We start from the raw sequence: 57,671 nt of genomic DNA, 5'->3' as shown, positions 1-57,671 counted from the left end.
TCACTAGGTCCGGTTCGACGAGGTCAGCTCCCCGGGCCGCGCGGATGCCGCCCAGCATTCGGTTGACAGTCTCGTGAGCGTCGCGGCGCTCAAGGAAGTCGACCAAGCATTCGGCCGGAGCCGTGTCCGGCTCGGCGAGCAGGTAGAGGTGGCCGTATTCGCGCGGGGTTATCGGGTCGTGCGTGGCCATGGCGCCGAGCGCATCGAGCACATCCGTGCGGGCGCGAGACCGGTCGGAGATGATGGCGCGGACCTGTTCGTCGGCCAAGCGCATGTTCGCGCGGTCGCTGCGCCCGTAGTAGGTGTAGTCGACCATGTGCGGCGCATACGGGCTGGGTGGCACGTGGACCAGCAGGCAGCCGGTTCCGGGGGCGTCCGGGTTCTCGATTGGGTGCGAGCCGACCGTGAGTGATGGACGGACTTTGTCGCGTGCAATCTGGTCGATCCGGTCGGCCAGCCCCGCCATAGGTGTTCCGCAGACCGCGCCCGCGTGGCTGTCGTGGTCCTCGATGCCGATGATCAGCAGGCCACCGTCGACGGCAAGAGAGGCGAGGTCCTTGGCCAGGTCGGTGTTCACCGATGCTTTGCCCGCCGCGACCTCGCGCTTGAGGTCCACCCAGTGCGACTCGTCGAGCAACCCGCCCTTGGCAGCCTCGACAACGTCGGTCCAGCTGGCCGGAGTCCAGCGCTTCTGCTGAGGGCCCAGGTAGGCGCTGGTGCGCCTGGCTTCTGTCATCCGATGTGCTTACCAGCTACCTCCGGTTCGCCGGGGGAGCAGCGCCGGACCAGGAGAGGCAGTGCTAGCCAACACGTGCAGACCGGCCGCCGTCAGCACGCGTGCGCGGGTCGGCGCCGATCGCGGTGCAAGGGCAGTCGCTCGGTGGTGGATCGAACGCGTCAAACGGAAACCGGTGGACGTTTCTCCTAGCCGGGTGAGGTGATCAGCCGCCTGCGTACATCCGTGATCTTCCCGAAGGACTCCGCCTGGAACCAAGTCGAACTCAAGCTCCTGGTCGACGGCCAGGACGTGGTCGGATCGGTGTTCGCAGAGGGACCGTGGGCGGACCCCGATGCGCTGCTGGGGCCGGACAGCCCGCTGCTGCCTGGCGCGGAGCCCCGTGAGGTGATGCTCGCGGAGGCGGAGTGCAAGTGGGGCTGCTGCGGCGCCATCCTCGTCCGAATTCGCCGTGACGGCGGCGACATTGTCTGGGATGAGTGGCGCAATCCCGACGACCCCGGCTTGCCGTTGACGGCGATCCGGTTCGACGCGGCCCAGTACGAAGCCGAACTCGCTCGTGCCCACGGCACGCGGTTGTGGGAGTGGCCGGCCAGGACGGTGGCGCGGGAGCTGCGCACCCGACTGCGCGAGGACTCCGACGTCCTGGGCCGGTGGAACAGCGGCTTCCACGGTGCCACCTCCCTGCCCGATACGCGTGAGCAGATCCATCTGACCTTCTTTTCGCCGCCGTGGGATCTCATCGAAGACCACCGGCGAAGGACCGGTGAAGTCCCGGACCACACCCAGTTCCTCGCGCGGCTGCCTGTGACCTCGGAGCCTGCCGAAGTCCAGGCCGAGCGGATCGTCGCGGGGTTGCGCGCCGGCGATCCCCGTGCGAGCGTCGAGGTCTGCGGCGGCTACACCGCACGACGATGACCGCCGGCCTACTGGGGTCGGCGTACTCGTCGCCGTCGTGAGTGCTGGCGTGCAATATCGGCCGGACGGACCAGCACGACAACCGGCAGTTCACCACCGGCCCCGGCGGCACAACCGGGGACTCGGTGTCCGTACCGGCCGCCCCCACCGCCGGTCGCGCGGTGACGCGCGCGCCGAGCTAGCGCGCCGATCTGCAGGTCTCTACAGACGGTCCCGACGCCGCCCTGTTCCTCGCCGTGCGAGTCCTGGACCACGACGGTGTCGAGGTCACCTCCACCGGAGCGATCGCCTCCGAACAGGTCCTGATCAGCGGGTGGCTGCGGCTCTCCTACCGCAAGACCGACCCGACGCGCAGCCTGCGCTGGCGACCTTGGCGCACCCACGACAAATTACGGCCCGTCAAACCGGGTACGAGCTCCCCCGTCGAGGTCGAAATCTGGCCCACCGGCATCGATCTCCCCACCGGCTACGCCCCTGGCGCTGACCATCTGCGGACACGACTGCGCCCGCAGATCTTGCATTGTATCTGGGTGAAATAGAAACCATCCGTGCAGCGATAGATAGTCTGTGCCTGCTCTCTCCTGGTTGCGCCACCCGGCTGTGAGCGTCGTGTCCTCGATCGTGCTCGCTGCGGTGGGCAATCTCGCGACCAGCACCATATCGGTCAGCGGCGTGTGGATCGGAGTTGTCTGGGTGGCGTTCGTTCTGCTCGCAGCTCCCGTCGTCCTTGAGACAACTCGGGCTGGCGCATCGGTCGAGAACGGCCGCAAGCCGGTGCAGCGGCCGTCCGGTGGTCTGGCGGGTCGCTGGTACGGCCCTGACAGCGACTGGCTGCGCGACTCGAGGGCGATGTTGCTTACGGGAATTGCCGTCACACTGGCCGTGACCGTCACGTTGGCGGTCTCGCAGCCGGCCATGCCACCTGCTTCACCGGATGCTGTACCGGAAGCTGGAGACGCCGCGAGAATTTCCTGTCCGATTGAAAGCGGTCCACTGACCCTCGCCGTCTCCGGCCGGCAAGGCAGTCCAGGGTTCGTCATGGACTCCGATGTCGAACAGTTCGTACGAAAAGTGATCGACCGGCCGGAGCAGACCGGCCCGGTGAGCCTGGTTACCATCGACGGTCGGCCAGGTCTCGCCAAGCGGGTGACTGCTAAGCAGTTGACGGCCAACGGCGCTGCGCACGACGAGAGCGTCCAGCTGCTGCTGGGCACCTTGAAATCCGACGCAGCAGCCGTTCGCGCGGTTTTTCCCGAAGCTGACCTGCTTGGCGCTCTGGACACGGCGGCCCGGTCCAACAAGCCGCAGAACTCAGGCACAATCATCGCGTTCGATTCGGGCTTGTCCACCACGGGCGGCGTCAAGTTCGACAGCACCACTACGATCGACGCGGATGCGAAGGACCTTCTCCAACATCTGGATGCCGCCGGATATCTGCCCGACCTGTCCGGAATTACGGTCGTTTTCGTCGGTCTAGGCGAAACGAGCCCACCTCAGGATCCGCTACGACCGGCACAAAGGAAGCACCTTTCTAATCTCTGGGAGGCGGTGGCACGGCACGCCGGCGCCCAATGCGTCGCGACCGTCGATGAGCCTGCCCAGGTAGGTGTGCCTCTAGGCGTCCCGCCAGTCCGGTCGGTCCACATTCCTCCGCCACCACAGGCGGCAGCGTCGGGCGCAGATGACTCGTTCGTCCTGTCGACCAACGGCGAACTCCAGTTCCTGCCCGAAAGCGCGAAGTTCGAGAACCCCACTGCTGCGGCGCAGGCCCTTGAGTCGATAGCGAAGGCGATCTCCGGGCCGGGTGTCCGGCAGGCGACGATCACAGGTACCACTGCTGACATCGGCTCGAAGAACCTCCAGCGCTCTCTCTCGGCTGCACGAGCACGCGCGGTGGCTGACCTACTTGTCCAAGCTGGCGTCCCGGCAGACCGGATGACGACTCGTGGGGTCGGGAGCGACTTCCCAGAGTACGTACCGGATCACAGTCCCGGCGGAACCCCACTTCCCGGACCGGCTCAGCAGAACCGAACCGTGAGAATCGATCTGGTCCGGAGTTGACGGACGCAACGGACGGGTCGCCGACCAAGGTGGCGAGCCGGGTCGGACCGCTTTGACGCACCGTCTGAACCATCTCACGCCAAGATCGGCCAGCGTCACGGGCACGCGTACGAGTCAGATATCTGTCCCAAGGTCGAAGCTGCCTCTTCTCGGCGGGCAGCGGCTGCAACACGGTCGCCACCCCCAGGCGCGGCGGCCCCGGCGCCTAACCGGATGGGACGCATGGTGAGTCGCAGAAAAAGGCCAGATAGTTTGACGCCGATGTGCGCCGGGCGCGTCAGGCTACCTGTCTTGCCGCTGGTCAACGGCTTGTCTCCGGCCAGCTCAGCTGTCGCTTGACAGTGGCCGCTTCGCCAGCTCGGCGCCGGGCGGCAGGCAGCGGTAGCAACCGCAGCCGAAGTAGTCGGCCAGCCAGACGACCTCCGCCGAAAAGCCTTGGCTGTCGGCACCGTGATAGCAAGCGCGATGATCGTGGCGATCTTGGCCAGCATCGGGTCCAAAAGGGATGCCGACTGGTGGGCAGCCCTGGGTCAGTGGGTAGGAGGCGTAGGCTCGATCATCGCCGCGATCGCAGCCGTTTGGATTGCCCAACGCGGATGGGATCTGGCGGCCAGGGAGTCCCGTGAACGTGAAGCATCGTTAGTCACGGCCTGGATCTCGTCGGGTGACGATGGAACGCCGGTCTTGTCTTACATCAACGCCGGAGCCTCGCCCGCCTACGACGTGGCGGTCAAAGCCTGGCTAGCCGGACATGTTTATGAGTTCGATATCGGCAACATCGCGCCGACAGGAAAGCCAGGCACCGCACTCCAGGACTGGACGGAGGTACTCCGACGCGAGGTCCTAGCGCAAGCAGTCGTCAAGGTCGGAGCTAAGAGCCAGTATCAGACCGACGAATTGAGCGATGCCACACCAAGCTTCGCCGTAAAGCGAGCTTCGCGAGAATTGACGAGGTCGATCCGCTTGGAGACCACATTTCGCCGTGGGAAGCATCGGTGGCGCCTCGATCACGACGGCAACCTCACTCAGCTCTGATCGCTGCTCGACAGCTCCGCCCGCTTGACCGTGTGGTCGCGTTCCGCTCCCTCGCTCTGCCGCAGCACCTCGACCACGTTGGCCGCCACCTCGGTCACCGTAGCCGCCAGCGAGCTTTTGACCTTCTGTGGGGCGTCGGCACCGGTGAACTTGGCCGAGCGCTCGTCGAGCTTGATGAGCCGATTTACGTGAAGCCGAGAGGGCGACAGCACGAGCTGAACGGCGGCCGACGCGGAGTAAAGCCGCCCCAGCCGTCGCCGGTGGTGCAGCGCGCCCGGTAATCGGACCTGCGCACCTCAGCGGCGCGAACGTACCCGATGACCCTGCGCTACACTCACGGCATGATCTCCCCAAACACGGGAGATAACCCACGCGTGGGGGTTCAAGTCTTCGGACACAGTATTACCCCACGAATCGCTAAACGCGATCTTGAAACCGGGTCGATCGTAGCTTGGCTCGAATCGACCTCCTTGAGCCGCTATCCGGCGCCGTCTATGTCGTGTCGCGTTGCCAGCCCTGCGTCGACACGCGATCTTGCTGGCGGGGTAATCGAGGTACGGCCGTAGAACGCGAGGCGCAATCCAATGCTGTGCTTGGGGCGGGAGCGGTCTGGATCGCTTTGCCGACGGTCATCCACTGCGCGAGCAGGTCCACGGTCTCCGTCGATGACGCTGGCGGCCTTGAGGGTGGTCGAGGTGGGATCACGCTGGATCGAGGTACCTGTGGGGTTCCAAAAGTCGGTCACCGGCGCTGACCGGCGGATCTACGCGGCCCGTTCGTACTCGTTGATCAGGCCTCCGAGAAGCCGTTGTCGCTTGATCCGCTGACAGTTGAGGTCTGCCGCAGAGTGAGTCGGCCGGGGTGGGCGAAGCTCTCGGGAACGGTGTGGTCGTCGACCGTTGTAGTGCCGGACGTACTCGGCGAGCACCGCGCGCAAATGCCGCTCGTTGAGGATCAACATACGATCGGTGAGCTCGGTTCTGACTGTGCGCACGAACCGTTCGGCGTAGCAGTTCGCCCGTGGGCAGCGTGGCGGAATCCTCACCGTCTCGATGCCCACGTCAGCCAGGACGGCGTCGAAGGAGGCCGTGAACTGGCCAGCCCGGTCGCGGACGAGAAATTTGAACTCGTTGGCTCGATCACCAAGATCCATCACGAGGTTGCGGATCTGCTGGGTGGTCCACCTACTGTCCGGGTTCGTATCCGTGCCGAGGACGTGGACGTAGCGGCTGCCGACCTCCAGCACGAAGAACACGTAGATCCGCTTGAGGGTGAGCGCGCAGTCGACGTGGAAGAAGTCGCAGGCCAGCATCGTCGAGGCCTGTGTACGCAGGAACTGCCGCCAGGTCGTGTCGGTGTGCCGGTCCGGCGCCGGAGGTATGCGCGCCCGCTTCAGGATCCGCCGGATCGTCGAGGCACTGACCCGGTGTCCGAGCTTGAGCAGCTCACCCTGGATCCTCTTGTAGCCCCAGCTACGGTCCTCTGTGGCCATCCGTTCGATCAACCCGGCGATCACCTCGTCGACCGGTGGCCGGCCGACCCGATGTGGATAGGTCCACTTCGCAGCTACCAGCCGACGGTGCCAGCGCAGGACCGTGCCCGGGGTGACTAACCGGTGCGTTCGCAGGCCCTTGGGCAGCAGCCGAACCAGCGCGGCGAACACAGCCCGGTCAGCCCAGTCCAGACAAGGTTTCCGATTGCTTCTGCGCAGTACGGCCACCTCATGGCGCAGCACCAGCAACTCGACGTCCTTCGACTCCGACGAGCGCCCGAGCAACACCACCAGGCCCACCAGCCGAAGGAAGATCAGATATAGCAGACGCAACGACATGGCTGCTGATCATGCCCTGCCCACCGAACGTGCCATTGCCCCCAGGTCAGAATCCATGAGCCGACTTCTGGAACCCCACACGTACGTTGATCTGGAACGAGACTCACCTCCGGCATGCGCTTCGTGAGTACGAGCGGCACTACAACCAGCATCGAACCCACCGGTCATTGGCCGCCGCGGCGCCGCTGCGAGCCCGGCCCCAGGCCCTTGAACCCGAGGGGATCGAACGCCTCGTGATACGCCGGCAGGACCGACTCGGCGGAGTCCTCCCTGAGTACAGACATGCCGTTTGACCTGCGCGGACGTGATTTTTCGGCACGCACACGGTTGCCACGCAGCGAAATCGGTGCCCGCCCGCGTCACCAGATCCCGATCGGGGATTCGCCGCGGCGGTAGTGCCCGGGTTGGGGCTGGGCCGCCCGCGCCACGCGTGCCTTCAAGCCGTCGGACAGCTTGCCCGCTTCGAGCATCTCCATGAACAGGGCCGCCGCGTTGCCGAGGTCGAAGAAGTCGCGTTGCCAGGACCACTGCCACTCACCGGCGTAGCGGAACCAGCTTCCGCCGATGCCGGCGACCTCGTACCGGGAGCCGTCGGGGCGCCGCGCGTCGGCCATCTGCTTCCAGAAACCGACGACCTCGCCGGCCCGGTCGTCGACGAGCACCTTCTGGTACGGGTACGTCCAGCCGTCCAAGCCGGACATCTCGGTGCCCAGGGCGTGGTCGCGGATTTCCTCCCGGCCAACGGAGATGAACACCTCTTCGGGGCCGTGGTGCCAGCCGTAGGTCGCGTCCACTGTGTACATCGCGGCGAGCGGTCGCCAGTCGCCGGTCTTCTCGCAGCGTTCGTTGGCTTCGAGCCAGCGGCGGACCATTTCGTCCAGCTCTTCACGCGGGAAAGCGGTCACGACGGCTCCTCCAGGATCAGCGCTTGGGTCGGGCAGCTCCGCACGGCGTTCTCGACCTTGACGCGCAGTGCGGCCGGCGGCGACTCGTCGAGGATGATCACCGTGCCCCGCTTGGGCACCTCGAACACCTCGGGTGCCTCCAGCTGGCACATGGCGTGTCCCTGACACAGGTCGAGCTCGGCTTTGATCCTCATGACGTGCGCCTGCGGTAGCGGACCCGGCAGGGCTGGGCGAGCTGGACGACCATCTTCGAGTGATCGTTGCGGTAGGTGTCCGGCGGCTGCGCCGGTTCGAAGGCGAAGTCGCGCAACAGCACCGAGAAGACGGCTTTGAGCTGCATCATGGCGAACGCCGCGCCGACGCAGCGGTGCCGGCCCGCGCCGAAGGGGATCCACGTCCACCGGTTGAGCAGGTCCTCCTGACGCGGCTCGGCGTAGCGTGCCGGGCGGAAGGCGTCGGGGTCGGGGAAGTCCTCCGGGATGCGGTTGGAGATCGCGGGCGTCGCGCCGACGTAGTCGCCTGGCCGGATCGAGTGCCCGCACACCGTGAAACCGGTGCTCGCCACGCGCAGCAGGAGGATCAGCGGCGGATGCAGGCGCAGGGCCTCCTTGATCGCCGCCTCCAGCCGCGGGATTTCCCGCAGGGCCTGGAAATCGACCGATGATCCGCCGTCGTGGAGCCGGTCCAGCTCGTCGAGCACGCCGTCCAGCACGTCCGGGTGGCGCAGCAGCTCGATGAGTGTCCAGGCGGCGGTGCCGGAGCTGGTGTGGTGCCCGGCGAACATCATCGAAATGAACATCCCGGTGATTTCGTCGGCGGAGAACCGCAGGTTTCCCTCGTCGTCCCGGACCGACATCAGGACGTCGAGCAGGTCGCGCTCGTCGCGGGTGGGCGGCGGGCCTTCGGCTCGTCCGGTCATGATGCTTTGCACCAGGTCGACCAGCCCCGCTCGGGCCTTGTCGCGGCGCCGGAAACTCTCGATGGGGGCGTACGGGTCGACGTACGCGAGCGCGTCCGTGCCGCGTTCCAGCTCGTGATAGAGCCGGGCGAACCGGCCATCGAGCTGGTTGCGGAATTTCGTGCCGATCAGGCAGGCGGAGGAGGTGTAGATGGTCAGCTCGGCGAAGAACTCGAGCAGGTCGATCTCACCCGCTTCGCCCCAATCGGCGACCATGCGGTCGATTTCGCGCGAGATGGTCGCGGCGTGGAGCTTCATGTGCTCGCCGCGCAACGCCTGGTTGTGCAGCATCTCCCGGCGCCGCTCGGGGGAGACGTCGAACACCACGCCGTCGCCGAAGATCGGCTTCATGAACGGGTAGGCCTCGCCCTGGTTCAGCTCGTCGTCGCCGGCGCGGAAGAAGAACTCGTTGGCTTCGGCGCCGGACAGCAGCACCACCCGACGGCCGGCCAGATCGAACGCCCCGACGTCGCCGCACTCCTCGCGGACCCGCCGCATGAGCCCGATGGGGTCGGCTCGCAGTTCCTCGAGGTGCCCATGTTCGGCGTCGCCGCCGGACACCAGCCGTGGCTCGAGCGCCATCACGGCTCCCGCAGCGGTGCCTCGGGCTGTGCTTCGACCAGGGTCAGGTGGACGCCGCGGGGTGCGGACACGACCGTCGTGACCGCGGCGGCGATGTCCGAGGCGCGCAGGAAGTACGCGTGGCGCGCGAAACCCCACTGTTTCCACTCTTCGAGCATGGTGAGGGTCGCCTGCTGGTCCCAGCCTTCGGCCAGGCTGGACACGGTCGGGCCGGGGCGGACGATCGAGGCTCGCACCCCGGTGCCTTCGAGTTCCATGCGCATCGCGTGGGCCATCGCCTCCAGCCCGGCCTTGGCCGGGACGTAGGCGCCCATGCCAGGACGCGGCGCGGGAACGACGTCCGAGCCAATGAACACGACGTCGCCGCGGCGGCGGGCGACCATGTCCGGCACGACGGCCGACACCAGCCGGTGCGCTCCGATCAGGTTGACGCCGACCTGTTCGGCGAAGGTTTCGCTGTCCTGCTCGTGGATCGGCGAGGGCTCGAGGCCGCCGGCCGCGGACACGAGGATCTCGATCGGCCCGATCGCCTCGGTCGCCGCGGCCGCGAACTTGCGGACCGATTCGCCGTCGCCGACGTCCAGTTCCAGCGCGACGGCCGCGCCGCCCGCGGCGCGGATCTGTTCGGCGATCTCCTCGGACTTCTCGACCCGGCGGGCGCCCAGCGCGACCGGGTGCCCTGCCTCGGCGAGCGCGACGGCCGTGGCGGCGCCGATGCCGGAGGACGCGCCGGTGACGATCGACGGCCGCTTCTCCGGATTAAGGGCGAATCGTGGCATGACGCCGGCCCGTTCCTGTGCTAGACATGTGTCCAGACGGTAGTACGGGCAGGAGGGCATGACAAGTGCCGAGCAGGTTTGTGACGCTGCGCCGGGGAGAACTGGCCGCCCTTCTGCCCGAGCTGCTGCTGGCCGGTCAGCTGATCGACCGGTCGGCGATGGCGTGGTGCATCGGCGCGTTCGGCCGGGAGGGGATGACGCGGATCGCGATCGAGGAATGGATGGCCGCCAGCCCGGTCTACACCCGCCGGATGCAGCGCGCCCTGCGGTACGAGGGAACCGACGTCGTCACGATCTTCAAGGGGCTGCAGCTCGACATCGGCGCCCCGCCGCAGTTCATGGACTTCCGCTTCACCGTGCACGACCGCTGGCACGGCGAGTTCCGGCTCGACCACTGCGGTGCGTTGATGGACGTCGAGCCGCTCGGGGACGACTACGTGACTGCGATGTGCCACGACATCGAGGACCCGACGTTCGACGCGACGGCCGTCGCGACCAACGCGAAAGCGCGGGTCCGGCCGATCCACCGGCCGCCCCGCCGTCCCGCCGATCGGCACCCGTGCTGCGCGTGGACCGTCGTCATCGACGACGCGCACCCGCCGGTCACCGAATCGGCAGGGTGCCGGAGGCTGCAGAAGACGCGGGCGGCCACGCTCGAGCTGGATCCGATCGACCCGGGCGACGACGGCGCGGCCGACTACGCGGGCCCGTTGCGCAGCGACATCGACTTCGCCGCGTTCTCGAAGTCGGCGCTCGTGCGGCTGGCCGACGAGGTCTGCCTGCAGATGCACCTGCTCAACCTCGGGTTCGTCCACGCCGTCCACGACCGCGCCGACCCCGAGCAGGCGCACGCGATCTGCCGCCGGCAGCTGATCGGCATCGCCGGGCTCTCGGCCGGGCGCCTGCATCGGTCACTCGGGCTGCCCGGCGGCGCCGAAGGCGCGCTGCGGCTGCTCGAACTGCACCCGCTGCTCAATCCGGCGGCCTACGTGCGGGCGACGGTCGGGGGAACCCTGGCGGTGACACCCTCGCCCGCCCATGACGACGGCGCGTGGATCTCGCTGTGCGGACCGCACGAGACCGCGCCGCTGCGGGCGATCGTGCGGGCGGTGGACCCGCGCCTGGACGTCGAGGTCGAGGGAACCCCGTTGGAGTGGACCGCGCGGGTGGTGTGGCGCGACGAACCGGCGAAGGAGTTCGACGAGGTCGCCGTCACGAGGTTCAGTTCCGGGGCGTCGTTCGAGTTCCGGCCCCGCCGGTCGATCCCGATCACCCCGGTGCGTCACTAGCTGCTGCGGCGCTTCGGGTCCTTCGCGCGGGTCCGGCTGTCGGCCAGCAGGAGGTCTGTCATCTTGCTCAGACGACGGGGGAGGTCCTCGAACGTCATGTACCCCGTGCCCGCGAGCACCAGCGCTCCGACGAACGCCATCGACAGCGTTTCGCGGGCCGCGGGGGACATCGGGCCGATCGCGTCGCCGATGCGGCGCAGCAGCTCGCTGCCGATCTGGTCGCGCAGCCGGCGGACCTCGGGGTCGTCGGTGAGCAGGGCGGTGGTGCACGCGCGGCTGAGCGCGGGGTCCTTGGTGAACAGCTCGGTGATGTCCCGGACCGCGTCGGCGAGCGACGCCGAGGGGGACCGGCGCGGCCGGGATTGCGGCGCCGGGAGGTCCTGGACCTGCTGCCAGAGGATCGCGCAGACCAGGTGCTCCTTGGACGAGAAGTACGTGTAGGCCGTCGCCGGGGAGACGTCGGCGCGCTTGGCCACCGACCGGACCGTGACGTCGCCGTACGGGACGGCGCGGACTTCCTCCAGCGAGGCCGCGATCAACCGCTGGACCGTGTCGGCCCGGCGCCCGTCGACGATGCGGCGTACCGGCTCCATCACGCTGTCCTGCTCTCGATCATCCCGCCATGATAACCGTCCGGACAGGCGTCAAGCGGCACCCTCGGGTGCGACACCCAGGCCGGCGGCGAGCCGGTCCAGTGCCAGCCGTGCGAGCGGTGTGTCCACGTCGAGCTCGGCTCCGAGTTCGATCGCCAAGGCGAGGTCCTTGTGGCCCAGGTCCCGCACGTGCGAAAAGATCGGGTACCAGCCTTCGTCCGGGGTGATCCGGGCGGTGGTGCCACGCACCATGATCGCGCCCGGGCCGCCGGTGACGGCGTCGGAGTGCCGCACCACCTTGCCCAGCTCCACCAGGTCGAGCCCGGCCGCCTCGGCCAGGCGCTGGGCCTCCGCCGCCGCGGCGAAAGACACGAAGTGCAGCAGGTTGCGCGCCAGCTTCGCGCGGGTCCCGGCGCCGGGTGGGCCCGCGTGCATGGTGTGGCCCGCCCAGTGCGCGAACACGTCGCGGCAGCGCTCGAACGCCTTCTCGCCGGCGCCGACCATGACCGCGAGGTCGCCCTTCGCCGCGCCGGACGCACCGCCGGAGACCGGCGCGTCCACGATGTCGATGCCGCGCGGCCGGTGCGTTTCGGCGAGCCGGGTGGCGGTGGCGGCGGCGATGGTGGAGTGGATGGCGACGACGGTGCCGGACGTGGCGGTTTCCAGGATGCCTGCCGGTCCTGACAGGACCTCCTCGACCTGGGCGTCGTCGCGGACCATCAGCGAGATCACCTCGGCGGTCGCGGCCACCTCGCGGGGACTGTCCGCCGTCCGGGCGCCGGCCTCACGGAACGGCTCGAGTGCTTCCGGGCGTACGTCGTGGACGATCAGGCCGCCGGGCCAGTCCAGCAGCCGCCGTGCCATCGGCGCGCCCATCCGGCCGAGTCCGACGAATCCCACGGGCTTCATCGCGGCAGCTCCCTCGCCTCTGATGGACAGCTGTCTGGACTTTAGTTCACCGAAGTGGTGGCGGTCAACGACCCCGGTTGCTCCCGTCGCACGGGCCGAGTAGTGTCTGGACACGTGTCCAGTAAATTCAATCCTTACGACTACGGCTTCCACGAGGACCCATACCCCACCTACGCCTGGTTGCGCGCACACGCACCGCTCTACCGCAACGAGGAGCTGGATTTCTGGGCGCTGTCCCGGTATTCCGACGTCGTCGCGGGATTTCGGGACAGCGTCAGGCTGTCCAGTGCGAACGGGGTGTCGCTGGATCCCCTGGCGTACGGGCCGCACGCGCACCGCGTGATGTCCTTCCTGGCCATGGACGAGCCGCGGCACCTGCGAATGCGTTCCCTGGTGTCGCGGGGTTTCACACCACGCCGGGTGCAGCAGCTGGAAGGGCGGGTCGAGGAGCTGACGCGGCAGCACCTCGACGCGGTACTGGACAAGGGGGAGTTCGACTTCGTCGGCGAGTTCGCGGGCAAGTTGCCGATGGACGTGATCTCCGAGCTGCTCGGGGTGCCCGCGGCCGACCGGGACCGGCTGCGCGCACTGGCCGACACCGTGATGCACCGCGCGGAAGGCGTGCTGGACGTACCCCCTTCGGCCGTCGAGGCGTCCCTGGAACTGGCGAAGTACTACGCGGAGATGGTCGCCTTGCGGCGGGAGCGGCCCGAGGATGACCTGGTTTCGGCGTTGCTGGACGCGGAGATCGACGGGGAGCGGCTCACGGCCGAGGACGTCATCGGCTTCCTGTTCCTGATGGTCGTCGCGGGTAACGAGACCACCACCAAGCTGCTCGGGAACGCGCTGTACTGGGCGTGGCGCAACCCCGGCGAGCTCCGCCGGGCGCTCGACGACCCGTCGCTGGTCCCGTCGTGGATCGAAGAGACCCTCCGGTACGACACGTCGAGCCAGATCATCGTCCGCACCGCGGCCACCGACCTGGACTACCACGGGGGAACGGTCCCCGCCGGCGCCCGCGTGCTGCTGCTGATCGGCTCGGCCAACCGGGACGAGGACGCCTTCCCCGACGGGGATTCCTTCCGCATCGGCCGCGAACCGGAGAACCGGATCGCCAGTTTCGGCGCGGGCGCCCACTTCTGTCTCGGAGCCTCGCTCGCGCGGCTGGAGGCGCGGGTCGCGCTCACGGAGATCGTCACCCGGATCTCGGGCTGCGAAATCGACGAGGCCGCTGCCGAGCGCGTGCACTCAACGAACGTCCGGGGCTTCGCCACGCTGCCCGTCCGGCTCACCCTCCGCTGAGCCGGCCGCCTTTTCGTGCTTCGCGACGACCTTGTCGACCGTCGTGGACAGCCTGGTGCCCAGAGGCCAGCCGACGTAGTGGGTGAGGAACACCGCCGCTTCGCGCAGCTGCGCCGCGTCGAGTTCCTCGTTCTGCAGCGCGGCCTTCACCTGGATCGCGGCGATGTCCTCGAGACCGAGCGCGGCGATCACCCCCAGCAGGAGCAGCCGCCGGTCCCGGAGGGAGAGCCCCGGCCGCGTCCAGATTTCGGCGAAGAGGTGGTCCACGGTCACCGCGAAGAACTCGCCGGGCATGTCCGGCATTTCCCAGCCGTAGACCTCGCGCATCATCTCGAGGCCGCGCTTGCGCTTGTCGTTCATCGCATGACCTGCCCGCCGTCGACGTTGAAGATCTGGCCCGTGATCCACCCGGCTTCCCCGGACAGCAGGAACAGGCACATGCCGACGAGGTCGTCCGGGGTGCCCATGCGCTTGATCGGCAGCCGCTCCACCATCTGCGCGACGATCGCGGCGGGGGTGACGGTGCGCGTGGCTTCGGTGTCGGTCGGGCCGGGTGCGATGGCGTTGATGCGGATCCCGGAGCCGCCGAGTTCGGTCGCGAGCTGCTGGGTGAGGCTGTTGAGCCCGGCCTTGGCCACGCCGTAGAACGACGAGTAGGTCCAGGCCGCGGTGGAGGACTGGTTGACGATCGAGCCGCCGCCGCGCTTGCGCATGTGCGGCACGACGGCGCGGGTGCACAGCAGCGCGCCGTCGAAGTTCACCGCCATGAACTTCCGGTAGTAGTCCCAGTCGACGGCGAGGAGGAGGTTGAGCTTCATCCCGCCGTAGATGGCGGCGTTGTTGACCAGTAAGTCGATGCCCCCGAAACGGTCCACTGTGGATTCGGCCATCGCCGTCACCGAGTCCGGTTCCGCGACGTCGGCCTTGACGCACAGGGCCGTGCCGCCGTCAGCGGTGATCCGCTCGGCCACCTGCTCGCCGAGGCCGGCGTTCAGGTCCGCCACGACCACGTTCGCGCCTTCCCGGGCGAGCGCGCGGGCGTAGGCCTCGCCGATGCCCTGCGCCGCACCGGTGACGATAGCGGTCTTTCCGTCGAAACGGCCCATGGCTTCTCCTCTACGCGGGCTCGGCGACGACCTTGGTTTCCAGGTATTCCTCGAAACCGGCCACGCCCATCTCGCGGCCGATCCCGGACTGCTTGTAGCCGCCGAAGGGCACGTCGGCGGAATACCAGACCGCGCCGTTGACGCTGAGCGTGCCGGTGCGGATGCGGGCGGCCACGGCCCTTGCCCGGTCCGGGTCGGCCCCGTGGACGGCGCCGGAGAGGCCGTAGGGCGAGTCGTTGGCGATCCGCACCGCGTCGTCGTCCCCGTCGTGTGCCAGGACGACCAGCACCGGGCCGAAGATCTCTTCCCGCGCCACCCGCGCCTCGTTGGTCAGGCCCGCGACGAGAGCCGGTTCAACATAGAAACCCTTCGCGTGCGGGCGGCCACCGCCGCAGACGATCTTGCCGCCCTCGTCCGCCGCGGTCGCGAGGTAGCTCTCCACGCGGTCGCGCTGGCGGGCCGAGATCAGCGGCCCGCAGATCGTCCGGCGGTCGGCCGGATCGCCGCAGCGGATCCGGCTCATCGCCGCGGCGGCCGCCTCCACCGCTTCGTCGTACCGGGCGCGCGGCACCAGGAGGCGGGTGGTGAGCGCGCAGCCCTGGCCGGCGTGCGTGCAGACCATGAACGCGGCCATCGCACACGCGGCCGCGAGATCGGCGTCGTCCAGCACGACACAGGCGGACTTCCCGCCCAGTTCCAGGAAAACCTTCTTCAACGTCCCGGCGGCCGCGGCCATCACCGAACGCCCGGTGGCGGTCGAGCCTGTGAACGAGACGAGGTCGACCCGGGTGTCTGCGACGAGCCGGGCCCCGATGCCGTGGTCCGCGGAGGTCACGACATTGACCACGCCGGGCGGGATGTCGGTCTCTTCGGCGATGAGCGCGCCGACGGCGGCGGCGCACCACGGAGTTTCGGGCGCGGGCTTGAGCACCACGGTGTTGCCCGCGGCGAGCGCGGGCCCCAGCTTGGCGAACGTGATCTGGTGCGGGAAGTTCCACGGCGTGATCCCGGCGACGACACCGGCGGGCTCGGCGAAGAGCGTCCGCCGGCTTCGCACCCCCATGGGTGCGGCGACCCCCAGGTCCCGGCGCCAAGCGTACCCGTCGGCCAGGTCGGCGAACCACGTGAGGTGCTCGATCGGGATGTCGAGCTGCGGGCCGTGGGTGAGGGCGACCGGGACGCCCGCCTCGGCCACGGTCAGCTCGCGCAGCTCGTCGCTGTGCGTACGCAGGGCTTCGCCGAGTTGACGCAGGCACCGCGTCCGCCGGGCGGCGTCCCGGGCCCAGCCCGTCTCGTCGAATGCTCGCCGCGCGGCCCCGATCGCTTCGTCGAGATCGGTGCCGTCGGCGTTCGCCGCGCTCCCGAGCACCTCCTCGGTCGCCGGGTTCACGGTGGTGAACTCCCCACCCCGACCGGAACGGAGCGCGCCGTCGATGAGCAGTTTCGCGGGCTCGTCCCGCCAGCAGGCAACCAGACTGGACATGTGTCCAGACGATAGTTTGCTGTACCGTCCAGCGCAAGGAGCGCGGAAGGAGTGATCGATGGCCATCACGCTGACCTACGAAGCCGGGGGCGTACTGGTCGCCGGTGGCACCGGCCGCATCGGCGACGGCATCGTGCGCCGGCTCGCGGCGGCCGGCGTCCCGGTGGTCTTCACCTATCACCAGGACTCCGCGCACGCGAAAGCGCTGGAAGCCGAGCTGAGTGCCGACGGGCACCGCGTCCGCGGCGAGTGGATGGACATGGCCGACACCGCGTCGATCGAAGCCGCCCTGGACCGCGTGGTGAGCGAGTACGGCGACGTGCACGGCGTCGTCTGTGCGGGCGGGCCGCGGTTCGAATTCGACCGGCTGATGGACGTTCCCGTCGACGCGGCCGAGCGGTTCGTCAACGGAGACGCTCTCGGCGTCTACCGCATCGCGCACGCGGCCGTTCCCCTGTTGCGCGAGCGCGGCGGCGGCACGATCACGTTGTGCACGACCATAGCCACGAAACGCGCCATCGCGTTCGATGGATTGTCCCCGCTGTCCAAGGGTTCGGTGGACGCGCTGATCAGGACGGTCGCGGCCGAAGAGGCCGAGCACGGGATCCGCTGCAACGGGGTGGCGATCGGCTGGGTGGAAAGCCGGACGATCGAGCAGGTGCGCGAACACACGCGGCTGGGTGTGACGGACCCGGTCACCAAGCTGGACCGGCTGAACGTGCTCATGGAGCAGATGCTCGACCTCGCGCGGCTGGGCCGCCCGGTCACTCCGGCCGAGGCGGGCACTCTGTTCGCCTTCCTGGTCTCAGAGGAAGCGAAGTACTTGACTGGTCAGGTCATTGCGCTCGACGCGGGCGTCCTGCTCTGAACCCCGACCCGGCGAGGAAGGAACCTGTTATGAGTGCGCCGGCCTGAGCCCTGTACCGTGCCACAACTCGACCATGGTTCGCTGACCTGCCGTTTGTTCCCGCGCTACCTTGAGCAGGGAACGTATCGCGAGGTACGCGAACCTGCGCGAACGCGTGGATCGGCCGGCCGGGCACCTCAACGGCAGCTATGGCCGGATGGGCGGGCCAGTGCTGCGGTACACGAACAGCGTGCTCGACTTCGACGGAGTCGTGTGCCTGTACCGAGCCGCCGACGTCCTGTACGTCGCAAGCCGCGTCGACGACAGAGGGGTCCTCGTACTGAGTGAATTCGCTGGGGCTGCGGCCGAACTCGGCGAAGCCGTCCTGGTGAATCCGAACGACACCGACGACCTGAAGGACGCGATCCTGCGCGCCATCGCCATGAGGCCCGCTGAACAGAGTCGGCGGATGAAAGCGACGAGGAAGCGATTGCGGGTGCACGACGGTCGAGCATGGGGTCTCTTCGTTCATCACCGCCCTCGAAGGCGTCTCCCGACCGGTCTGATGGACGACGATGAAGGGTCAGATGCGTCGTGGCCGATGGTTCTGTCGTCCGAACCGTGTAGTTCGCCAACCGACGCTGTCACTCGAGCTGCAGGTCGGTGATGAATTTCAGGGTGGGGTTATGGATCAACTCGGTCCTCGGACACTCTGTGGGTTCAAGTCCCTAGCAACACATATCTGGCAGGCTCAGTCCCGTGCCTACGGGTCGCCGGTGCGTGCTCGTGGTGCTGGAGGTGCGTGGTGGCGGTGCCGGAAGCGGTGGCCGGACTCGCGGCGATTCCGGGCGTCCGCATGGCCGCCCAGCTCGGCGAGCCGAGTCTTGACACCTCCGCTTCGACCGATGTCCTGGCGGTAGCACCGGCACTAGCCGGACTGCTGCCGGGCGGTCTGCGGCGCGGTAGCACGATGTCGGTCGTCGGCTCGATCGCCTTGGTTCTGTCGTTTGCTGGCCGAGGCGACCCGCGATGGATCGTGGGCGACAATTACTGGCATGTCAACGCCGGCGTGGCGGCGGCGGAGCTGGGCGTCGACGTCGACCGGCTCGCGCGAGTGCCGTGCCCGGGGGCGGAGGTTGCCGCAGTGCTGTCGGCCTTGGTCGACGGCTTCGACCTGGTCGTGCTCGGCTCGGAGGTCGCTCGCGGCATCCAGCCGCAAATGGAACGCAGGTTGGCCGGCCGCCTCCGCAACCGGGTGTGGTCCTGCTCACCGCCGGCGCCTCGCCCGGCGCCGAGCTCAAGGTCTGTGTGTCCACCGCCGGTGGCGCGGCCTCACCGAGAGGAGGAAGGCTTCGGCCATCTGGAGCTCCGTGACGTCGTAGCGCCCAGCTGCGGCCGCGGCACCGCAGTTCGCCCCCGCAACATCATGTTGCAACTAACCAGCTGTGGCGGTGCCGTCGCAGCTGTCGAGGCAACGGCAGCCGCGGGCTGACCGAGGTCGCCGGATGAGCCGTCCGTCGCAACCGTGGCACCCCGTCTCGTTCGATGTCAACTACCGGCGGTCGCTGTGGCCGGAAGCCAGGACAGTGGATGGCGAGCTCGGTCTCGCCGTCGAGGATCCGGAAGTGGGTGTCCTCGGCGATGACGGTGACGATCCTTCCGGCGTGGCTGGCGCCGACGCGCAGGCGTTGCCGGGCGACCATGACCAACTCCGTCGCGGGGACGGCGACGTGCCGGTGTCCGTGAACGCGGCCAACGCAGTCGTGACGGGGGCGCTGGCGTGGCACCCGAACGGGACGGTGATCGCCGTGACGGGCGGTTCCGGCCTCATCACTCTGCTTGACGTCACGACCCGATCGGTCACGCGCGTCGATACCGGCCGAAGCTGGATCAGGGCGGTGACCTGGCTGGCCGACGGCCGGATCCTCATCACCGGTGACCAGGACGGAGTCGTTCGCATCTGGTCGGTCGAGGCGCAGGAGTCCCCGGCCTACGACGTGCAGGAGAGCGAGTCGTTGCCGGGCAGATCGGTACTCGTCAGAGCCATGGCGGCTGACGAGCAAGCCGGTCGGCTGGCCGTAGCACAAGGAAAGTCCTCGGTGCGCGTCTGGCAGGTGACCGGCGACCTCCGGCACCACGCCTCGGTGCGCCCGTGGCGACCTGCGGGACCCGGATACGACAGCGCCGGCGAGTTCTGGACGCGCGTCAACTCGGTACGTTGGTCTCCGGACGGAGCAACGATCGCCGCGGGCACCGCGACCGGCGCGGTTCTCCTGTTCGCCACCAGTGGAAGACGAACCCGGCATCCCGACGAGAGAGCCTTCACCCCACCAGCATGGTTCGGTTGGCCCGGGACCAGCCTCGACCTCAGCGGCGGCGAAGTTCGCTCGATCGCGTGGGCACCCGACGCACGTGGTCTGCTCGTCGTCGACCACAGCGGGGCATTGACCCTGATCGACTTCGACCGCGGCGAACGCCGGCTGATCTCCCGGGACGTATCCTGGGAGAACGGGCAGGTCACCTGGAGCACCGACGGGCACAGCGCGGCGGTCGGCGGCCTGGAGAACGTTCAGCTGTGGCGAACAGACTCGTGGCAGGCCGTGGACCGGATACGGGTGGCCGGTCACATCACCGGGATGGCCTTCGCGCCGCACGGCGGCGAGCTGGCCGTGGCTGCAGGCACCGACTTGCTCTTGATCCGCCTGCGTGACCGGGTCATCCGGAAAATCGGCGGGCACGAGATGGGCATCAGCGGCGTTCGCTGGTCGGCCGACGTTCTCGCCTGCTGCGGTCTCGACGGCACGGTGTCCGTGTACACGCCGTCCGGGCAACTCCAGCACGTCTTCAACGGTGACCAGTCTGCAGTCTTGGACGTCGAAGTGTCCGCCGATGGCGGGCAGGTGGTCGCCGTAACCATGAACGGATCGATCCTGTGCTGGGAGACGTCGACCGGACGGCGCACATCCGGTCTTGCCGTCGACAGCCAGTTGTTGACGTGCTCGCTTGCACCGGACGGTGACCGGTTGTCGGCGGGCGGCGCAGCAGGCTCGTACGTCCTGACTCGCTATCGAAGTGGTCCGCTCAAGTAGAACTTGCACCGTCCCGCCCTTGCTGCAGTGTTCATTTTCGTTGCCAACTGTCGCTGATGACCCCCACAGTTGCCGCCTCAACGAGGCGGCGGTTTATGCCCGAGCGGACGTCGAAGCGGAATCCAATGGCAGCTCCGCCGGCCAGGTCGTTGGCTCACTGTGAAGGGCTGTCGCCCTCCAGGCTGGTATCAGCTTTCGGGATCTCGCCGCCGACAGCAACTTCCTCTGAGCGGCGCCCATCGGCATGTGGCCATGGATCTGTCCCGTCGTCTCATCGTCGGATGCAGATTGCGATGCGAAGTGTTGGCGGCAGGTGGTCACTCGCCGCATGTGGCGGAGGGACTGTGTCCGGCAGTACGCGTGTGTTCTCGATGGGGCGAGGTCTGCGAAGGCAGTCGCAATCCAGTTGGCGCCGGATCATGATGCAAAGCTATGGTGGTCGCATGAACACGCATCCTGCGCAGGGGTGACTGTTCAGACCCTTTCCGGGCTGTGAGCGGTCTGTGGGATGATCTTGTTGTGGGAGAAGGTGTTCGTCCGTCGTATGACGAGCTAGCCGCGCTGGTCGCAGCGCAGGCGGTGGAGCTCGCGCGTGCGCGGGATGAGATCACCGCATTGCGGGCCGAAGTCGCCGCCCTCAAGCGCCGCTTGGGCAAGAACTCGGACAACTCCTCGATGCCACCATCCTCGGACAGGTTCGGCAAACCCGCCCCAAGTCACTGCGCGGCAAAACCGGACGTAAACAGGGCAAGCAGCCCGGCGCGCCCGTAGCGAACCTGTCCCTGCTGGAGAACCCGGACACCATCGTCGACCATGCTCCGTCGACGTGCTCGGGGTGTGGCGCGGGTCTACGCCGGGCTCGTCGTGCGGGGATGATCCGGCGGCAGGTCGTGGACCTGCCGCCGGTGCGCCCGTCGGTGACCGAGCATCGCCTGCACCGGATGCGGTGCCGCGGTTGCCGCCACATCACGACCGCGGCCGCCCCGCCCGAGGCGACCGCGCCCGCGTGCTACGGATCGAACGTGACCGCGTTGGCGGTCGATCTGCCGACCTACCGGCACATCCCGGTCGCGCGGACAGCGCAGCTGCTGGCGGACCTGCTCGGACTGCCGGTGTCAACCGGCTGGGTCCCCGGTGCTCTCACCCCGGTCGCCGCCAACCTCGAGGAGTTCGCCGAGCGGGTCGAGCAGGCGCTGCGGGCAGCGCCGGTGGCACACTTCGACGAGACCGGCATCCGAGTCGAAGGAATGAACTGGTGGCTGCACGTCGCCTGCACGCCCCATCTCATCGCCTACCTGCCGCATCCCCAGCGCGGCGGTGAGGCGATGGACGAGTTCGGGATCCTCATCCAGTTCCGCGGTGTCGCGGTCCATGACGGCCTCATGTCGTATCAAGACTTCGGACGCAACCACGCCCGCTGCAACGCCCACCACCTCCGCGAGCTGGTCGCAGCCGGCGAGGCTTTTCCGGAGCATACCTGGCCCGGAATCGCCATGAAGACTCTCGAAAAGCTCAACACTGCTGCTCATGTGGTACGAGACGCCGGCCTGGCCGCGATACCCGCACACATCGTTGATCCGTTGCTCTCGAGGTTCGTCCGCACCGTCCATTTTGGCCTGCTGCTGCACCCACCGGATCAGGGTCGCAAGCAAAGCAAGACCCGGAACCTGCTGGTGCGTCTACGCGACTGCCCGCACCAAGTCCTGCTCTTCGCCCGCGACCTCACCGTCCCGTTCACCAACAACCAAGCCGAACGCGACCTACGGATGATCAAGGCCCAGCTGAAAATCTCCGGCGGCTGGCGCACTCAACACGGCGCCTACGCCTGGCTGCGGGTCCGCGGCTACATCTCCACCGTCCGCAAGAACGGCCTACACGTCATCACTGCACTCCGCGACGCCATCACCGGAAACCCCTGGCTACCAACAACTATCGAAACGACCTGAGCAGTTACCGCAGGGATGCTACGAACATGTGTTCGAGCCCCCCGGCGGTTACCTTGCGCCTCGGACGATCAACTGGCTACAAGCACGAACCCTTGGCGTAAGTGTCGCCGATGATCTCGAAGAGCACGTGCCGACACATATCGATGTGGATGGGCGCTGGGAAAAGTCTATTCGAAGCGATGTTCTCGTATTGCTCGGCGTTCGATCGGACGGATTCCATTCTGGGCACCACCTTCTGGTGCCAGGTATCGGAAACCGGGCGGCTGCTGCCGGCCTCAGCAGGTGATCGTGGCGTTCGCCCAGTCGGCGTGATCGTTGGTGTTGCCGTCGCCGGCGTCGGTCACCGACAGTTCCAGCACCTGGACGCCGGTCAGCTGCGCGGACAGCGCCTGTGCCTTGTCTCCGGGGTGCATGACGCCCGTCGCGGCGAGTACCTTGCCGTCACCGAGGATGCGGAACCCCACGCTGCCCCCGGAGTTCTCGTCGTCCATCCCGACCAGGGCGCCGACGGACGTGCAGGATGCGCCGACGTAGACCCGCACGCTCGAGGGGGCGTGGGCACCGATGCCGTCGTCGTAGCCGACTCCGGCGATGGCGATCCGGTGGCCGTCACCAGGCTGGCTCTCGCCGTTGCTCGTGCCGCGTTCGACCGGGCCCCAGCCGTTGTCGGACGACATCCACGGGGCCTTTGACAACGCCGTCGTGCCTGACGACGGGCGGGAGACGAGCGGTGACGTGCCTTCCGAGCCCAAGGCGCGCTTGCCCCACGTGGTGAAGTAGTCGGCTTTGGCCGCCAGCCTGACGCGCTCGCCACCCGGCGCCACCGGCTTGAACGTGATCTGCTGCTGCCACGACTTCCCCGGGGGTACGGCCGGAACCGTGAACGTGCCGGGGCCGTCGAGCTGCCAGCCGACGGGCGTCGCGACGGTGGCCCGGAGCTGGGTGATCGGCGTGCTGCCGTCGTTGGTGACCTGGAGGGTGGTGGTCAGCGGGCGGTCGGCGGGCACGTAGTCCGGCGCCGGCAGGGCCAGTGTCGTCATCGGTGCGGCCGACGGGTGCGTCGACGGCCAGACCCGGAAGACGGACGAGTCGTGGGACGCGACGGCGTCGCGGAGGGTGCCCGCGGTTTCGGTTTCCGTGCCGGTCCAGAGGTCGCGGACGCGGAAGGTGTGGCCCTCGAGACCGAGTTCCGCCGCCGTGGTGCTGATGGTGGTGCTCGCCGACCCACGGTTGAAGAGCACTACCGCGGCCGATCCGTCGGACATCGGCTTCGCCCAGACTTCGGTGTCGCCGTCGTCGCGGAGCTTGTGGCCCTGTGTGCCGGCCCAGTCCTGGTCCAGCGCGATGACGTCGTTGTTCTCGAGGATCGCCTTGGTGGCGGGCGACATGGCGGGCAGGTCGTTCCCGGCCAGCAGCGGCGCGTTCAGGAGCGCCCACAGCGCGAAGTGTGACCGGTACTCGGTGTCGGTCATGCCGCCGTTGCCGACTTCGAGCATGTCCGGGTCGTTCCAGCCGCCGGGGCCCGCGAACTTTTCCAGGCCGACCTGCTGATCGAGGATGCCGGTCATGCTGCCCCAGTTGTCGCTGATGTCGCCGGTGGTGCGCCACAGCTGCGCACCGGCGTCGAGCCCCCAGGTCCACGGCTTGTTCTCGCCCCATTCGCAGAGGGCGTAGATCATCGGGCGGCCGGTCTTCTTGATCGCGTCGCCCATCTTCGTGTAACGCTCGATCGCAGGTCGACCCTGGTTGTTGCAATTGTCGTACTTGAGATAGTCGACGCCCCAATCGGCGAAGGACTGCGCGTCCGCCTCCTCGTGGTCGAGCGCGCCGGGCATGGTCTTCTGGCAGGTCAGTGTGCCGGCGCTGGTGTAGATGCCGAGCTTCAAGCCGAGCCCGTGGACGTAGTCGGCGAGGGTCTTGATGCCGTGTGGGAAGCGTTCGTGGCTGGGTTCGAGCTTGCCCTCGGCCGTGCGATTCTGTTCCGCCCAGCAGTCGTCGATGTTGATGTACTGGTAGCCCGCGTCCTTCATACCGGACGACACCAGTGCGTCGGCGGCACCGCGGACGAGGTCCTCGTTGATGTCGCAGCCGAACCTGTTCCAGCTGTTCCAGCCCATCGGCGGCCGTTCGCCGACGCGCTGGGCAGCGAAGTAACCCGGCTCCGCGGCTGCGGCGGGGACGGCTTCGGCGACGGTGACCACCGAGGTACAGGCGGCTATCGCGACGGCCATTCCAACAAGACGACGCACGAGTACCTCCAGGAGCGCGCAACTTTACGCAGACTCACTCAACAATCAACACGACGGAGCGAGTGGCGTCTACGTCCGTTAGTAGGTAATCCATTGCGTGGCCCCTGGGTCTGCTGCACGAGTAGGTGACAGTGGTAGTCACGCAGCCTGGCTGGCCGGCGTGGTCATGATTGCTTCGTATTCGATGGGGGTCAACCGGCCGAGGGTGGCTTGGCGTCTGCGGCGGTGGTAGGTGCGTTCGATCCAGGTGACGATCGCGGTCCGGAGTTCGGCTCGGGTGGTCCAGATACGTCGGTCGAGAACGTTGTTCTGCAGCAATGCGAAGAAGCTTTCCATGGCGGCGTTGTCGCCGGCGGCGCCGACCCCGCCCATCGAGCCGGCCAGCCCGTGATGAGCGAGTTCGCGGACGAACTTTCTGGATCGAAATTGCGATCCGCGGTCGGTGTGCATCACGCAGCCGGCGACGTCGTCGCGGTGGGCGATGGCGTTGGCGAGCGCGGTGACGGCGAGGCGGGATTTCATCCGGGAGTCGATGGAGTAGCCGACGATCCGGTTGGAGCAAGCGTCCTTGACCGCGCAGAGATACAGCTTGCCTTCGATGGTGTGGTGTTCGGTGATGTCGGCCAGCCACAGCTGGTTCGGCTCGGTGGCGGTGAAGTCGCGCCGGACCAGGTCGTCGTGGACCGGCGGACCGGCTTTCTTGCCGTTGCGGCCGCGTTTCCTGCCGAACGCGCTCCACCAGCCCATGGATGAGCAGATCCGCCACGCGGTCCGATCCGCCATCGACAGGCCGGCGTCGCGGGCTTCGTCGGCCAGAAACCGGTAGCCGAACTCCGGATCGTCGCGGTGCGCGTCGAACAACGCGTTCGTCCGATATGCCCGTTCGAGCTCGGCGGCGGTGACCGGCCTGGCACGCCACCGGTAGTAGGGCTGTCGAGCAATGTTCAAGACCCGGCACGTCACCGCGACGGGGATACCGTCCGCGGCCAGCTCGCTCACGAGCGGGTAGAGCCTTTCCCGGCAGGTTCGCCTGCGACAGATACGCCGTCGCCCGGCGCAGGACCTCGTTCTCCTGCTCCAGCAGCCTGATCCGCTTGCGCGCTTCGCGCAGTTCGGCCGAGTCGTTCCTGCTCACACCGGGTTTGGTGCCCTCATCGGTGTCGGCCTGACGCAGCCACTTGAACAGCGTCATCGGGTGGACCCCGAAGTCTTTGGCGATCTGCTCCACCGTCACACCGGGCTCACGGTTACGGGCGACCCGCACGACATCGTCGCGGAACTCCTGAGGGTAGGGCTTGGGCACAGCGACATCCTCCCAGCTCACCATCACGGCAAGCCAACTCAGACGTCACCTACTCGTGCAGCAGACCCCGATCCTTGACGTGGCGATCGACGGTCGCCGCACCGGCATTGAGGTCCGGCACTCGGATCTGCAATCCCATCTGGCGAAGGCTCGGACTACGAAGTCGTTCCGTGCAGGCCAGCTACCGGCTTGGTCCCTGTTTCACGAAGTCCGGCGCTCGGCTGCAACAAGCTACCGTGGAGTTCGCTGCCGCCGAGAGGGCTGTGCCGACCCCCCCGACGCGACTGTCCTGCGACGGTGTGGGACTTAAGTAGCGTCCGTCGTCCGGAGCAAGCGCGATGCCTTCTGGTGAGTGCAGCGAGCATGCTGGGTCTCCGGTTGGCTGGGTCGTCGTGACTGCAGATCGACAGGGGAGACGTCTGCGTGGCCCGGTGATCCTTTCCTCAATGACCGGCGCGTGGTTACGGGGCGGGGGCCTGGAGGCGTTCGAGTCCCTGAGTGGCGAACGGGTTGTCCGGCTGCTTCGTCACGACCTCGTTCCAGTGGTGGCGCGCTTCTTCGGTGTCGCCCAATTCGAAGTTGGCCAGCGCGAGGGCATTGCGGGCTTCGACGTCGAGCGGGCACCAGTGAACTACCGCGGCGAACAGGTCACGCGCGCGGGCGAGCCGTCCGGCGCGGGCGTCGGCGAGACCGCGGTTGAACAGGTATGCCGGGTACGCGGCCAGGCGGGCGTGGTTGGACAACGGGGTGTCACATCCGGCGCACACATCGGCCCTGGCCGCGTTCATCGTTTCGCAGCCGGATATCGGACATCTGACGGCCGTTGGTGGTTCCGGGGCGTCAGCGGCGGGCGCCTGGCCCCCCGCGCTGTCCGTTGCGGGCAAGGCGGCCGCCGAGTCCACAGTGCCCGCAGCGGGCTCCCGTGGTCTGAGGGCTTTCCGGGCCTGCCTGGGTTGTTTGCTCTTCCGCGCCTTGCCCTTGTTCCGCCTACCCGGCATTACACACCCTTCGACTCATCCTGGACGAGCACGCCGCCCGGTCCGCGGTGGGTGCCGGTCATGATGGCCTCCAGCTGCGCGAGCCGCTGGTGCAACTGGACGCTCTTCTGCTGGGTTCGCTGCGGGTTGACGTGCGCGTCACGGCCCAGGTCGTCCAATTCGCGTTGCACCGTCCGGATCTCGTCCTGGAAGTCGAGCCGTTCCTGCGCTTCGGCCAGCCGCAGGAGCCTGGCCGCCTCCGAGGCGACCTGCTTGACCAGGCCGACGGCGCGTTCGGCGGGCGAACGGGTGTCCTCGATGGTTTCGCGCCCGATGTCGACGAGGTGGTCGTGAATGTTCTGGAGCATCAGGATGGCTTCCGAGTACCCTCGCTGGTCGGCCTCGCGGTAGGCGCGCTCACCCTGGTCGGACTGCGCGTCGATGGCCTTCACCAGCTCGGCGTGGTCGTGCGGCTTACCCTCCTTCGCTGCGCGCCGCAGGTAGTCGTTGAGCGACCGGCAGTCCTTGACCAGCTTGTCGAATTCCTCTTTCACCGGGCTCAGCGTGTCGTCGACGTCGGCGATCTCCGCCGCGAGCGCCTCCATCTCCTCGAACTCGTGGACGGCGTGCGGCTCGTCGCCGCGGGTGGCGGCCGACTCGAAGCTCTCCTTCGACTTGGCCCACTTGACCTTGGCCAACGCGCGTTCACCGGTCGGCAGGTAACGGACCGCCTCGGCGAAGGTCCGCTCCAGCGCCGAGACCTCGTCCGGCGGCGGCAGCTTCCGCTCGGGCGGCGGCACCACGAGGGCGTCGAACGCGGTTTCCCCGACGGCGCCGCGGACGGTGATCATGGTGAGCCCGTTGATCTCGACGTCGAACCGGATCGGGGTGCCCTGCGGGGTCGTGGACGGCACCGGTACCTCGATCACCTGGATCTTCCGCCGCCGCTGGTAGAGCGGGAACAACACCAGCTCGGTGCCACCCGGATGGCTGAAGGTGAACTCCGCCTTGGCCGGCAGCTGAGTCATCGCCGGGACGAGTTCCTTCAGGTGCGGCTTGCCGCCGCGTTCCACCTCAAGCAGGAATGCCTTGGTCAGGATCGCGTCGTTGGTCGGCGGGTTGACCGGTACGTCGTCACGGTGGGTCAGCGGGCGCCCGGCAGTGGTGACCAGGTCGCCGGCGGCGTCGAACACCTCGAACGTCAGCGCTGTCTCGGCGCCGGGCTGGATCGGCACGCCGGTGAACGCGAACGCACCACCCGCGCGCAGGTCCGCTTCGTCCTCGTACTCCGCGGTGGTCAGCCGGACGTGCCCGCCGGTGAGGTCAACCGGCCGGTTCAGCACCTCGGCCTTCCCGCCGACGCTGGTGGTCGTACTATCCGAGACGCCGGTGCCGCGGAACGAGACGCGCACCGTCCGGTCCCGGTCGTAGACGGCGAGGCCGCCGACGGCCGAGGCGCGGATCGCTGCGCCGAGCGCCACGACCGTGTCCACCTTCTCGTAAACCGGCTCGGCGCACTTCGCCCGGAGCGGTCGCGTGCCCGGATCGCCGGTCGTGGCGCACAGTTCGCTCGTGACCAGCTCGCGGACGAGCGGGATGTGGGTGGAGCCGCCGGCGAGGATGATTTCGTCCACGTCGCCGAGCGTGATACCCGCCCGCGCGGTGGCGAGTTTCATCGCGTCCTCGCAGTAGGGGATGGTGCGCTCGACGACCGAACGGGCGATCCGCTCGAAGTCGCCGCGCTCCCACATCGTCTCGATGATGACCGGCTCACCGTTGCGGTCCCGCAAGGTGCCCGAGTCGCTCATCATGAACTCGGTCTGGTTCGACAGGCCCTTCTTTACCCCCTCGGCGAGAAACCGGAGCTGGTTGAAGCGCAACCGGTCCTCGGGGTCGTGCTCGGGGTCCAGCTCCAGCGCATAGCCCTCGCGGACGAGCTGTTCCTGGATCCGCAGCGCGACCGCGGTGTCGATGTCGTCACCGCCGAGCCGGTTGTTGCCGCTGATGCCGAGCACCTGGAACGAGCCGGCCCGGCACTGCACGACACTGACGTCGAAGGTGCCGCCGCCGAGGTCGTAGACGAGGAACGTGCCGTCGGTGACACCGGTGCTCCAGCAGTGGTAGCTGGCCGCCGCGGTCGGCTCGTGCAGCAGGTCGAGCACCTCGATCCCGGCCAGCTCGGCGGCCTCGCGGGTCGCCTCGATGCCGGGGTGGTCGAAGTAGGCGGGGACGGTGATGATCGCCCGGTCCACCACCCATGACGTGGACGGGGTGTCCCACGTCAGGAGTTCATTTTCGATCTGGCGTTTCATCTCGGCGAGGATGGCCGCGGAGACCCGTTCCGGCGACACCTGCTCGTCTGTGAGCAGGACCGTGCCCGGCCTGCCCATCATCCGCTTCACCGAGCGGATCGGCTCCGGCGCGGTGCCGACGCGGCGGAACGCCTTGCGCCCCACCACGATCTCGCCGGTACGCGGATCCTTCCACACACAGCTCGGGGTAGTCGGCGACTTCGACGTCGGGTCCCGGTGGATGACGACTTCGGTGTCGGTCCGGTTCAGCACGGCCACCGCGCTGTTGGTGGTCCCGAGGTCGATACCGACCCCCTTGCTGACGATCTGTTTCGTCACGCGGTCTCCTCGTCGGTGTTGGTGTCGGTACGGGGGGTGTCCGAGCCGGTAGGCGGCGGGCCCATGATCACGCGACCGCGCCGGACGGTCTCGTCGTGGTGCAGCACGATCGGCTCCAGCGTCTCCGCGACGACCTCGGCGGGGAACTCGGCGCCGGGGAGCCAGCCCGCCACGTCGACCAGATGTTCCGTCTCGTCGAACGGCTTGCCGATCGGGTCGACGACCTTGAGCTCCAGTTCGTCGAGCGCGGTCGTCATCTGGCGCTGGACGATGCCGAGCCGCCAGTGCACCCGCTCGAGCCCGGCTGCCTCGAGGGCCTTCTCGTGCTCGTCGAGAAGGCCGCCGAGCTGGTGCGCGCGCACGGCCTGCTCGGCCGCGGCCGCGAGCCAGACGGCGACCGCCCGCCGGTGCGCCGCGCGTTCGGCCTCGAGCCGCTCCCGGCTGCGCCCGAGCGCGGCGAGCAACTCCGACGCCGGTGAGATCAGCTCGAGCGTTGCGGGCGCCGGCCGGTCGGTGAACGCCGCCCAGCCGAACGACTCGGCCGAAGACGACTCAGCCGAAGACGACATCGTGTACCTCCATCGGGGGTGGCCCGTCCGTAGGCGGGACGGGCGGGGCGGCGGCGGGCCGGAGGTCCGCCACCGGTGGGCTGAGCAGCTCGTCGAGCAGCAGGCCGACAACGGCACCGAGGTCGAAGTCGCTCGCGCGCAACGGCGGCGAACCCGCGGCGAGCGCCGCGAGATCCACCGGGCGGGGCCGGTCAGGCCTGCCGAACTTGCGCCCCTGCTCGTCGCGGTAGTCGGTGCCGGGCACCTCGAGCAGCTCGTGCACGCGCCGGACCGCCGGGTGCACGGTCAGTTCCTCTCTGGCCCAGCGCAGGAGTTGTCCGTCCTCGCCGCGGAGGCACAGGTCGTTCTCGCGGCGGCCGACTTCCGCGGCGGTGGCCTCGCGTGGCAGGCGGAGCACGTGGAACGGGTTCTGCTTTGCGCGTGCGCTCATCTGTCCTCGCCCAGCTGCTCGATGATCCGGCGGTTGGCCTTGATCGCGCTGTTGCCCTGCTCGAGGAGCCCCGCCTCCCCGAGCAGGGCGCGCACCCCGCCGATGACCAGGACGACCGCCGCCGAGAGGGCTGCCTCGTCGTCGCGGGTTCCTTCGAGGAGACAACCCGTATGTCCATCAAGGACAGCGGTGAGCTGCTGCCGGATCACCAGCGTTCCTCCGGTTTAGAGTCGGACCTGTCGTTCTTGAAAGGCTCGGCCGCGCGCCGGAAAAGCGTGGTTGCCTGAATTTTGCGTGCGGTCTCCGCGAACGGCGAACCGGCATCGACCTTGGCCGCCGCATGGAGAGCACCGGCGAAGTCGCCGGCGACCAGCGCATCGGTCGCCTTTCGCAGGAAGCGCAGGTTCGCCTCCTCGGACACCAGTTCGGTCACGTGCCGCTCGAACTTCACGAGGTCCTCGCGGCCCGGCGTGATGGTGAGTGCTTTCTTCACCGCCTTCAGCGCTTCGGCGTACCGGTCGTCCGCGTACAGTATCTCGGCTTGGCGGACGTGCGGCCTGGTGCGGGCCTGCAGGAGCAGTTCGCGGGCGTTTCCGTTGGCCGGGTTCCAGGCGAGCGACTCCTCGTACTCCGTGATCTGCAGCCCGGCGTCGTCCGCGGTGTACCCGCGGAACATGAAGTACGCCGACAAGGCCTTGTTGCCCGGCAGGTGACCGAGTCCCTTGTCGCACAACGGGACCAGCCGGTCCGCCCACTCACCGGCCGACGCCAGTCGCTCGCGGAGTTCGGCCTCGTCGTTGCGGGCGTACAGGTCGAAGAACCATTTGCTGTACCAGTCCAACCCGAAACTGAGCACTGGGGCGACCGGCACCCCCGCGCCGACGAACGGCGACAGCACCGCGAGGCCGCTCGAGTAGTCCTGCTTGATCCCCGCCGGCAGCTTCGCGATCGCGTCCGGATCGTTCGCGGCATCGGTGGCTACCCGGATCAGGTCGGCGCACCAGCCGCCGAGCGCGTCGCGGGCGATCGCCGACACCCGAGTCATCAGCGGTTCACCGGTGGTCAGCCGGTAGCGCAGGCCGAACTCGCGGACGAACCGTACCAGCGCCGCGGTGCCCTCCTGGCAGTCGGTCAGGATCGCGATGTGTGGACGGGCCGTGTCCGCGGCTCCCGCAGCGAGCGCCCGGCCCCCGAGGGTGACGTGCAGCGCGCACAGCTCGCGGAACACGGTGTCCAGCAGCGTCGAACGCACGCCGGTGTCCGGTTCGCCGAACTCCGCCCAGAACTGGTCACTACCCAGCAACAGCGCCCAGAGTGCGGTCGCGAACACCAGCGGCCCGCCGGACGGGTCGTCGGTCGCCAGCGCGCGCTCACGGCTCAGCACGGCGATCGCGTGCAGGAAGTGCGGGTCGTCGCCGTGAGCGCCGAGGCACCTCGTCCAGCCCAGCTCGATGGCATCGGCGTTCTCGTCGAGCAACGCCTCGAACAGCGCGGGACTCTTCTCGACAACGTCTTCGAGCACCCGGAGCCGGCCCGGTTGCTCGGGTGGTCCGGGGGTGCCACTCTGCGGGAGGACGCGCGCGACCAGTCGTCCGACGCAGATCTCCAGTTCCAGGTTCCGCGCCAGCCGGCGCAGCTCGGCGGGGGTCACGACGTCCTCCGGCCGGCCGTGGCGAGCAGGTCGTCCAGCTGCGCCCGGAACACCAGCACCTTGGTCTCGTCACTCGCGCGCAGTGCCTCGTTCAACACCCGCATCACGGCGTGCCAACGGGTCTTCAATTCATCGGGCGAACCGCCGGACATGCTTTCCACCGCGCGCAGGAACAACCGGTGAAGCTCCTCAAGCTCAGCTTCGTCGACGATCGTGGACCCGGGCGGACGCCCGTTCGCCACCATCGCGGCCAGCCGCAGGTTGCGGGCCGCGTCGAGCCCCGCACCCGCCCGTATGGCCCGCCCCGCCTGGCGGGTCAGCAACTGCCGGTACTCGTCGAGGATCCCCTGGTCGCCCGTATCCGATGTGTGCTCTCCGTCGAACAGGCGCCGCCACAGGGCGGACGCCAGCTTCTCGTCGCCCGTCACGGCCGCGCAGCGCGCGAGGGCGAGCTGATCGAGGCCGTGGCCATCGCTCTGCGCGGCGCCGCGCACCATCTCCGTCAGCCATTCCGGGACGTTGCGGCGGTTCCCAGCTTCGGCGCACAGGAGCGGGAGGCTCTTGCGCACATCGACGACGCGGGCCAAGTCCCGGTCACGCAGCACGGGCGCGAGCGTGGCGACACTTCGTGCACTGTCCTGTTCGGCCTGTGCGGCGGCCTGTGCGGCGAGCAGCGCCAGTGCGACTCGTGGCGTGGGTTCCGGCGTTTCGGCGAAGGCGTCGGAAGCATCCCGGGTGGGCGAGTTTCCGTCGAGGACGTCGGCCACCAGTAGTGCGATCCGGTGCGCCGGCTGGTGTTCGGCGGTCACCAGCCGCAGCATCCGGCTCGCGTCGGCCGTGTCTCCGCGAGCCAGCGCGCGTTCGGCGCCGACGAGCAGCATGGGCGTTGCTTTCGAGGATGAAGCGGCGCCCGTTCGCCGGGCTGTCGCGGCGAGGGCGGCTTCGTGCAGTCGTTTTGTTTCCGGATCCGGGACAAGCCGTGCTGTCCGTCCCATGAGAACGGTGAAGGCATCGGCGCGCGCGTTGTCGCCGTCCGCAACGAGACCCGCCCGCGACAGCCCCGTCGCGACAGCGCGCACCGTCGGCGCTGCCGGGCCGTCCGCGTCTTCCAGCAGTGACACGAGCTGCTCGGCCGTGGCGGGGGCGGCAACGGCGGGGTCGCCGGCCAGCTCGGCCAGCGCGACAGCCCACGCCACCCACGGCGGCCGCCGGGCGACCGGCAGGCGTTCCAGCGTTGCCCACGCGCCGGCGCCGTCGGCCGGGTCGGCTTCGCCCGCGGCCAGCCAGGCGCAGAACTCCAGGATCGCGGCGTCCGAGGGAACCAGGCGCTCCGGATCCGCCTGCGCGGTACGGAATTCGGCCGCCGCTTGCGCAGCGAACAGCGTCGCGCGTTCGGAGAGATGCGCAGGGCCCACTTTGGATGCTGTGGACCGAGCGAACAGTCCGAGGTAGACACTCCCGAGCGCATAGTGCGCACGGGAATCGCCTCGTGCCGCGAGGTCTTCCAACCTGTCTTTCGCTTCCTTGTCGCCGGTGCGCGCCGCGGCCCACGTCCGCAGCACGGCCATCGCCGGGTCGGTGCGCCAGGCGAACCGGTCGAGCAGGCCGCGGGCTTCGCCGTGCCGTCCCTCTTCGAGGTGATGCACGGCCAGCACGAGCGCGGCCCGCGGGTGTCCGAGCCTGTGCGCCTGGTCGAGCAGCGCGCGGCCCCGGCCGCGATCGGTGGGCAGGTGGGCGAGCGCCGACCACAGCAGCTGCTCGGCGAACGGCAGGTGTCTCATCATCGGCCGTGCCGGCGTGTCGTCGAGGGGGAGCGGCATCCGCCCGGCGAGCCGGTGGCCGAGCATGGCGCGCAACGACTCGAGTGCCTCCTCGGCCGTTCCGTCCTCCGGGTCCCAGTCGAACGGCGGCGGCTTCCGGTGCCGGGCGAGCGCGACCCGCACGGCCAGCGCGCCGACCAACCCGGACCGGCCGAGTTCCCCCACCACGACGTTGGCCGACGACGGGTCGGCGTCCATCAGCAGGCAGCCCAGCGTCCAGCGCTCCGGCCAGTCGCCGGCCGCGTCGAACCGCCGCCGTGCACCGTGCCGGTCGCCGAGCAGCACCTGCGCCCAGGCGGCGTGGTAATGCCAGTGCGGTCGCTCGGGATGCGCGTCGGCCAGCGGCACCAGAATCCGGGCCGCGGCGCGCGCGTCGCCCTCGAGCAGGTGCAGCCGGCCGACGGCGAACCACAGCCAGTCCCCGGCGGGCTCGCCGAGACCGGCACCGGCCAGCCAGGCGGCGGTCGCGGGCACCGGCCCGTCCGCGACCGGGTCCTCGAGCCAGGCCAGCGTGGCGCTCAACGTGAACAGCGCGCTGATCAGAGGCGTGTCGGGGCGGCCGGGCGTGACCGCCAGCGCAGCGATCCGCTCGTCGTCGCAGTCGCGCAGCAGCGCGGACAGCAGCCCGGCCAGTGCCGCCGGGTTCGGTTTGGCGGCGTACGCGGTCGTCAGGTGCCGGACGGCCTCGCCATACCGGCCGGTCAGCAGGGACCAGTAGCCGGTCGCCAGATCGATACCGGGCAACGCCACACCGGCGTGGCGCAACGCGCCGGCCAGTTCCCCGGCTCGTCGGACCCGCAGGGCGGGAAACCCGAAGCCGACGGTGAGACAGTCCGCCAGCAGCGCTGACATCGCCGGTTCCGTCGCGGGGTCACCGACGCGGCGCAGGTGGTCGGTGTACACGGCGAGGTGCTGGTCGCCGCGGGCGCCGCGCGCCGCGAGCGTGCGTGCGATGGCCGTCTTCTCGTCGTTCGTCGTGGCCGGCGCCGTGTACAGCCGGGCGAGCAGCGCGGCCGCTGCCTGCGGCTCGCGGCGGGTGTCGTGCGCGGCGACGATCGGGCCGCACGACTGTTCCACGCTCGGGTGGGGGCGCGGCAGCTCGGACATCCGCAGGCCGGTCCGCTCGAACCGGGCCAGATCGGCCGGGGTGAGCGCCCACAGCAGACGACTACGGAACAGGGATCCCAGAAACGCCGGCCACAGGTCGTGGTACGACGCCGGCCGCCGGTCGAACTCGGCCAGAACCCCGCGCAGCCGGTCGAGCGCCAAGCGCGGGTCCTGCTCGGCGAACCCGGCCGCCCACTGGTTGCACAGACGGCCGCGGCGGGTGAGGAAGCCGAACCGGCGTCGACGCGGGATCACCGGCCGTCCCCCAGTTCCTTCGCGCGCAGTGCGTCGTAGCGCCGAGCTTGGAACGTGTTGCCCGCCAAGCGGTAGCAATCGGCCGCACGCTGCAGCAGCGCGGCACGCTCGTGTGTCGTACGCAGGATGACAGCGTTCGCGGTCAGCCCCCACGCCTCGGCGAACGCCCCGGCGGCGCGCTCGTGCCGGCCTGCGGCGGCGAAGGCCTCGCCCTGGTCTCGGAGCAGCAGGAAGTGGTCCTCCTTCGGCAAACTCGTTGCCTGGTCCGCCGGTCGCGACGGCAGCTCTCGGGCGTCGAGCGCGACGAGCAGCTCGGCCGCGCCGGCGAACCGGTCGTCCGCCTCGAATTCGAGGCACCGCAGGACGATCGCGTCGAGCGCCGAGCTGACGGTGTTGTTCAGTGCCGACGGCGGTAGCGGGCGGTACTGGCGTTTCGCCTCGTGCAGCCAATCCGGGTAGAGCGCGTCGGGCAGCTCGACCGGCGGCACGAGACCGCGGAACGGGTGCCGGCCGGTCAGCCCCTCGTAGGTCAGTAGCCCCACCGAATAGACGTCGGAGGCGGGCGTGCTGCGCCCGCGCGACGTCTCCGGTGCCATGTACGCGAGCGTGCCCGCGACACCCGGCGCGTAACCGAGGTGGAGCATCTTCGCGGACAGCCCGAAGTCCACCAGCCGCACCGTGTTGTCCGCTCCGAGCAGCACGTTCGACGGCTTGAGGTCACGGTGCAGGATCGGCGGGTCGAGCGAGTGCAGGCCGCGCAGCGCCAGGCAGACCTGCCCGATCCATTTCATCAGCAGCGGCGAGGGGGTCTTCGCCAGCGACGCGAACTGGTCCTCGAGGGTGCTGCCCCGGACCAGTTCCATCGCGAGGTACCCGCGTGCCTCCGCGCCCGGGGTGATGCCCGCGTCGTACACGTGCACCAAGTGCTGCCTGCTGCGCGCGTCGGTGATCGAGTCCATCGCCTCGGCCAGCAGCAACGCGTCCGCGAGCACTTCACGCGCGTCTTCGTCCGAAAGCCGCGTTCGCCGGGACAGTTTCAGCGCGACCCGGCGCATCGGCACGCCGAGCACGTACTGGTCGCTGAGGAACACGCTGCCGAAGGCGCCGGAGCCGAGGTGTTCGAGCAGCCGGTACCGGCCGCACAGCGTCGCGCCCACGAACGCCCGCATCGCGGCGTCCCCGCTCGGCGGCCTCATGACCGCGCGTCTCCGGTGCCGGCGGGTGCGCCGAAGACGACCGACACCCTCGCCGCGGGCCGCGGCCCGCCGGGCAGACGCGGCCCGGGAGCCGCGAACGTCAGCTCGATCCGGTGGCACGCCCGGTACGCCTCCGGCTGGAGCTCGGCCTCGCGCACCACGGCCTCGTCGACCAGGTCGGCGATCTTCTTGTCGACGATCCGGCCGCCCTCCCGGCCGCCGGACGCGGTGTTCTCCGCGTGGCTCAGCCGCGCGATGTGCGCGACCAGCTCGTCGGGCACCACCAGCTCTTTCTCCCGCTTGTCGGCCCAGAACCGCGTCCGCTGTTCCAGCTGCTTGCGGCAGATGCCCGCCATCGCCGCCTCGTCGAGCGGCTTGAACACGATGATCTTCCTGATCCGGGCGAGGAACTCGGGCGGGAAGACCGGTTCGCGGGTCACCTTCCGCTGCAACGTCGGCAGGTGCTCTTTGACGGCGCTGGCGATCTCCGGCATCGGCAGCCCACGGGCGGACAGCTCGGCGATGATCTCGGCGCCCGCGTTGGAGGTGAGGATGAAGATGGCCCGGTCGCCGAATGCCCGCACCCCGCGCTGATCCTCGATCCAACCCTCGTCGAACAGGGTGAGGAACGGCTTCCAGATGTCCGGGTGCGCTTTCTCCGCCTCGTCCAGCAGGAACACGCAGTGCGGGTCGGTGTTGAGGTCGTTGACCAGCCGGCCGCCGCGCTCGTGGCCCACGTAGCCCGGTGCCACGCCGGTGATTCCGGAGACCATGTGGCCTTCGGTGAAGTTGCCCATCGTGTAGGTCCGGAGCCGTTTCGAGGCGGAGTAGAACCGGGCGAGCGCCTTCGCCAGCTCAGTCTTGCCGACGCCGGTCAGCCCGGCGAAGAACAGCACCGACCCCGGCCGCAGCCCGGCCTTGATCAGCCGCAGTTCGGTCGCGACCGAGGCGACGGCCTCGTCTTGGCCGACCACGACCTCGCCGAGCGCGTAGTCGAAGTCCACGACCTCGCTGCCGAGCCCGGACAGCTGCCGCGCGGGCAGCCCGGACAGCCGCGACACGACCGCGACCACGCCGTCCGGGCCGACCACGGTCCGCTCGCTGCCGAGCTGGGTCCGCTCGTAGTCGAGGTCCTCGCAGGCGAGCCGGAGGACCTTGGCTGCCTTCGCGGGCAGCCGTTCGCAGAGGATGTAGTCGGCCGACAGCACGACCGCGCGTTCGACGGCCTTGTCCTCGATGTCGAATCCGAAGTCCTCGGCGAGACCGGCCGCGATCCGCGCGGCGATGTCGAGCGCCGCATCTCGGCCCGGTTCGGTCATCTCGACCCGGGTGAACAGCTCCAGCAGCGCGTGGTCACCGGCGAGCAGGTCCTCGTAGTCCGCCGTGTCGAGCACGCCGATGAGATGCACGCGCCGTTCCTTCAGCGCGCTGAGCAAGGTCAGCTTGTGGTTGCCGTCGGAGCCGGCGCGCAGCAGCGGCCCCAGTCCGTCGAGGCAGAGCACGACATCGGTCCGGCCGCTGACGAACCCGATCAGCTCGGCGAGCTTCGCCCCACTCTCCTCCGGCGACACCACGCGGCAGTCGACCCGGAGGAACCTCTTGCGCGCGAGGAAGGGGATGTCACCGGCCGTCGCGCGCCGGGCCAGCTCACCGACGAGGGTGGTGGTGCCGACCCCACGCGGGCCGGTGACCAGCACATGGTTGTCCGTGCGGCGGTAAAGCCCGCGCGCGAGAGCGTCGAAGTACCCGTCCAGGTGCGGCGCCGGCCGCAGCTCTCCGGCGCGGGCGCGCCAGGTGAGGTCCTCGGCGGGCAGCAGGTCGGCGGGCAGCCGCAGCGGCAGGTCGTGCGGGGTGTCGCCGCGTCCGTCGCGCAGTGCCTTTTCCACGTGCGCCCGCAGGCCGGCCAGGTCCAGCCGCGCCGGCTCCCGCTCCAGGACCGAAACGAGCCGTGCGGGCGGGTCGTGCAGGACCGCGGACAGCAGGTGCGGGGTGTCGATCCGCGCCGCACCCCAGACCCGCGCCGTCCGCTGCGCGACCCGCAGCAAGGCCGTGAGCGTCTCGCCGAGGTCCGCGCGGCGCAGCCCGAGCCGGCCCTGTTTCCCGCCCGCCAGGCGGAAGGCGTCGGCGACGGCCGCCGCGACCCTGGCGGGGCCGACGTCCGGCGGGGCCTGCAGCCGCACCAGCCGTTCGGCGAGGCCCTCGGTCTCACCGAGGAGTGCGAGCAGGCAGTGCGGCGGCAGCACGAGGTCGTAGCCGAGCGCGGTGGCCTCCGCGGCGGCGCGTTCCAGGGTTGCCCAGGCGGATTCGGTGAACTCCTCCGACCGCAGCCGGCCGGACGCACTGTCGAACAACGGCGCGGGCGGATCAGTGCCGAGCCCGGCCCGCAGCGCTTTCACCGCGGCTTCCGCGTCGAGGATCGTCAGGTGCTTCCGGTCGTCTTCATCGAGGTGTGACAGAACTGTTGCGACAAACAGTTCCAGCGTCGATTCGCGCAGCAGTTCGCGGTCCTTCGCGAACTCCGCGGCGAACTCGTCGAGTATGTCGAGGGCGTCGGCGGAGAAGCGTTCACGTTTCCCGTCGAAATGCGGAGACGGTTCGCGCGGGTGGTAGACATCAATGATCTTGAGAATGTGTGCGGGGCGGGCGCCGTCCGCCAGCGCGGTCGAGAGGGCGGAGAAGATTTTCGGGTCACCACTGGTAATCGCGGCATGCAGGAAATCACTCGGATGTACTATTGACGCAGCATCGACCGCCGCGAGCAGGACGTTTGCGGTCCGCTCGTCGCCGAGCACCTCGGGTGTGAAGATTCCGCTCTCGAACAACACCGATCACTTTTCCTCGAATGAGATCACCATGTTAGCGGGTTCTGGTTCCGCGGTCGGGTGAAGGTGACAGCGAGGCGTGATCCGCTTTGTCGACGAGCCGCGTGCGGATGGTACGTTTCCGACCATGACCCTCCCCGAATCGGACCGTACCACGCACCCGGCGGCGGACGGGCCGCCTTCGGGAAAAGGGAAGCCCTCCGTCTCGCGGCTCGATCTCCGACTCGGCGGCAGCGCCGGGAATGATCGAGATACTCGCCAGGATCTGCTCGCCTTGCGAAAGCTCCTGCGCGAGAGCGGGGTCGCCGACGCCGAGCTGCCGGTGGTGGGTGCGCCGCGGCCGAACACGCGCGGCACGGAGGACGGGGTCGCGGACGTGGTCGCGAACCTGGCCCCGACCCTCGGCCTGGTCGGCCGGGTGATCAGCACGTTGCGCGGTTGGCTGGCGGGACGCCCGCAGCGCAGCATCGACCTCACCATCGGCGACGCGAGCATCAAGATCACCGGGCTGTCCTCGCGCAACGAGGACCTGATGGTCGAGGCGTTCGTGCGCCGTGTCTGCGGGGGTGAGTAGCGCCCGTGGCCGAATTGATCGTGCGGATGCAGGAAGGCGACGGCGACCTGACCACGACCTTCGAGTACGAGCTGCGGTCGTCCCAGGAAGAAGGCGCCGGTCCGCTCGAACAGGAGTACTCGGTCGAGCCGTCGCCCGCGCTGGTCCGTCGGCTGTGCGGCAAGATCGACTCGATCGTCGAGGACGCCCTCGGCCCGACGCCCGTCACCGCGGACCCGGCGGCCCAGCTCGCGGGGACCGGTCAGCTGCTCTACGACAACCTGTTCCCGCGGCTGGCGGGCACCATCCCCGACCTCGCCCGGCGCCTCCGCGAAGTCGAGGGGCCGCTTCTGGTCCGCACCAACGAGTCGCTCGTGCCGTGGGAACTGCTGCACGATGGCACGGAATTCTTCGGCCTCGCCCACGACATCGGCAAGCGGACCTTCGTCACCAGCCGGGTCGTCGGCGGCCGGACCATCCGCACCATCGCCAAGGCGCTGATCGTCGGCGATCCCAACGGCGACTTGGCGTCCGCGCGGCACGAGGCGGAACAGCTGGCGGGCTGGCTCGGCGGCCAGGGGGTCGAGTGCACGCTCGTGCTCGGTGAAAAGGCGACCCTGCTGCGGGTGGTCGACGAGCTGGCCTCCGGCGGCTACGACCTGCTGCACTACTGCGGACACGTGGCGGTGCCCTTCGGCACCAAGCACGTCGGGCTCCGGCTGCACGGCGACGAACTGCTCGACGGGCGCGCGCTGGCGCCGATCGCGAACACCGGCGCGCCGCCGATCGTGTTCATCAACGGCTGCGCGTCCGCCGACCGCATCGCGAACCTGTGTGTGGCGTTCATGGTCGTCGGCGCGAAGATCGTGGTGGGGACCCGTTATCCGGTCGCGGAGGAACCGGCCCGCCTGTTCGCGGAGCGCTTCTACGCCGACTTGACCGGTGGTTCGTCCGCCGGTGCGGCGATCCGCTCGGCCCGGCGCTCGTTGGTGCGGCCCAAGGGCGTCGACTGGGCGGCTTTCGTGCTGTACGGCGACCCTTCGGTGCGGGTCTCCGCCGGTGACCCGGTGGTCAAGCCGGTCCCGGAGGGCGATCCCCGGATGGACCCGGGCGCGAGCGCGGTGCTTGCGCAAGCGGTCCGGCGCGCGGCCGGCCGCGGCGTGGTCACCTCGATGGACCTGCTCGCCGAGCTGCTGTCCACTGAGGACATAGCGGGGCGGGCGGTCGACGCGGCCGGCGCGGAGAGGCTCGTGCTCGCCGAGGAACTGCTCCGGACCGTGCTCGACATCGGGCCGACCGCGGCCCCGGTACCCGATGGCGACGTGGGGTTCTCCGACACGGTGGAAAGCGTGCTCGCCAAGGCGAAGCAACGCGCCCAGGAATCCGGCCGCGAGCTGACCACGACCGCCGACCTGATCTCCGCGTTCCTGGCCGTCGGTGGCGGATCATCGAACCAGGTCCTCAAACTGTTCGACATCTCGCTGGCCGAGCTGGCGGGGGAGGAGGCGGGCCGGGCTGAGCCCGCGCCACGGCCGGCGGAGCCTACCCGCCCAGCGCCGCCGTCCTCCCGGGAGGACGGCACCAACGGGGACGGCCCGCGCCGTCAGATGGCCAGCGACCTGCTGTTCGATCGGACCGGCCGGCTGCGGACGGACCGGCTTGCCCCGCGGGTCGTCGTCGCGGTCCGGGTCGCGGCGCTGCTGGCGGCCACGCAGAAGACAGTCATCAGCACGGGTTTGCTGCTGTACGGCCTCGGCGTCGCGGACAGCGCCCGGCTGAACGACGCGTTGCGCGCGCAGGGCGACGCCGGTGCCAACGCGCTCGACCGCCTCACCCTGACCCGTGAAACGCAGTGGGACCGGTTCTCGCCACGGACGTTGCGGGCGCTGGAGAAGGCCTTGGCGACAGCCGCGGCCGGGGTCCTCGACGACTCGGCGCTGCTCGCCGAGCTGCTCGCGGAGAAGACGTCGTCCGCACGCGCGACGTTGCGGCATCTCGGCGTCGACGCCGATCGGCTCGCCGACGGCACTTGAGCGCCATTGGTCAAGCTGGTGGAGGGAACTACGGCACCGGACGTGGTCGAGGACTATGTCGGCGACCAGCCTGACCGGCATTGTGGGGACCACCTCCAGCGTCGCGGACCTACGCCCTAGCGGCTCGGCCGTCGCCAGGTACCCGCGCGTCCTGGGCGTTCGGCCAGGTCCCTGCCGTACGAGTTGGTGGTGCAGGTGGCGAGCCGTTTCGTGCGCACCTGGGCCGGCGCTGAGCCATACGGGGTGGTCGAAGCGCGGGTAGGAGCGCGCCTGGTTGCGGATCGTCCCCTGCACGAACAGCACCCTCGCCCGCTCGTCTGTCGCGTCGGTCCTGGCTGGTTGGTCGGCGCGGCGAGTCCTCCAGCAGCGACGACTTGCCCGTTCACGACATTCCGGTGGCCGGTGGACGGCAAGACCGGCTTGGAGGCGATACGGTGTCGGAAACGTCGCCTGTCCGGCGTCGGCAATCGCAGGGTGGCCAGCGCGTTCAGGGTGGCCACTTCGCCGACTCCGCCTTCGGCGACGCCTGCGTTGAGCGTCGCCTGGTCGAGCATCGGCAGACCGGGGTATCCTGCGACGCTGCCGTCGTCGATCATGAACTTGATGTTGTCGGAGTCGCGCGCCAGGAGCTGCGATACGTGTGCGGCGGCCTCTTCCGGGGTGGTAAACAGCGGCATCACCGGCGGCAGGTCGCGGTCGGTCGGAACCCTTCGGGTATGAGCTCGCTGGGGTGACCGCCGAGTGGAGTAATGCCGAAGTCCGCCGAGCGGACGTCGGCGACCGTGTCGTCCTCGGTGATGTACACACGGTCCTCGTCGGCGTTCATGCTTTGCATCTCCGGTTCGGTGGTGACACCGAACCGCGGGCCCAGTGCCAGGAAGCCGGGACTGGAGGGACGTGTGCGTCGATCAGCCCGGCCAGCGTCGGCCAGCCGCTGCCCGGCGATGTGCGGGTGGTACAGAACTTGACCTGCTCCTTCGAGTTGCCCGGCAGTGCAGGCTGGAAGTTCGTCTCGTCGATCTCGGCGATCAAAGAGCACGAAGGCGGTCTTCGAGCAGTTCGGCCGCGAAGTCTCGGCACGTGGCGTACCGCTGGTGCCGGTGCGTCACCGCGGCGATGAATGCCGCCTGGCATTCTGTGGTTTGGTCGCCCGCAAGGCCGATTGAGTCCTCTTGTTCTTCGATGTGCCCTCCGACGTCGCTGCTCCGCGTTCGATCTCGTTGGAACTCATCGCCCGCGCGGCCCTGTCCTTGGCTTGACCTATTGCGAGCCGGTCGAGTTCGCGAGCGGCACTGGCGATCGGGGTGCTGGTCAGAGCGGCTACCGCCGCCGGGGTGAAGTCAGGCCCCGGAACGAGGCCGAGCAAGCGCAGGACGCGGCGAGTCGTAGTGCCGAGTGTGTCGTAGGTCAGGTCGTAGGCCGTGCGGACCGCGCTGTTGTCGCCGTCGATGGTGAAACTGTCGAGCAGTCCGTGTTGGTGCAGCTCGGTCAGGTGGTCGGCGATGCGGCGGGATGGGCGGAGTGCGAGTTGCGGCGCGCAAAGCAGGGGAAAGGGCGCGCGCGTACGCGTCCCACAGCCGTGCCATCTCGTGCGCCGTCACCGTGGCCTCCTCCGATGAAGCCCCCACCCGGCTGCACTTGATGCGCGCCGTTCGCCTGAAGCTGACCGACGAATCCAATCATGTGCGGGAACTCCGTCGCTGCAGCAGGTGTCTCCGACCTACCATCACGACGAGCCCACCCAAGGCGCGTCTTCCTGGTATGGGTGCGTCCTGCCCGTCAGCATTAGCTCGAGCGGCGCTTTGTGGCCTTACGCCGCTCGCCGCCCGCGGATGTCAGAAAGCTGTCCGTGATCTGTCCGGGGATTGTCATTTCGGATGAGCTCGGGTGTGCGGTAAGTGAGGCGGCTGACAGGGGTTTGTCGAAAATGTGGAGTCGCTGCGGAAACAGTGTGACGGAACAGATCATCAGGTGCGATTCGCGGCTGAAGAGTGAACTTCCTGCTGAGTCGTGATAATTGCGCAAGTGAGTGTGGTACATGCGGGTGATGCTGAGATGAAATCAACTGCAATGGCGACGATGCAGGTAAACTGATGAATCCAATCACGAGGGAGGATGGGAATGTCTTTGCGAAAAGTAATCATTTCAACAATGGCTGTCGCAGCATCAGGGGCACTGTTCGTGGGGATCCCGGCGACGGCTTCGGCGGCACCGGCGGCGACAGTGTCGTGCTCCAAGCACATCGGCAACACCGTCGGCACGATCACGTGTACGTCGTCGGGCGGTACTTACACGTTCTCCGACGTGTACGCCGACTGTGCTAGCCAGTCCGACCCGCACTATGGGGCGTGGTCGATCAACGGCACTTCGACGCTGCGGTTCGAGTGCAGGTTCTCCATCCGGAACATCTACGCCGTGAGCTAGAGCTCCGGCCGAAACGCCGGCCGGTATGACGATAGGCCGGCCGGCGTTTTCGGCCCGTCTGGGACGAGCAGCTGGTGGGCCATGACAGGACGTGAGCGCACGACCAGCGGCATGAGCGTGCATCGGTGCGGTCAGGCAGACATACCGTGATTGTTGGCGGATACGTGCTCTGCGGGCACATGTATCCATGCGCGTGTAGCGACTTCCTTGACTGCCACATGAACGGGCTTGTATGACGCGGGATCGATTCCGCGATGGCCATGCCGTACGACTGCTTGGTGGATCACCTCAGAGACGGCGACCGCGACATCGGATTGCGTTTGCCGTGCGAGCGCCTGGTATAGCGGTGCGGAGTCGACAAGCCTGCACGCGAAGTTGAGGTCCGTACCGATCCAGCCGTGTGGGCCGTGGACTACCTCACCTGCATGCACCGCAACCCGTACCCGGATCCGGTGGCCTGCCCCGACTTGTGCGTTGTAGTCGCGTAGGCGGGTGATCAACTGCGGTAGGAAGGGGTGGAGCAGGACCGCTTTGGAGACGGTGGCCGGAATGAACACGATCATGCCGTCGCCTCGGTCTTCGTTCACGAGCCGGTGCCAGGCTATTTCGGACGCGCGGAAGGCCGCGTTCACCACACGGTCAAGACTTGTCCGAGCGTGTAGTTGAGCGAGGTCGGTTCGCCGGCCGAAGTCCGCCATGTCGATGACCACGATTGACCGGTGCTGCGGATCCACCTGCCGCGCGGCCCGCATGCCGGCGATGCGGACCTGCAGTCGGAGCGCCGCCGTGGTGGCGGCGAACCGGGCGCTCCGTTGTCGCGGGGTCATGGTCTGCCTTTCGTCGAGGTGATGCTGGTCTGTCGATCGTCAGCCCAGCACTCAAGCGGTTGACGTGTGCCGGGAGAAATGTTCGTGGTCTGAAGCGGGAGCCGCCGCCGGAGTCATGTTTAGACCACCGAGGTTGTTTAGCGTCGGGCGCTGGACTCTGGACAACGGTCGCTGAACAATGGCGTCGGAGGTGGTGGCGGTGCCGCGTGGCGAGCGACCGCTGGAGGGCGGGGACGGCGTGGTGGTGCGGTTCGCTCGTGACCTGCGGTTATTGCGGGAGAAGGCCGGGCGCCCGACGTATCGGGAGCTCGGTGTGCGGGCGCACTACTCAGCGGCGGCGCTGTCGGAGGCGGCCGGCGGACGCAAGTTGCCTACCCTGTCGGTCACGGTGGCCTATGTTGCTGCGTGCGGCGGTGATACCGCCGAGTGGGCGGCGCGGTGGCGGACGACCGCGGCCGAATTGGCTGCGACCAACGCAGAACCGTCCGACACGAATGGTCAGGGGCAGGCGCCGTATTTGGGCTTGGCCGCGTTCGAACTGGAGGACGCCGACCGGTTCTTCGGCCGGGGTGAGCTGGTCGCCGACGTGGTGAACAGGGTGCACCGGCACCGGTTTCTCGGCGTTTTCGGGCCGTCTGGCTGTGGCAAGTCCTCGGTGCTTCGTGCGGGACTGGCCGCCCACCTGACCGCCGAGCACGAACAGGCCGACGCTCCGGTCGTGGTGTTCACTCCCGGAGAACGCCCGTTTGAGGAATGCGCGGTCCGCTTGGCGCAGTTCCTCGGCGAATCGCCGGGAACGCTGCGGGACGAGTTACCCGAAGATCCGCGCAATCTTCATCTGCGTATCCGCCAAGCTGTGGTCAACACTGCCGCGGAGTCGGATGTCGTGCTGATCGTCGACCAATTCGAGGAACTCTTCACTCTGTGCAATGACGAGCCGCTGCGGACACGGTTCATCGACGCGTTGGTGACCGCCGCGACCGATCCGGCCAGTCGAACCCGGGTGATCCTCGGTGTCCGGGCAGACTTTCTCGGGCACTGCGGGCAACATCCCCGCCTGGTGTCGGCGCTGTACGACGCGCAGGTATTGGTCGGCCCAATGAACGTCGACGAGCTACGTCAGGCCATCGTCGGACCTGCCGAGCAGGCCGGGTACCGGCTGGAGACAGCCCTGGTGGCGCGGTTGGTCGGGGACGTCACGCGCCAAGCCGGGATGCTTCCGTTGGTCTCGCATGCTCTGTTGCAGACGTGGCTGCGGCGGCAAGGCACGGTCATGACCGTCGCCGGCTATGAGGCGGTCGGCGGCATCGAGCACGCGCTGGCCCGCACAGCCGAACAGACCTACCAGGCGCTCGACACCGGCTGGCAGCTCATCGCCCGGCAGGTCTTCCTGCGGCTCACAGCTCTGGGTGAGGGCACCGAAGACACCAAACGCCGAGCCACCTGGGAAGAATTCGACGTCGACGATCCCGATACCGTCGTGGTGCTGGACACGCTGGCGCGGGCACGGTTGATCACGCTCGGGGACAACAGGGTGGAGATCGCGCACGAAGCTCTGATCCGGCACTGGCCTCGCTTGCGGACCTGGTTGACCGAGGACCGTGACGGGCATCGGATCCACCGGCGGCTGACCGAAGCCGCTGCCGAGTGGGACCGCCACGAGCGGGACGCCGGCCTGCTGTATCGCGGAGCACGACTCGATACGTGGGAAGGGCGCCCAACCGACCGGCTCAACGACATCGAGCGCACATTCCTGACCGCCAGCCGCGACGCTGCGGAGGGGGAACGCCTGGCTCGGCGGCGCCGGGTCCGGTTCACAGTCGGTGGGTTGAGTTCGGCCGTCGTCGTCGTGACCGTGCTCGCGGTGGTCGCGCTGGTCATGGCTGCCCGAGCTGATGACCAGCGGAAGCTGGCGGTGGGTCGTCAGCTGGTCGCCGACGCCCGTGCGCAACTTCAAGTCGATCCCGAACTCGGCTTGCTTCTGGCCCGTGAGGCGTACACGGCCGCGCCGTCCGAGGACACCGAAGCCATGCTCCGGCAAGCGACCATCGATTCGCACATCCGTACCACACTGGAAGGAAGCACCGCCGGGGCCAAGCCTGAGGAAAGCCGTTGGGTTGAAGGCGCGGCCTTCAGCCCGGACGGGAAATATGTCGTCACCAGTGAGAGCGGTGTTCCCGGCGGTACGCTTCAGGTGCGGACATGGGACGCCGAGCACGGCATGGGGACCGTCGCGCAGGCACTGCCCACCGCCTCATGGCAGGCGAGGCCGGCGTTCAGCGCGGACGGCCGCCGGATCGCGGCGTGGGGCGCCGAAGGCGTGTGGGTTTGGGACTGGGAGAAGGTCCTGGCCGGCCAAGCACAGCCGGCCGCGATCCACCCTGTCGAGGGCCTGGCCTCGCGGGACAAGCTCGCGCTCAGTCCGGACGGTGAACGCGTGGCGGCAGGTGGCGACGATGGTGCCGTCCGCATCTGGACCGCGGTCGGCGGCGACCAGCCGACTGTGCTCCGCGGGCACTCCGGCCGGGTCACCGGCGTGGCGTTCAGCCGCGACGGCAAGTGGCTGGCCAGCGGCGGAGAGGACGGCACAGTCCGGCTCTGGAACCTCGCCGAAGGCGGGAACCCGGCGGTGCTACGTGGTCACGAGGGGCCGGTGGAGGCGGTGGCGCTCAGCCCGGACGGCGTTCACCTAGTGTCGGCGGGCGTCGACGGCGCGATCCGGGTATGGGACCTTGCCCACCCGTCGGACGCGGTGGTGCTCGGCCGACATGACGGCGGCATCCTCGACGTCGCCTACAGCCCCGACGGGTCCTCGATCGCCAGCGCCGGCAACGACAAGGCAGTGGAAATCTGGAACTCCGGCCACGCCGTCGGCCCGACGGTGTTGCGGGGGCACCGCCGCGCGGTCTGGTCTGTCACGTTCAGTCCCGATGGAAGGTCCGTCGCCAGCCTGGCCTTCGACGGGACAGCCAAGATATGGGCCGTCGACCCGGTCAGCGACCTGGTGGTATTGCGCGGTCATCAAGGACGGCCCGTCATCGCCGGGCCCAGCTCGTATGGGCGCCCGGAGGTCAAAAGCCCGGTTGCCGGCATCACAGCCAGCGCGGACGGGCGGCTGGTGGCCAGCGGCGGCCAGGACGGAACCGTCCGCATCTGGGAGCTCACCGGCGGCCGCCCACCGATCGTCTTGGCCAGCACCGGCACACCAGTGGTCCACTTGGCTGCCAGTCCCAGCGGGCGACAGGTGGCCGCTGTCTACGAGGACGGCACCGTCAGCATCTGGAAAACCGCCAACCCAGCCGCGCCGACTCGATTGAAGAAACCCAATCCGGGTAACCCGGTGCAGAAACTAGGCTTCATGGCGCACGGCGACCGACTGGTCGGCTTCGCCGCGGACGGCACCCCGTCCATCTGGAGCACACTCGAAGAGTCACCAGCTGAACCGGTTCCGGAACCATTTCTCGGTAGCCCCCTAGTTGTGCCGGAGCTCCGTATCGGATGGAGTCCCGATGGACGCCACCTCGCCGGCATCGTCCAGGGCAGCGTCCTGATCTGGGACCTCGAAGGCCGCGGCGACCCCACCAAGTTGCCCGGCGACGCCAGCCAAATTCGGACACTGGCTTTCAGTTCCGACGGAGCCCACCTCGCCGGCGCGACCGGCGACGGCATCGTCCAAATCTGGAACGTCGCCGACCAAGCCTCCCGCACTGGCCCAGTCACGTTGCGGGGCCGCCACGAGGATGCGGTCCGAGACATCACTTTCAGCCAGGACAGTCGCCAGCTGATCACCGTCGGCGTTGACGCCACCGTGCGAGTATGGAAAATAACAGGTAGCACTGAGCCACTGGTGTTCTATGGATTTCGTGCCGCCGCTTCGGATGTCGCTTCCCTCGTCGACGGTCGATACGTCACCGCCCACGACGACGGTGTGATCCGGATCTGGCGATGCCTCGCTTGTGGCCCCATCGCAGAAGTCCTCGGTCAGGTAAACCGCCATGTCACCCGAGAACTCACCTCCGAAGAACGCCAGACCTATTTGTCGTCGAGCCGTTGACAAATGATTCTGGGCGCTTGCGTCCGTCCTGGGGCTGCAAGACGCTCGGCGAATCTCCAGACCATGGAAGTGCGCTTCATGACCGACATGATGTCCGGGTAGAGGACCCTGAGGACCTGAAGTTTGAGTCCTGATCGGCCTGGACGACCAGTTGGTGTGCGCCCCAAGGCGGTGGGCTGCAGCCTGCCAATGAGTGACCTTGTCGTTGCTTACCAGCTGACGGTTGTCGGCACGGGTGGTCCTTCTGTTCGCGGCCGCTCCTCGGCAGGAGCGCGCGTCACGCCGCCCCGTCGTCGACCGGCTCGCGGCATGAGAGCGCCTTCACGCACAGTGATTGGGCGCGTAACGGTGATGGGACAGGCCGAGCAAGACCGGGCCGCCGAGTAGCGCCACTTCGTGACGCCGGAGGTGCACGACAACCGCCCCGGCCATCACCACGGCGAGAACGGTGGCCGTGAGCGGTGTGAGGACCGGGGGCGATGCCGACGAGGTCCGGCGGGAGCACGCCGACCGCGCCGAGGAATTCCAGGACCCCGATAACCTTGACTGTCGGATCTTGGAAGTCCTCGACCCACGCCATGAGCTTGCCCGTGGCCAGGAGTTTCTCGCGCGGACTGACCAGCTTCGCGCCGCCCGCGGCCAGGAAGGCGAACGCGAGCAGGCCCCGAGCGACCCAGGTCACGACGTTCATGAGCACTCCCATAGTTGAACTCTCAATTGATGGCGCATAGTACATGCTTGCGCGAGCAAGACAAGAACCTCCGACGGCGGCGTCAGGCCATGATCGGGTGCTCGATCCGGGTAGCGCTGCCTTTGGACAGCCCTATTCCGACGACGCTAACCGGGTGGTTTCGCCAGGTGGCGGGGGCGCTGATCTACAGTGATCGGGTGGCCGAACGACGCCTCCGCGTTGTCGGCCGGGTGGAAAAGCTTGCGAATGCCAGTACGCGGAAGGGGTGCAGCGATGTCGAAGAGCCAGGGACGAGCGCGCTCGGCGGACGCCGAGCGCGCGGCGAGCCAGCAGGCGGCCCTGGACGCGGCGGTCACCCGCCTGCACCAGGAGACCCAGCTGTGGCAGACCTTTCTGTCGGTCCATCGGCGGCTCGTCGAGCTGCTGGCCGACCAGATGATGGCCGACCACCAGCTCCCGCTCGACTGGTTCGACGTGCTGATCCACCTGGCGGACGTGCCGGGCATGCGGCTGCGCCAGCGCGAGCTGCGCGATCGCCTGCTGTTGAGCGAAAGCGGAGTCTCCAGGCTGCTGGCGCGCATGGCCGACGCCGGCCTCGTGGAACGCACTCCGGCCGACGACGATCGACGCGGCGTGGCCGTTGCCCTCACCGACAAGGGGATGGCCACGCTGGTCGCCGCGACCAGCTCGCATCTGGACCTCGTGGCCCAGTTGTTCACCGACAAGCTCGCTGCCGCCGAGGCCGTGGCGCTGGAGCACGTTCTGACCAAGTTGTCGCCGGGAACGGCCGCGACCGAGTGACCCACGAGCGTCCGCCGCTCACGAGGATTGACCGCAAGCAAGCCGTGGCTGCGACGTAGACTAAGGCTTGCTTGCGCGCGCAAGCTGATCTACGATGGCGCTAACACTCAGGTGGTGTCGATCATCGAGGCGACGTCCGAGCCGCCCGCTTCCCTAGCCGCGCCCGGCGTATGCGAGTTCTTCGTGTTCGATACCCGCCGCCACGAGGAGATGATGGTCATGGATTCTGCGCCAAGTAGACGAACTTTTCTGCGTCGCGCTTCGATCGCGGCGGCCGTGCCCGTCACGGCGGCGATCACCGGAATCGGGATTCCCGAGTCCGCTCATGCGAGCGAGAGCGGATTACCCGACTTCGCACCGATTCCGCCGGCATCGCTCGGACCGGCGGTGAATCAGGCGGGCTATCACGTGGGCGAGATCGGCCCGAATCTCTATTGGGTCACCGACTCGTTCTACCAGGCGATGTTCCTGACCACGCGGGACGGCGTCGTCCTCGTGGACGCGCCGCCCACGATCGGTCGGAACCTCCTGCGAGCCATCGCGGACGTGACCAAGGGGACGGGCCGGCCCGCGCAGGTGACCCACCTGATTTACTCCCATCACCACGCGGACCACATAGGGGCGTCTTCGCTGTTCGGCCGGGACGTGGTGCGCATCGGTCACGAGGAGACGCGACGCGTCCTCCTGGCGGAGGCGGATCCGAACCGCCCCGCGCCGACGGTCACCTTCCGCGACCGGCACGTGCTGACGGTCGGCGGGGAATGCCTGGAACTTGCCTACCACGGGCCGAATCACACGGCCGACAACATCTTCGTGTACGCGCCGGTCCACCGGACACTCATGCTGGTGGACGTGATTTTCCCAGGATGGGTGCCGTTCAAGAACCTCGCCGCGTCGTCGGACATTCGCGGTTGGGTTGCCGCCCACCAGCAAGCAATGGACTACCCATGGACAACGCTGGTCGGCGGTCACCTTGGCAGGCTCGGTGTGCGGGCCGACGTTCAGGTGCAGCAGTCTTATGTGGATGACCTGATGGACAGCGCCCGCACGGCACTGAACACCCTGGATCCGACTCGCTATTTCCAGAAGTACGGCCCTATGGGTAACGCGTGGGCCATTTTCAAGACGTACCTGGACGCCGTTTCCGCGCAGGCCGCCGCGCCGGTGACCGCCAAGTACGCGGGCCGCCTGGCTGCCGCGGATGTCTTCACCGTGGACAACGCGTATGCCATGGCCGAGGCCCTTCGCATCGACTACGACGTGCTGGGACCGTTCGGGATCCACCCCTAGCCACGCCGATGGACCAGCTGGCGATCGGTGGCGCCGACGCAATCGCCGTGGTGGTCGCGACGGCGGCGATCACCTAGCCTGTCTCGGACTCCTGCGGGTGCTAGGGCAACGAGCTCGGACGGCGATGTGACTCGGCGACTTCGCCTGCCTGCTCGCGGTCGGGGTCGTCGTGGGGCGAACCGCGCTGCCGGCGGTGCCGCCCCTCGGTGGCGGGGTCGTGGCCCCGGCGACCCTCTTCGCGATGCAGCGACTGATTCGGCTGCTGAGCCGTCGTCGGTGGGTCCACAACCTGCTCAACCGTCCGCCGGCCGTGCTCGTCCGCGATGGCTGCCTCAAGGCCGAAGCGCTGCGCTGAACCGGGGTCAGCGGCAACGACTGCGGCAACGACTGCGGCTGGCGGCATCGGGCGCTGAGAAGCAGGCCTGCCGGGTGGTGCTCGAACGCACCGACGAGATCAGCGTCGTCCTGGGCCATCCACGTCCGGTGCTCGGCTGCCTACGCAGTGGCCTTACCACACTGCGTCGGCCGCGGATCCCGTTCCACATCGGCATCCTGGCCGACAGCCTGCCGGAGTTCTCCTTCGCGCTGGGCGGCGCTGGCCGGCCTGAACCTGATCCGGCGCGGCCCCGGCCAGGGGACGTCAGGCTGGCCGGCTGTCAGCTGATCCTCACGGAGTCTCGGCACGCGGGTCTGCTGGCCGGGTTGGATCTCGGGGTCGGCCCGGACCGGATCATCGACGTGCATTCCCTCGCCTGGTGGGAGCTGGTGGCGGCGGACGCGCCGCTGAACTCCGCACCGGCCCCCCCCGGACGGCTTGCTGATGCTTACGACGCCGATCCCGAACTGGCCGAGCACCGCATGTCCTTCACACCCACCCTGGAGCACATGATCGCCGTGTTGGTCGCCGGGACGCTCAGCATGATGACGCAGCCGTCCGGCTAGGCAATTCCAGTACGCCGAGCGGCCGCGAACTGCACAGAGGTGGGACTTAACGCTCAAACTCGGCGGACGTGTGCCACCGTCAGCTCCGTTGGACGATGGTTCTGCCGCCTCTCGCGTTCGTGGGCTTCGCGTTGTGCGGTGCTTCAATGATGACTATGCCGCTCGACGAATTACGTGCCTTGGTGCCCCGGCATGCTCGGCCCGATCTGAGGACGGACATCGATGCAGCGCGCATCTTCCGCGTCGATCGGCGCACCCCGCCGACACCGAGCACCTACAGCAAGGTGCCGGCTCTCGTCGCACAGGACACCAACGGTTCGCGCTCGGCGAGTGCGTATATGAGCATCTGAGCGCCCAGCGCCGACGGAAACGACTCGATGGTGACGGTGATCTAACCAATTTGCCAACTGCCATGGGTGCGCGGCGCCAGCCGACGTCCTTTCCACGAGCGCGTGCGGTATGGGGCCGAACGGCCCTGGTGATGCGGTGTTGTCGGTTGAAGACTGATGGGGGCGCCAAGGCGGCGAACGTAAGCCTGGTGTCGTTGAGTGCTGTAGTGGTGGCTGGTCATTGACCCCCCCGAGTGGCCGGCCGCCACTACAGTGTGTGCTCTGTGGGCTCTGCACCAGTCCGGGGCGCTCGCGGCGATGCGCTGGAGCACCACCAGCGGTTCCGTACGCGGCTGGTCGAGGAGATCGGTGTCGAGCCAGGGGCTGCTCTCCAAGATGTCCGCCAGCGCATCCTGGCCGCCGAGCCGGTCTGCGAGCGCCAGTGGATTTGGTGTGTGCCGGGGCGCCAGCGCGCCAGTTGCCGGGCCCCCGGCTCGTTCATCGGCCGTGCCGGCGAACTCGACTGCCTGGACGCCTGGTCGCTTTGTCGGCGGCGACACGATCGCCAACCGCAGTTCCTCCCGGGTGCTCCACAGTGGATGTCGAGGGTGTTCCTTGCACCAAGGAGAACAGCGATTCCCGTGGCGGCGTTGTCATCGCACGCCTTGGCCCATTGACCCGGTCAGGCCGTGGCTGCGTAGCAGGCACCGGTGATGGGCAGCGGATCGAGATTGGGTGCCGCGGTCGGAGCGGCCGGGAGCGCAGCCTCGATGGACAGCCCGCAAAGATGTCCGGCCGCGGGAGAATGTGCGAGTGCTGCTGGACCCGGCGTTGCCGTTCGACGTGGGGGAGGTGCTCGCGGACGAGACGGATCGCGCCGAGGACACGCTGCTGATCTATTACTGCGGCCACGGCTTGGTCAGCCTCGATGGAGACCTGTATCCGGCTACTCCCGGACCGACACGCGCGCGATGTATTTGGCCCACACCTCGCTGGCCGACGCCCAGTTGCGCAAACGCAGTCCTGGATAGTCCAGCGCGGGTGAAGGTGGTGATCCTCGATTGCTGCTGTTCCGGGCGGGCGTTCGCGACCCTCGGGGATACCGCCGGTCCGGAAGCGACAGGGCTCTCGCGCATTCACGGTGGCTACGTTCTGACCTCGGCGGGAGCGAACGAGGCCGCCCTCGCACCGGTGGGTGAGCGATACACCGCCTTCGGCGGTGAGCTGATCAGGTTGCTGCGGCGCCGAGCGCCGCGATCACCCGTGGTCGCTGCCAGCCCGGCGTTGGGTTACACTCCGCGATGTCGAGATACTTCGCGCGTGCCGGCTTGACGGGGCGCCATCTCGATGGTGTACCGATCTTGCGCGAACGACGAAGGATCCTTTCGCGGCGAGGAGGACGCGGCGCGTCCCCCTCCTCGTCCAGCAGCGGGCCCGGAACACCACATCTACGTCGGCCACCGACTTCCGGCGGCCAGGATGTCGCGCGGGTCGCAGCCACTTCCTCATCGCTGTCGTACCTCAGGTTTTCCTCGTTCGGCGTGGGCTGACGGGAGAATTGGTCATGGAGTACAAGCGGGCCACCGAAGCGTGGCCGGAGGTACTCGACGAGGTCACCGGAGCGCTGGACACCCTCACCGCGGCGCTGGACAGCGAAGATGACTTCACGGTCCTACTGCGCCAAGTGTGCAAGCAGGTGACCCGGGCCGTTCCCGGCGTCGACGAAGCCACCATCACCCTCCTCACCGGAGGCGTACCGGTGACCGCGGCCTCGACCAGCGACATCGTGACCGCACTGGACCACGACCAGTACACCGTCGGCGACGGACCGTGCCTGCGCGCGTCGCGGACCGGCAAAATGGTGCGGGTCTCCATCGCCGACGCCGCCGATCTCTGGCCGACGTTCGCGAAAGACTCCGCGGCGCAGGGGTTCAGCAGCTTCCTGTCCGCGCCGCTGACAATCAGTGACGGGCACAACGGTGCGGTCAACTGCTACAGCGCCCGAGGCAACGGCTTCGCCGACCTCGACGAGAAACTTCTCGACCTCTACACCCGAGCCATCACCGCCGCGCTACGCGCCTACCGCCGCTACCAGCAAGCCCACGAGACCACCGAGCAGCTCCGCAAGGCACTGACCAGCCGCGCGGTGATCGACCAGGCCAAAGGCATCCTCATGGCACTTCGCCAGATCCCCGCTGACGAGGCGTTCAGGCTGCTGGTCGAACAGTCCCAGCGGGAAAACGTCAAACTGCGGGACCTAGCCGGCCGATTCATCGCCCACGCCACCGGGGCGCGGCCCACACCATGAAAAGAAGAAGGCAAGCCCGGGGTCTTGGGGCGAGAACTCGAGACGCGCCTCGGCTGCAGCCAAGGTGACGTCACTGGCCCGAAGGCACACAGTTTGAACCGATCGGGTTGACCGCGACGGTACACCAAGGGCGGCGAGCGCACTGAGCTGCTCGTCCAGGCCGTCCAGCCCGGTCGCGACCTTCGGGTCCTCAGCGTTCTCCACGCCGGACATCATGTCGGTCATCAGGTGCGCTTCCATGATCAGGAGTTACGCCGCTCGTTTTACGATCCTTTGGCAGACGCCATCGCCGTGGGCTGGTGTTCGACGGTAATCGGTTCGTCCGCCAGTAATGAATCGATTGCACGCGAGGCTCACGTCACCGGTCGCACCTGTTGTCCGAATGGTGGCGCCGGGTCGTCCGGCGCCGCGCGGACGTATTGCGTTGCTTCGGGGAAGACTGGGAACGGTCAGGTCCGGGCCCATGGGCAAGCGGTCACTGACTGCCGGTTGTTCCTGTCGCAGTCCTGGGACGGCACCGCGGCCGGTGACCCTGTCACCGTCGCCGAGCGCCCTGGCGCTGGCCAGGCCCGGAAATCTACAGAGAGTGGGCTGAGAAATCGAGCAGTGAAAGGCGGTAGGGTGGTTGAACATTCCCGTACCGAGTGCTGCGGTCCTGTCCGACTGTGCCTCGGCCTGGCGAAACGTGATTGCACTGCAGAGGTTCGTGGTGGCGGTTGTGGCTGGCGATCGTCACTCATGTGGGTGATTCCTTTCGTCATGCTTTCGTGTGGTTTAACTGGTCTTCGCTGGCGTGTCGAGTGCTCTCTGTCTATCGTTCACCGAATCGGAACAGGTGGCGGATCCTCGCTTCCCCGTGTGGACGCTTTTCCGGCCCAGACTCCCGCCGGCTTGCCAGTCGAGTCGGTGGGAGGAAATACCCATGAACAGCGATTGTCGCAGAACATGGACGTGGCGCCGAGGTGGTGCCGTCGTGGGTTTGTCCGCGGCGGTGAGCACTCTGGTTCTGGGGCTGGTGCTGGGGGTTCCGCAGGCCGTTGCCGCGGAAGCACCGGTCGGGCTCGGTACTGCGGCGTCCTATTCCGTGCTGGGCGGGCAGACGGTGACGAATACCGGTCCCACGAAGCTGGCCGGGGGCCTCGGTGTCTCTCCCGGTACCGCGATCACCGGTTTCCCGCCCGGTAAAGCGACCGGTGCCACGCACGCGGGTGATGCGGCGGCCGCGCAGGCCCAGTCCGACCTCGTCGTCGCGTACAACGACGCCGCCGGCCGCGCTCCGACCGCGAGCGTCGCGGGTGATCTCGTCGGCCAGACCCTGGTCGGTGGCGTCTACAAGTCCACCGGCCCGCTCGCGCTCAGCGGAACCCTGACCCTCGACGGCCAGGGAGACGCCAACGCGGTCTGGATCTTCCAGGTCGCCTCCACCTTGATCACGGCGTCGGCGAGCAACGTGAACCTGATCAACGGTGCCCAGGCGTGCCACGTGTACTGGCAGGTCGGCAGCTCGGCGACACTGGGCACGAACTCGAACTTCGTCGGCACGATCATGGCGCTGACCTCGATCACCGTGACGACCGGCACCGTCGTCGCCGGGCGCGCGCTGGCCCGCAACGGCCAGGTCTCCCTCGACAACAACACCTTCACCATTCCCCAGTGCGCCACGACCCCCACCACGACACCGAGCACCAGCACGACAGTGCCCTCCACCTCGGACACGAGCACCACGGTGTCCTCGACGTCGGACACGAGCACCACGGCGTCCTCGACGTCGGACACGAGCACGACGGTGCCCTCGACGTCCCATACCCGCACGACGGTGCCCTCGACATCGGACACCGACACTACGGTGCCGTCCACATCGCACACTCGCACGACGGTGCCTTCGACGTCCCATACCCGCACGACGGTGCCCTCGACATCGGACACCGACACTACGGTGCCGTCGACATCGCACACTCGCACGACGGTGCCTTCGACGTCGCACACCCGCACGACGGTGCCCTCGACATCGGACACCGACACTACGGTGCCGTCGACATCG

49 protein-coding genes (1 of these 49 cut by a window edge) are annotated in these 57,671 nt (G+C 68.4%); 23 read left to right on the top strand and 26 right to left on the bottom strand.

From position 1 onward, the window contains the following. Positions 1-736, bottom strand: the 5' portion of a protein-coding gene (locus AB0F52_RS46215; protein WP_360185168.1) for an ATP-binding protein. The gene continues 491 nt to the left of window position 1, outside the view; the window shows 736 of its 1,227 coding nt (coding positions 1-736); the start codon lies at positions 734-736; its stop codon lies off the left edge, out of view. Between the two features lie 201 nt (positions 737-937). Between AB0F52_RS46215 and AB0F52_RS46210 the strand changes: the two genes are divergently transcribed. The 4 genes from AB0F52_RS46210 to AB0F52_RS46195 all read left to right on the top strand — a co-directional run bounded on the left by AB0F52_RS46210 (position 938) and on the right by AB0F52_RS46195 (position 4,750). Then, positions 938-1,654 (top strand): hypothetical protein, encoded by a 717-nt coding sequence (locus AB0F52_RS46210; RefSeq protein WP_360185165.1) that lies wholly within the window; start codon positions 938-940, stop codon positions 1,652-1,654. A 191-nt stretch (positions 1,655-1,845) separates the two neighbouring features. After that, positions 1,846-2,193, top strand: coding sequence for a CocE/NonD family hydrolase C-terminal non-catalytic domain-containing protein (locus tag AB0F52_RS46205; protein WP_360185194.1), 348 nt, complete (start codon positions 1,846-1,848; stop codon positions 2,191-2,193). A gap of 70 nt (positions 2,194-2,263) precedes the next feature. Next, complete coding sequence (locus tag AB0F52_RS46200; RefSeq protein ID WP_360185162.1) at positions 2,264-3,715, top strand: OmpA family protein; 1,452 nt, start codon at positions 2,264-2,266, stop codon at positions 3,713-3,715. 465 nt (positions 3,716-4,180) lie between these two features. Next, positions 4,181-4,750, top strand: a complete 570-nt coding sequence (locus tag AB0F52_RS46195) for a hypothetical protein (RefSeq protein WP_360185159.1) — start codon at positions 4,181-4,183, stop codon at positions 4,748-4,750. A gap of 763 nt (positions 4,751-5,513) precedes the next feature. On the opposite strand, the gene AB0F52_RS46190 is transcribed toward AB0F52_RS46195, so the two are convergent. The 5 genes from AB0F52_RS46190 to AB0F52_RS46170 form a co-directional block, all read right to left on the bottom strand. Then, complete coding sequence (locus AB0F52_RS46190) at positions 5,514-6,581, bottom strand: integrase core domain-containing protein (RefSeq protein WP_360185156.1); 1,068 nt, start codon at positions 6,579-6,581, stop codon at positions 5,514-5,516. 359 nt (positions 6,582-6,940) lie between these two features. Then, a complete protein-coding gene (locus AB0F52_RS46185; RefSeq protein ID WP_360185153.1) occupies positions 6,941-7,486 on the bottom strand; it encodes a nuclear transport factor 2 family protein in 546 nt (181 codons plus the stop codon). Then, on the bottom strand, positions 7,483-7,680 hold the full coding sequence (locus AB0F52_RS46180; RefSeq protein WP_285992952.1) for a ferredoxin: 198 nt from the start codon (positions 7,678-7,680) through the stop codon (positions 7,483-7,485). The genes AB0F52_RS46185 and AB0F52_RS46180 overlap by 4 nt, the downstream gene beginning before the upstream one ends. Beyond that, complete coding sequence (locus AB0F52_RS46175; protein WP_360185150.1) at positions 7,677-9,026, bottom strand: cytochrome P450; 1,350 nt, start codon at positions 9,024-9,026, stop codon at positions 7,677-7,679. Before AB0F52_RS46175 ends, AB0F52_RS46180 begins: the two co-directional genes overlap by 4 nt. Further along, positions 9,026-9,805: an SDR family oxidoreductase gene (locus AB0F52_RS46170; protein WP_285992950.1), complete on the bottom strand. Its 780-nt coding sequence runs from the start codon at positions 9,803-9,805 to the stop codon at positions 9,026-9,028. The genes AB0F52_RS46175 and AB0F52_RS46170 overlap by 1 nt, the downstream gene beginning before the upstream one ends. A gap of 65 nt (positions 9,806-9,870) precedes the next feature. On the opposite strand from AB0F52_RS46170, the gene AB0F52_RS46165 reads away from it, so the two are divergent. Beyond that, entirely contained in the window at positions 9,871-11,094 is a 1,224-nt protein-coding gene (locus AB0F52_RS46165; protein ID WP_285992949.1) for a hypothetical protein, read from the top strand. Here AB0F52_RS46165 and AB0F52_RS46160 read toward each other — a convergent pair. Beyond that, a complete protein-coding gene (locus AB0F52_RS46160; protein ID WP_360185146.1) occupies positions 11,091-11,687 on the bottom strand; it encodes a TetR/AcrR family transcriptional regulator in 597 nt (198 codons plus the stop codon). The two genes, AB0F52_RS46165 and AB0F52_RS46160, sit on opposite strands and share 4 nt — an antisense overlap. A gap of 51 nt (positions 11,688-11,738) precedes the next feature. Beyond that, on the bottom strand, positions 11,739-12,596 hold the full coding sequence (locus AB0F52_RS46155) for an NAD(P)-dependent oxidoreductase (protein WP_360185143.1): 858 nt from the start codon (positions 12,594-12,596) through the stop codon (positions 11,739-11,741). 114 nt (positions 12,597-12,710) lie between these two features. Between AB0F52_RS46155 and AB0F52_RS46150 the strand changes: the two genes are divergently transcribed. Next, positions 12,711-13,898 carry a cytochrome P450 gene (locus AB0F52_RS46150; protein WP_360185140.1) on the top strand — a complete coding sequence of 396 codons (1,188 nt, stop codon included), beginning with the start codon at positions 12,711-12,713 and terminating at the stop codon, positions 13,896-13,898. Here AB0F52_RS46150 and AB0F52_RS46145 read toward each other — a convergent pair. Genes AB0F52_RS46145 through AB0F52_RS46135 form a run of 3 tightly spaced genes read right to left on the bottom strand, consistent with a single transcriptional unit; the run spans position 13,845 to position 16,487 of the window. After that, complete coding sequence (locus AB0F52_RS46145) at positions 13,845-14,258, bottom strand: carboxymuconolactone decarboxylase family protein (protein WP_285992945.1); 414 nt, start codon at positions 14,256-14,258, stop codon at positions 13,845-13,847. The genes AB0F52_RS46150 and AB0F52_RS46145 overlap by 54 nt on opposite strands. Next, entirely contained in the window at positions 14,255-15,004 is a 750-nt protein-coding gene (locus tag AB0F52_RS46140) for an SDR family oxidoreductase (protein WP_360185136.1), read from the bottom strand. The genes AB0F52_RS46145 and AB0F52_RS46140 overlap by 4 nt, the downstream gene beginning before the upstream one ends. Before the next feature lie 10 nt (positions 15,005-15,014). Next, positions 15,015-16,487 (bottom strand): aldehyde dehydrogenase, encoded by a 1,473-nt coding sequence (locus tag AB0F52_RS46135; protein WP_360185133.1) that lies wholly within the window; start codon positions 16,485-16,487, stop codon positions 15,015-15,017. 58 nt (positions 16,488-16,545) lie between these two features. Between AB0F52_RS46135 and AB0F52_RS46130 the strand changes: the two genes are divergently transcribed. The 6 genes from AB0F52_RS46130 to AB0F52_RS46105 all read left to right on the top strand — a co-directional run bounded on the left by AB0F52_RS46130 (position 16,546) and on the right by AB0F52_RS46105 (position 22,369). After that, positions 16,546-17,355 (top strand): SDR family oxidoreductase, encoded by an 810-nt coding sequence (locus AB0F52_RS46130; protein WP_285992942.1) that lies wholly within the window; start codon positions 16,546-16,548, stop codon positions 17,353-17,355. A 109-nt stretch (positions 17,356-17,464) separates the two neighbouring features. Then, positions 17,465-18,001 (top strand): trehalose-6-phosphate synthase, encoded by a 537-nt coding sequence (locus AB0F52_RS46125; protein WP_360185130.1) that lies wholly within the window; start codon positions 17,465-17,467, stop codon positions 17,999-18,001. Positions 18,002-18,139: 138 nt separating this feature from the next. Continuing rightward, a complete protein-coding gene (locus tag AB0F52_RS46120; RefSeq protein WP_360185127.1) occupies positions 18,140-18,826 on the top strand; it encodes a hypothetical protein in 687 nt (228 codons plus the stop codon). Positions 18,827-18,839: 13 nt separating this feature from the next. Then, on the top strand, positions 18,840-20,423 hold the full coding sequence (locus tag AB0F52_RS46115; protein WP_360185124.1) for a WD40 repeat domain-containing protein: 1,584 nt from the start codon (positions 18,840-18,842) through the stop codon (positions 20,421-20,423). 492 nt (positions 20,424-20,915) lie between these two features. Continuing rightward, on the top strand, positions 20,916-21,194 hold the full coding sequence (locus tag AB0F52_RS46110; protein WP_360185121.1) for a DUF6444 domain-containing protein: 279 nt from the start codon (positions 20,916-20,918) through the stop codon (positions 21,192-21,194). Next, positions 21,107-22,369, top strand: a complete 1,263-nt coding sequence (locus tag AB0F52_RS46105) for an IS66 family transposase (protein WP_360185191.1) — start codon at positions 21,107-21,109, stop codon at positions 22,367-22,369. The genes AB0F52_RS46110 and AB0F52_RS46105 overlap by 88 nt, the downstream gene beginning before the upstream one ends. Positions 22,370-22,644: 275 nt before the next feature. Here AB0F52_RS46105 and AB0F52_RS46100 read toward each other — a convergent pair whose 3' ends face one another. The 11 genes from AB0F52_RS46100 to AB0F52_RS46050 form a co-directional block, all read right to left on the bottom strand. Then, positions 22,645-24,600: an NPCBM/NEW2 domain-containing protein gene (locus AB0F52_RS46100; protein WP_360185118.1), complete on the bottom strand. Its 1,956-nt coding sequence runs from the start codon at positions 24,598-24,600 to the stop codon at positions 22,645-22,647. A 156-nt stretch (positions 24,601-24,756) separates the two neighbouring features. Further along, positions 24,757-25,921, bottom strand: a protein-coding gene (locus AB0F52_RS46095; protein WP_360185115.1) for an IS3 family transposase whose coding sequence is annotated in 2 segments (ribosomal slippage) — positions 24,757-25,635 and positions 25,637-25,921 — 1,164 coding nt in all. Because the reading frame shifts where the segments join, the coding sequence is not laid out codon by codon here. 461 nt (positions 25,922-26,382) lie between these two features. After that, positions 26,383-26,664: a tetratricopeptide repeat protein gene (locus AB0F52_RS46090; RefSeq protein ID WP_360185112.1), complete on the bottom strand. Its 282-nt coding sequence runs from the start codon at positions 26,662-26,664 to the stop codon at positions 26,383-26,385. A gap of 254 nt (positions 26,665-26,918) precedes the next feature. Next, complete coding sequence (locus tag AB0F52_RS46085) at positions 26,919-29,528, bottom strand: Hsp70 family protein (protein WP_360185109.1); 2,610 nt, start codon at positions 29,526-29,528, stop codon at positions 26,919-26,921. Next, the gene (locus AB0F52_RS46080; protein WP_360185106.1) at positions 29,525-30,097 is read right to left on the bottom strand and encodes a hypothetical protein; all 573 of its coding nucleotides are present in this window, start codon (positions 30,095-30,097) and stop codon (positions 29,525-29,527) included. Before AB0F52_RS46080 ends, AB0F52_RS46085 begins: the two co-directional genes overlap by 4 nt. Further along, positions 30,081-30,527, bottom strand: coding sequence for a hypothetical protein (locus AB0F52_RS46075; RefSeq protein ID WP_360185104.1), 447 nt, complete (start codon positions 30,525-30,527; stop codon positions 30,081-30,083). The genes AB0F52_RS46080 and AB0F52_RS46075 overlap by 17 nt, the downstream gene beginning before the upstream one ends. Beyond that, entirely contained in the window at positions 30,524-30,736 is a 213-nt protein-coding gene (locus AB0F52_RS46070) for a hypothetical protein (RefSeq protein ID WP_360185101.1), read from the bottom strand. The genes AB0F52_RS46075 and AB0F52_RS46070 overlap by 4 nt, the downstream gene beginning before the upstream one ends. Further along, entirely contained in the window at positions 30,733-32,178 is a 1,446-nt protein-coding gene (locus AB0F52_RS46065) for a hypothetical protein (RefSeq protein ID WP_360185098.1), read from the bottom strand. The genes AB0F52_RS46070 and AB0F52_RS46065 overlap by 4 nt, the downstream gene beginning before the upstream one ends. Continuing rightward, the gene (locus AB0F52_RS46060; RefSeq protein ID WP_360185095.1) at positions 32,175-35,360 is read right to left on the bottom strand and encodes a hypothetical protein; all 3,186 of its coding nucleotides are present in this window, start codon (positions 35,358-35,360) and stop codon (positions 32,175-32,177) included. Before AB0F52_RS46060 ends, AB0F52_RS46065 begins: the two co-directional genes overlap by 4 nt. After that, positions 35,357-36,556 (bottom strand): serine/threonine-protein kinase, encoded by a 1,200-nt coding sequence (locus AB0F52_RS46055; protein WP_360185092.1) that lies wholly within the window; start codon positions 36,554-36,556, stop codon positions 35,357-35,359. Before AB0F52_RS46055 ends, AB0F52_RS46060 begins: the two co-directional genes overlap by 4 nt. Continuing rightward, positions 36,553-39,378 (bottom strand): AAA family ATPase, encoded by a 2,826-nt coding sequence (locus AB0F52_RS46050; protein ID WP_360185089.1) that lies wholly within the window; start codon positions 39,376-39,378, stop codon positions 36,553-36,555. Before AB0F52_RS46050 ends, AB0F52_RS46055 begins: the two co-directional genes overlap by 4 nt. A 127-nt stretch (positions 39,379-39,505) precedes the next feature. Between AB0F52_RS46050 and AB0F52_RS46045 the strand changes: the two genes are divergently transcribed. Together AB0F52_RS46045 and AB0F52_RS46040 are read left to right on the top strand one after the other, a co-directional pair. Then, complete coding sequence (locus AB0F52_RS46045; protein ID WP_360185189.1) at positions 39,506-39,952, top strand: hypothetical protein; 447 nt, start codon at positions 39,506-39,508, stop codon at positions 39,950-39,952. Positions 39,953-39,957: 5 nt separating this feature from the next. Further along, positions 39,958-41,964 carry a CHAT domain-containing protein gene (locus tag AB0F52_RS46040; RefSeq protein ID WP_360185086.1) on the top strand — a complete coding sequence of 669 codons (2,007 nt, stop codon included), beginning with the start codon at positions 39,958-39,960 and terminating at the stop codon, positions 41,962-41,964. 676 nt (positions 41,965-42,640) lie between these two features. Here AB0F52_RS46040 and AB0F52_RS46035 read toward each other — a convergent pair. The 3 genes from AB0F52_RS46035 to AB0F52_RS46025 all read right to left on the bottom strand — a co-directional run bounded on the left by AB0F52_RS46035 (position 42,641) and on the right by AB0F52_RS46025 (position 45,215). Then, positions 42,641-42,790 carry a hypothetical protein gene (locus tag AB0F52_RS46035; protein WP_360185083.1) on the bottom strand — a complete coding sequence of 50 codons (150 nt, stop codon included), beginning with the start codon at positions 42,788-42,790 and terminating at the stop codon, positions 42,641-42,643. Between the two features lie 1,141 nt (positions 42,791-43,931). Further along, positions 43,932-44,231, bottom strand: a complete 300-nt coding sequence (locus AB0F52_RS46030; RefSeq protein ID WP_360185080.1) for a hypothetical protein — start codon at positions 44,229-44,231, stop codon at positions 43,932-43,934. 288 nt (positions 44,232-44,519) lie between these two features. Continuing rightward, positions 44,520-45,215 (bottom strand): hypothetical protein, encoded by a 696-nt coding sequence (locus AB0F52_RS46025; protein WP_360185077.1) that lies wholly within the window; start codon positions 45,213-45,215, stop codon positions 44,520-44,522. A gap of 178 nt (positions 45,216-45,393) precedes the next feature. Between AB0F52_RS46025 and AB0F52_RS46020 the strand changes: the two genes are divergently transcribed. Then, positions 45,394-49,269: a hypothetical protein gene (locus tag AB0F52_RS46020; RefSeq protein WP_360185074.1), complete on the top strand. Its 3,876-nt coding sequence runs from the start codon at positions 45,394-45,396 to the stop codon at positions 49,267-49,269. A gap of 277 nt (positions 49,270-49,546) precedes the next feature. On the opposite strand, the gene AB0F52_RS46015 is transcribed toward AB0F52_RS46020, so the two are convergent. Then, positions 49,547-49,960 (bottom strand): DoxX family protein, encoded by a 414-nt coding sequence (locus AB0F52_RS46015; RefSeq protein WP_360185071.1) that lies wholly within the window; start codon positions 49,958-49,960, stop codon positions 49,547-49,549. A gap of 273 nt (positions 49,961-50,233) precedes the next feature. On the opposite strand from AB0F52_RS46015, the gene AB0F52_RS46010 reads away from it, so the two are divergent. From AB0F52_RS46010 to AB0F52_RS45975, 8 genes are all read left to right on the top strand, one after another. Continuing rightward, complete coding sequence (locus AB0F52_RS46010) at positions 50,234-50,761, top strand: helix-turn-helix domain-containing protein (protein WP_360185068.1); 528 nt, start codon at positions 50,234-50,236, stop codon at positions 50,759-50,761. 114 nt (positions 50,762-50,875) lie between these two features. Beyond that, complete coding sequence (locus AB0F52_RS46005) at positions 50,876-52,051, top strand: MBL fold metallo-hydrolase (RefSeq protein ID WP_360185065.1); 1,176 nt, start codon at positions 50,876-50,878, stop codon at positions 52,049-52,051. Positions 52,052-52,480: 429 nt separating this feature from the next. Beyond that, entirely contained in the window at positions 52,481-52,993 is a 513-nt protein-coding gene (locus tag AB0F52_RS46000) for a hypothetical protein (protein WP_360185063.1), read from the top strand. Between the two features lie 155 nt (positions 52,994-53,148). Continuing rightward, positions 53,149-53,343, top strand: coding sequence for a hypothetical protein (locus AB0F52_RS45995; protein ID WP_360185060.1), 195 nt, complete (start codon positions 53,149-53,151; stop codon positions 53,341-53,343). A gap of 233 nt (positions 53,344-53,576) precedes the next feature. Next, positions 53,577-53,999, top strand: a complete 423-nt coding sequence (locus AB0F52_RS45990) for a BTAD domain-containing putative transcriptional regulator (protein WP_360185057.1) — start codon at positions 53,577-53,579, stop codon at positions 53,997-53,999. A 136-nt stretch (positions 54,000-54,135) separates the two neighbouring features. Beyond that, positions 54,136-54,654, top strand: coding sequence for a hypothetical protein (locus tag AB0F52_RS45985; RefSeq protein WP_360185054.1), 519 nt, complete (start codon positions 54,136-54,138; stop codon positions 54,652-54,654). Between the two features lie 232 nt (positions 54,655-54,886). Next, complete coding sequence (locus AB0F52_RS45980) at positions 54,887-55,630, top strand: GAF and ANTAR domain-containing protein (RefSeq protein ID WP_360185051.1); 744 nt, start codon at positions 54,887-54,889, stop codon at positions 55,628-55,630. 922 nt (positions 55,631-56,552) lie between these two features. Continuing rightward, a partial coding sequence (locus AB0F52_RS45975; RefSeq protein WP_360185186.1) for an ice-binding family protein occupies positions 56,553-57,671 on the top strand: 1,119 nt, incomplete at its 3' end.

It is taken from the genome of Amycolatopsis sp. NPDC024027 (assembly GCF_040638975.1).
Taxonomy (GTDB): domain Bacteria; phylum Actinomycetota; class Actinomycetes; order Mycobacteriales; family Pseudonocardiaceae; genus Amycolatopsis.
The sequence above is the reverse complement of the archived record's forward strand: the minus strand, read 5'-3'. Positions and strand labels throughout refer to the sequence as shown.

What these genes read in the sequence shown, in the direction of transcription:
- AB0F52_RS46195 (WP_360185159.1), top strand. Translation starts at nt 4,181, where the DNA reads ATGATCGTGGCGATCTTGGCCAGCATCGGGTCCAAAAGGGATGCCGAC.
- AB0F52_RS46190 (WP_360185156.1), bottom strand. Translation starts at nt 6,581, where the DNA reads ATGTCGTTGCGTCTGCTATATCTGATCTTCCTTCGGCTGGTGGGCCTG.
- AB0F52_RS46180 (WP_285992952.1), bottom strand. Translation starts at nt 7,680, where the DNA reads ATGAGGATCAAAGCCGAGCTCGACCTGTGTCAGGGACACGCCATGTGC.
- AB0F52_RS46175 (WP_360185150.1), bottom strand. Translation starts at nt 9,026, where the DNA reads ATGGCGCTCGAGCCACGGCTGGTGTCCGGCGGCGACGCCGAACATGGG.
- AB0F52_RS46170 (WP_285992950.1), bottom strand. Translation starts at nt 9,805, where the DNA reads ATGCCACGATTCGCCCTTAATCCGGAGAAGCGGCCGTCGATCGTCACC.
- AB0F52_RS46160 (WP_360185146.1), bottom strand. Translation starts at nt 11,687, where the DNA reads ATGGAGCCGGTACGCCGCATCGTCGACGGGCGCCGGGCCGACACGGTC.
- AB0F52_RS46155 (WP_360185143.1), bottom strand. Translation starts at nt 12,596, where the DNA reads ATGAAGCCCGTGGGATTCGTCGGACTCGGCCGGATGGGCGCGCCGATG.
- AB0F52_RS46145 (WP_285992945.1), bottom strand. Translation starts at nt 14,258, where the DNA reads ATGAACGACAAGCGCAAGCGCGGCCTCGAGATGATGCGCGAGGTCTAC.
- AB0F52_RS46140 (WP_360185136.1), bottom strand. Translation starts at nt 15,004, where the DNA reads ATGGGCCGTTTCGACGGAAAGACCGCTATCGTCACCGGTGCGGCGCAG.
- AB0F52_RS46135 (WP_360185133.1), bottom strand. Translation starts at nt 16,487, where the DNA reads ATGTCCAGTCTGGTTGCCTGCTGGCGGGACGAGCCCGCGAAACTGCTC.
- AB0F52_RS46130 (WP_285992942.1), top strand. Translation starts at nt 16,546, where the DNA reads ATGGCCATCACGCTGACCTACGAAGCCGGGGGCGTACTGGTCGCCGGT.
- AB0F52_RS46115 (WP_360185124.1), top strand. Translation starts at nt 18,840, where the DNA reads ATGAGCCGTCCGTCGCAACCGTGGCACCCCGTCTCGTTCGATGTCAAC.
- AB0F52_RS46100 (WP_360185118.1), bottom strand. Translation starts at nt 24,600, where the DNA reads ATGGCCGTCGCGATAGCCGCCTGTACCTCGGTGGTCACCGTCGCCGAA.
- AB0F52_RS46080 (WP_360185106.1), bottom strand. Translation starts at nt 30,097, where the DNA reads ATGTCGTCTTCGGCTGAGTCGTCTTCGGCCGAGTCGTTCGGCTGGGCG.
- AB0F52_RS46075 (WP_360185104.1), bottom strand. Translation starts at nt 30,527, where the DNA reads ATGAGCGCACGCGCAAAGCAGAACCCGTTCCACGTGCTCCGCCTGCCA.
- AB0F52_RS46055 (WP_360185092.1), bottom strand. Translation starts at nt 36,556, where the DNA reads ATGAGGCCGCCGAGCGGGGACGCCGCGATGCGGGCGTTCGTGGGCGCG.
- AB0F52_RS46045 (WP_360185189.1), top strand. Translation starts at nt 39,506, where the DNA reads ATGACCCTCCCCGAATCGGACCGTACCACGCACCCGGCGGCGGACGGG.
- AB0F52_RS46035 (WP_360185083.1), bottom strand. Translation starts at nt 42,790, where the DNA reads ATGAACGCCGACGAGGACCGTGTGTACATCACCGAGGACGACACGGTC.
- AB0F52_RS46025 (WP_360185077.1), bottom strand. Translation starts at nt 45,215, where the DNA reads ATGACCCCGCGACAACGGAGCGCCCGGTTCGCCGCCACCACGGCGGCG.
- AB0F52_RS46020 (WP_360185074.1), top strand. Translation starts at nt 45,394, where the DNA reads ATGGCGTCGGAGGTGGTGGCGGTGCCGCGTGGCGAGCGACCGCTGGAG.
- AB0F52_RS46015 (WP_360185071.1), bottom strand. Translation starts at nt 49,960, where the DNA reads ATGAACGTCGTGACCTGGGTCGCTCGGGGCCTGCTCGCGTTCGCCTTC.
- AB0F52_RS46010 (WP_360185068.1), top strand. Translation starts at nt 50,234, where the DNA reads ATGTCGAAGAGCCAGGGACGAGCGCGCTCGGCGGACGCCGAGCGCGCG.
- AB0F52_RS45995 (WP_360185060.1), top strand. Translation starts at nt 53,149, where the DNA reads ATGCCGCTCGACGAATTACGTGCCTTGGTGCCCCGGCATGCTCGGCCC.
- AB0F52_RS45980 (WP_360185051.1), top strand. Translation starts at nt 54,887, where the DNA reads ATGGAGTACAAGCGGGCCACCGAAGCGTGGCCGGAGGTACTCGACGAG.